At 35.7% G+C, this 57,126-nt stretch carries 61 protein-coding genes, 11 tRNA genes and 1 riboswitch (1 of these 73 only partly in view); of the genes, 54 read left to right on the top strand and 18 right to left on the bottom strand.

Annotation, left to right across the window (positions count from 1 at the left end; genetic code table 11):
• The 4 genes from AC0L0O_RS28175 to proC all read right to left on the bottom strand — a co-directional run.
• Positions 1-99, bottom strand: the 5' end (the start) of a protein-coding gene (locus tag AC0L0O_RS28175; protein WP_000731071.1) for a peptide ABC transporter substrate-binding protein. 1,542 nt of this gene lie to the left of the window's left edge; only the first 99 of its 1,641 coding nucleotides appear in the window; the start codon lies at positions 97-99; the stop codon falls past the left edge of the window.
• A 387-nt stretch (positions 100-486) separates the two neighbouring features.
• Positions 487-2,127, bottom strand: a complete 1,641-nt coding sequence (locus AC0L0O_RS28170; RefSeq protein WP_000726473.1) for a peptide ABC transporter substrate-binding protein — start codon at positions 2,125-2,127, stop codon at positions 487-489.
• 132 nt (positions 2,128-2,259) lie between these two features.
• Positions 2,260-2,366, bottom strand: a riboswitch (SAM riboswitch).
• Between the two features lie 153 nt (positions 2,367-2,519).
• Complete coding sequence (locus AC0L0O_RS28165) at positions 2,520-3,353, bottom strand: aldo/keto reductase (protein ID WP_000060184.1); 834 nt, start codon at positions 3,351-3,353, stop codon at positions 2,520-2,522.
• A gap of 1 nt (position 3,354) precedes the next feature.
• Positions 3,355-4,158, bottom strand: coding sequence for a pyrroline-5-carboxylate reductase (gene proC, locus AC0L0O_RS28160; protein WP_000956260.1), 804 nt, complete (start codon positions 4,156-4,158; stop codon positions 3,355-3,357).
• Between the two features lie 187 nt (positions 4,159-4,345).
• On the opposite strand from proC, the gene pnuC reads away from it, so the two are divergent.
• A complete protein-coding gene (gene pnuC / locus AC0L0O_RS28155) occupies positions 4,346-4,996 on the top strand; it encodes a nicotinamide riboside transporter PnuC (RefSeq protein WP_000621361.1) in 651 nt (216 codons plus the stop codon).
• A 67-nt stretch (positions 4,997-5,063) separates the two neighbouring features.
• Here the strand turns inward: pnuC and AC0L0O_RS28150 are convergent, their stop codons facing one another.
• From AC0L0O_RS28150 to modA, 3 genes are all read right to left on the bottom strand, one after another.
• On the bottom strand, positions 5,064-5,915 hold the full coding sequence (locus AC0L0O_RS28150; protein ID WP_000353544.1) for a GRP family sugar transporter: 852 nt from the start codon (positions 5,913-5,915) through the stop codon (positions 5,064-5,066).
• Between the two features lie 300 nt (positions 5,916-6,215).
• The gene (gene modB, locus AC0L0O_RS28145; RefSeq protein ID WP_000006842.1) at positions 6,216-6,890 is read right to left on the bottom strand and encodes a molybdate ABC transporter permease subunit; all 675 of its coding nucleotides are present in this window, start codon (positions 6,888-6,890) and stop codon (positions 6,216-6,218) included.
• Positions 6,891-6,895: 5 nt separating this feature from the next.
• On the bottom strand, positions 6,896-7,702 hold the full coding sequence (modA, locus tag AC0L0O_RS28140; protein ID WP_001032247.1) for a molybdate ABC transporter substrate-binding protein: 807 nt from the start codon (positions 7,700-7,702) through the stop codon (positions 6,896-6,898).
• A gap of 134 nt (positions 7,703-7,836) precedes the next feature.
• Between modA and AC0L0O_RS28135 the strand changes: the two genes are divergently transcribed.
• Positions 7,837-8,784 (top strand): substrate-binding domain-containing protein, encoded by a 948-nt coding sequence (locus AC0L0O_RS28135; RefSeq protein WP_000712217.1) that lies wholly within the window; start codon positions 7,837-7,839, stop codon positions 8,782-8,784.
• Between the two features lie 215 nt (positions 8,785-8,999).
• Here AC0L0O_RS28135 and AC0L0O_RS28130 read toward each other — a convergent pair whose 3' ends face one another.
• The gene (locus AC0L0O_RS28130; protein WP_001060015.1) at positions 9,000-9,101 is read right to left on the bottom strand and encodes a DUF3948 family protein; all 102 of its coding nucleotides are present in this window, start codon (positions 9,099-9,101) and stop codon (positions 9,000-9,002) included.
• Between the two features lie 255 nt (positions 9,102-9,356).
• The gene (locus tag AC0L0O_RS28125; RefSeq protein WP_000423054.1) at positions 9,357-10,223 is read right to left on the bottom strand and encodes a LysR family transcriptional regulator; all 867 of its coding nucleotides are present in this window, start codon (positions 10,221-10,223) and stop codon (positions 9,357-9,359) included.
• Between the two features lie 127 nt (positions 10,224-10,350).
• Between AC0L0O_RS28125 and AC0L0O_RS28120 the strand changes: the two genes are divergently transcribed.
• Complete coding sequence (locus AC0L0O_RS28120) at positions 10,351-11,319, top strand: DMT family transporter (protein ID WP_033687792.1); 969 nt, start codon at positions 10,351-10,353, stop codon at positions 11,317-11,319.
• A gap of 21 nt (positions 11,320-11,340) precedes the next feature.
• Positions 11,341-11,481 carry a YrzO family protein gene (locus AC0L0O_RS28115; protein ID WP_000894066.1) on the top strand — a complete coding sequence of 47 codons (141 nt, stop codon included), beginning with the start codon at positions 11,341-11,343 and terminating at the stop codon, positions 11,479-11,481.
• Positions 11,482-11,541: 60 nt separating this feature from the next.
• On the opposite strand, the gene AC0L0O_RS28110 is transcribed toward AC0L0O_RS28115, so the two are convergent.
• Positions 11,542-11,637 carry a DUF3948 family protein gene (locus tag AC0L0O_RS28110; protein WP_001179704.1) on the bottom strand — a complete coding sequence of 32 codons (96 nt, stop codon included), beginning with the start codon at positions 11,635-11,637 and terminating at the stop codon, positions 11,542-11,544.
• A gap of 211 nt (positions 11,638-11,848) precedes the next feature.
• Here AC0L0O_RS28110 and AC0L0O_RS28105 point away from each other — a divergent pair, with 211 nt between their 5' ends.
• Positions 11,849-12,454, top strand: a complete 606-nt coding sequence (locus AC0L0O_RS28105; RefSeq protein ID WP_000277772.1) for a lysophospholipid acyltransferase family protein — start codon at positions 11,849-11,851, stop codon at positions 12,452-12,454.
• 73 nt (positions 12,455-12,527) lie between these two features.
• On the opposite strand, the gene AC0L0O_RS28100 is transcribed toward AC0L0O_RS28105, so the two are convergent.
• Positions 12,528-12,623 carry a DUF3948 family protein gene (locus AC0L0O_RS28100; protein ID WP_001060000.1) on the bottom strand — a complete coding sequence of 32 codons (96 nt, stop codon included), beginning with the start codon at positions 12,621-12,623 and terminating at the stop codon, positions 12,528-12,530.
• A gap of 305 nt (positions 12,624-12,928) precedes the next feature.
• Between AC0L0O_RS28100 and AC0L0O_RS28095 the strand changes: the two genes are divergently transcribed.
• The 5 genes from AC0L0O_RS28095 (at position 12,929) to AC0L0O_RS28075 (ending at position 17,341) form a co-directional block, all read left to right on the top strand.
• Positions 12,929-13,906: a LacI family DNA-binding transcriptional regulator gene (locus AC0L0O_RS28095; protein WP_001273911.1), complete on the top strand. Its 978-nt coding sequence runs from the start codon at positions 12,929-12,931 to the stop codon at positions 13,904-13,906.
• Positions 13,907-14,054: 148 nt separating this feature from the next.
• Positions 14,055-14,384: a PH domain-containing protein gene (locus AC0L0O_RS28090; RefSeq protein ID WP_001004227.1), complete on the top strand. Its 330-nt coding sequence runs from the start codon at positions 14,055-14,057 to the stop codon at positions 14,382-14,384.
• 118 nt (positions 14,385-14,502) lie between these two features.
• Positions 14,503-15,339 carry a YitT family protein gene (locus AC0L0O_RS28085; protein ID WP_000248042.1) on the top strand — a complete coding sequence of 279 codons (837 nt, stop codon included), beginning with the start codon at positions 14,503-14,505 and terminating at the stop codon, positions 15,337-15,339.
• 137 nt (positions 15,340-15,476) lie between these two features.
• Positions 15,477-15,833 (top strand): YxeA family protein, encoded by a 357-nt coding sequence (locus AC0L0O_RS28080; protein WP_000728433.1) that lies wholly within the window; start codon positions 15,477-15,479, stop codon positions 15,831-15,833.
• A 743-nt stretch (positions 15,834-16,576) separates the two neighbouring features.
• A complete protein-coding gene (locus tag AC0L0O_RS28075) occupies positions 16,577-17,341 on the top strand; it encodes a TatD family hydrolase (RefSeq protein WP_000871088.1) in 765 nt (254 codons plus the stop codon).
• A gap of 140 nt (positions 17,342-17,481) precedes the next feature.
• Here the strand turns inward: AC0L0O_RS28075 and AC0L0O_RS28070 are convergent, their stop codons facing one another.
• The gene (locus AC0L0O_RS28070; protein ID WP_000759023.1) at positions 17,482-19,131 is read right to left on the bottom strand and encodes a DUF2334 domain-containing protein; all 1,650 of its coding nucleotides are present in this window, start codon (positions 19,129-19,131) and stop codon (positions 17,482-17,484) included.
• A 250-nt stretch (positions 19,132-19,381) separates the two neighbouring features.
• Here AC0L0O_RS28070 and AC0L0O_RS28065 point away from each other — a divergent pair, with 250 nt between their 5' ends.
• A complete protein-coding gene (locus AC0L0O_RS28065; RefSeq protein ID WP_000713260.1) occupies positions 19,382-19,915 on the top strand; it encodes a transglycosylase SLT domain-containing protein in 534 nt (177 codons plus the stop codon).
• 15 nt (positions 19,916-19,930) lie between these two features.
• Here the strand turns inward: AC0L0O_RS28065 and AC0L0O_RS28060 are convergent, their stop codons facing one another.
• Positions 19,931-20,713: a DUF4931 domain-containing protein gene (locus tag AC0L0O_RS28060; RefSeq protein ID WP_000381039.1), complete on the bottom strand. Its 783-nt coding sequence runs from the start codon at positions 20,711-20,713 to the stop codon at positions 19,931-19,933.
• Between the two features lie 134 nt (positions 20,714-20,847).
• The gene (locus tag AC0L0O_RS28055; RefSeq protein ID WP_000709145.1) at positions 20,848-20,970 is read right to left on the bottom strand and encodes a hypothetical protein; all 123 of its coding nucleotides are present in this window, start codon (positions 20,968-20,970) and stop codon (positions 20,848-20,850) included.
• A gap of 426 nt (positions 20,971-21,396) precedes the next feature.
• Here AC0L0O_RS28055 and AC0L0O_RS28050 point away from each other — a divergent pair, with 426 nt between their 5' ends.
• From AC0L0O_RS28050 to AC0L0O_RS28020, 7 genes are all read left to right on the top strand, one after another.
• Positions 21,397-21,531: an RAxF-45 family protein gene (locus tag AC0L0O_RS28050; RefSeq protein WP_000830642.1), complete on the top strand. Its 135-nt coding sequence runs from the start codon at positions 21,397-21,399 to the stop codon at positions 21,529-21,531.
• Between the two features lie 124 nt (positions 21,532-21,655).
• Positions 21,656-23,536: a ribosomal protection-like ABC-F family protein gene (gene abc-f / locus AC0L0O_RS28045; RefSeq protein WP_000150902.1), complete on the top strand. Its 1,881-nt coding sequence runs from the start codon at positions 21,656-21,658 to the stop codon at positions 23,534-23,536.
• A 149-nt stretch (positions 23,537-23,685) separates the two neighbouring features.
• Positions 23,686-24,879 carry a sensor histidine kinase gene (locus tag AC0L0O_RS28040; protein WP_000902017.1) on the top strand — a complete coding sequence of 398 codons (1,194 nt, stop codon included), beginning with the start codon at positions 23,686-23,688 and terminating at the stop codon, positions 24,877-24,879.
• Positions 24,876-25,532 carry a response regulator gene (locus AC0L0O_RS28035; protein WP_000619344.1) on the top strand — a complete coding sequence of 219 codons (657 nt, stop codon included), beginning with the start codon at positions 24,876-24,878 and terminating at the stop codon, positions 25,530-25,532. Before AC0L0O_RS28040 ends, AC0L0O_RS28035 begins: the two co-directional genes overlap by 4 nt.
• A gap of 138 nt (positions 25,533-25,670) precedes the next feature.
• Entirely contained in the window at positions 25,671-26,603 is a 933-nt protein-coding gene (locus AC0L0O_RS28030) for an ABC transporter ATP-binding protein (RefSeq protein WP_000960161.1), read from the top strand.
• Positions 26,604-26,618: 15 nt separating this feature from the next.
• Positions 26,619-27,815: an ABC transporter permease gene (locus AC0L0O_RS28025; RefSeq protein WP_000834533.1), complete on the top strand. Its 1,197-nt coding sequence runs from the start codon at positions 26,619-26,621 to the stop codon at positions 27,813-27,815.
• 12 nt (positions 27,816-27,827) lie between these two features.
• Positions 27,828-28,973, top strand: coding sequence for an ABC transporter permease (locus tag AC0L0O_RS28020; protein ID WP_473786214.1), 1,146 nt, complete (start codon positions 27,828-27,830; stop codon positions 28,971-28,973).
• Between the two features lie 11 nt (positions 28,974-28,984).
• Here the strand turns inward: AC0L0O_RS28020 and AC0L0O_RS28015 are convergent, their stop codons facing one another.
• Positions 28,985-29,182 (bottom strand): hypothetical protein, encoded by a 198-nt coding sequence (locus AC0L0O_RS28015; RefSeq protein ID WP_000369249.1) that lies wholly within the window; start codon positions 29,180-29,182, stop codon positions 28,985-28,987.
• A gap of 449 nt (positions 29,183-29,631) precedes the next feature.
• Between AC0L0O_RS28015 and AC0L0O_RS28010 the strand changes: the two genes are divergently transcribed.
• The 5 genes from AC0L0O_RS28010 (at position 29,632) to AC0L0O_RS27990 (ending at position 35,309) form a co-directional block, all read left to right on the top strand.
• Positions 29,632-31,359, top strand: a complete 1,728-nt coding sequence (locus AC0L0O_RS28010; RefSeq protein ID WP_000730679.1) for an ABC transporter substrate-binding protein — start codon at positions 29,632-29,634, stop codon at positions 31,357-31,359.
• Between the two features lie 103 nt (positions 31,360-31,462).
• On the top strand, positions 31,463-32,419 hold the full coding sequence (locus AC0L0O_RS28005; protein ID WP_000860742.1) for an ABC transporter permease: 957 nt from the start codon (positions 31,463-31,465) through the stop codon (positions 32,417-32,419).
• Between the two features lie 13 nt (positions 32,420-32,432).
• Positions 32,433-33,356 carry an oligopeptide ABC transporter permease gene (gene opp4C / locus AC0L0O_RS28000; RefSeq protein ID WP_000447987.1) on the top strand — a complete coding sequence of 308 codons (924 nt, stop codon included), beginning with the start codon at positions 32,433-32,435 and terminating at the stop codon, positions 33,354-33,356.
• A 10-nt stretch (positions 33,357-33,366) separates the two neighbouring features.
• Positions 33,367-34,347 (top strand): ABC transporter ATP-binding protein, encoded by a 981-nt coding sequence (locus AC0L0O_RS27995; protein ID WP_000030787.1) that lies wholly within the window; start codon positions 33,367-33,369, stop codon positions 34,345-34,347.
• On the top strand, positions 34,344-35,309 hold the full coding sequence (locus tag AC0L0O_RS27990; RefSeq protein ID WP_001294508.1) for an ABC transporter ATP-binding protein: 966 nt from the start codon (positions 34,344-34,346) through the stop codon (positions 35,307-35,309). Before AC0L0O_RS27995 ends, AC0L0O_RS27990 begins: the two co-directional genes overlap by 4 nt.
• 39 nt (positions 35,310-35,348) lie before the next feature.
• Here the strand turns inward: AC0L0O_RS27990 and AC0L0O_RS27985 are convergent, their stop codons facing one another.
• Positions 35,349-36,221, bottom strand: coding sequence for a Cof-type HAD-IIB family hydrolase (locus AC0L0O_RS27985; RefSeq protein ID WP_000766411.1), 873 nt, complete (start codon positions 36,219-36,221; stop codon positions 35,349-35,351).
• 450 nt (positions 36,222-36,671) lie between these two features.
• Here AC0L0O_RS27985 and AC0L0O_RS27980 point away from each other — a divergent pair, with 450 nt between their 5' ends.
• The 13 genes from AC0L0O_RS27980 (at position 36,672) to uvsE (ending at position 48,334) form a co-directional block, all read left to right on the top strand.
• Positions 36,672-36,779 (top strand): DUF3948 family protein, encoded by a 108-nt coding sequence (locus AC0L0O_RS27980; protein ID WP_000664237.1) that lies wholly within the window; start codon positions 36,672-36,674, stop codon positions 36,777-36,779.
• Between the two features lie 40 nt (positions 36,780-36,819).
• Positions 36,820-36,927, top strand: a complete 108-nt coding sequence (locus tag AC0L0O_RS27975; RefSeq protein WP_000664237.1) for a DUF3948 family protein — start codon at positions 36,820-36,822, stop codon at positions 36,925-36,927.
• Positions 36,928-36,971: 44 nt separating this feature from the next.
• Positions 36,972-37,079, top strand: a complete 108-nt coding sequence (locus AC0L0O_RS27970) for a DUF3948 family protein (protein WP_000664237.1) — start codon at positions 36,972-36,974, stop codon at positions 37,077-37,079.
• Positions 37,080-37,114: 35 nt separating this feature from the next.
• A complete protein-coding gene (locus tag AC0L0O_RS27965; RefSeq protein WP_001984868.1) occupies positions 37,115-37,231 on the top strand; it encodes a DUF3948 family protein in 117 nt (38 codons plus the stop codon).
• 33 nt (positions 37,232-37,264) lie between these two features.
• Positions 37,265-37,384, top strand: a complete 120-nt coding sequence (locus AC0L0O_RS27960; RefSeq protein WP_001984893.1) for a DUF3948 family protein — start codon at positions 37,265-37,267, stop codon at positions 37,382-37,384.
• A gap of 310 nt (positions 37,385-37,694) precedes the next feature.
• A complete protein-coding gene (hppD, locus tag AC0L0O_RS27955) occupies positions 37,695-38,813 on the top strand; it encodes a 4-hydroxyphenylpyruvate dioxygenase (RefSeq protein WP_000810913.1) in 1,119 nt (372 codons plus the stop codon).
• A gap of 66 nt (positions 38,814-38,879) precedes the next feature.
• Positions 38,880-39,836: a fumarylacetoacetate hydrolase family protein gene (locus tag AC0L0O_RS27950; protein WP_000674019.1), complete on the top strand. Its 957-nt coding sequence runs from the start codon at positions 38,880-38,882 to the stop codon at positions 39,834-39,836.
• On the top strand, positions 39,802-40,974 hold the full coding sequence (locus tag AC0L0O_RS27945; RefSeq protein WP_000499919.1) for a homogentisate 1,2-dioxygenase: 1,173 nt from the start codon (positions 39,802-39,804) through the stop codon (positions 40,972-40,974). The genes AC0L0O_RS27950 and AC0L0O_RS27945 overlap by 35 nt, the downstream gene beginning before the upstream one ends.
• A 232-nt stretch (positions 40,975-41,206) precedes the next feature.
• Positions 41,207-42,478 (top strand): MDR family MFS transporter, encoded by a 1,272-nt coding sequence (locus AC0L0O_RS27940; protein WP_087963764.1) that lies wholly within the window; start codon positions 41,207-41,209, stop codon positions 42,476-42,478.
• A 382-nt stretch (positions 42,479-42,860) separates the two neighbouring features.
• Positions 42,861-43,946, top strand: a complete 1,086-nt coding sequence (locus AC0L0O_RS27935) for a D-alanine--D-alanine ligase (protein ID WP_000161413.1) — start codon at positions 42,861-42,863, stop codon at positions 43,944-43,946.
• Positions 43,947-44,006: 60 nt separating this feature from the next.
• On the top strand, positions 44,007-45,383 hold the full coding sequence (murF, locus tag AC0L0O_RS27930) for a UDP-N-acetylmuramoyl-tripeptide--D-alanyl-D-alanine ligase (RefSeq protein WP_000610675.1): 1,377 nt from the start codon (positions 44,007-44,009) through the stop codon (positions 45,381-45,383).
• A 305-nt stretch (positions 45,384-45,688) separates the two neighbouring features.
• Positions 45,689-47,275 (top strand): degradosome RNA helicase CshA, encoded by a 1,587-nt coding sequence (cshA, locus tag AC0L0O_RS27925; protein WP_000206587.1) that lies wholly within the window; start codon positions 45,689-45,691, stop codon positions 47,273-47,275.
• Between the two features lie 96 nt (positions 47,276-47,371).
• Positions 47,372-48,334, top strand: a complete 963-nt coding sequence (uvsE, locus tag AC0L0O_RS27920; protein WP_000961155.1) for a UV DNA damage repair endonuclease UvsE — start codon at positions 47,372-47,374, stop codon at positions 48,332-48,334.
• On the opposite strand, the gene AC0L0O_RS27915 is transcribed toward uvsE, so the two are convergent.
• Positions 48,327-48,899: a rhomboid family intramembrane serine protease gene (locus tag AC0L0O_RS27915; protein WP_000906926.1), complete on the bottom strand. Its 573-nt coding sequence runs from the start codon at positions 48,897-48,899 to the stop codon at positions 48,327-48,329. The genes uvsE and AC0L0O_RS27915 overlap by 8 nt on opposite strands.
• Positions 48,900-48,991: 92 nt before the next feature.
• On the opposite strand from AC0L0O_RS27915, the gene acpS reads away from it, so the two are divergent.
• From acpS to AC0L0O_RS27885, 6 genes are all read left to right on the top strand, one after another.
• On the top strand, positions 48,992-49,351 hold the full coding sequence (gene acpS, locus AC0L0O_RS27910) for a holo-ACP synthase (protein WP_000635040.1): 360 nt from the start codon (positions 48,992-48,994) through the stop codon (positions 49,349-49,351).
• Positions 49,352-49,507: 156 nt separating this feature from the next.
• A complete protein-coding gene (locus tag AC0L0O_RS27905) occupies positions 49,508-50,458 on the top strand; it encodes a LolA family protein (RefSeq protein WP_025388382.1) in 951 nt (316 codons plus the stop codon).
• Positions 50,459-50,576: 118 nt separating this feature from the next.
• Positions 50,577-51,746 (top strand): alanine racemase, encoded by a 1,170-nt coding sequence (gene alr, locus AC0L0O_RS27900; protein WP_000390600.1) that lies wholly within the window; start codon positions 50,577-50,579, stop codon positions 51,744-51,746.
• A gap of 309 nt (positions 51,747-52,055) precedes the next feature.
• On the top strand, positions 52,056-52,343 hold the full coding sequence (locus tag AC0L0O_RS27895; protein WP_000004570.1) for an antitoxin EndoAI: 288 nt from the start codon (positions 52,056-52,058) through the stop codon (positions 52,341-52,343).
• 4 nt (positions 52,344-52,347) lie between these two features.
• On the top strand, positions 52,348-52,698 hold the full coding sequence (gene ndoA / locus AC0L0O_RS27890) for a type II toxin-antitoxin system endoribonuclease NdoA (RefSeq protein ID WP_000635963.1): 351 nt from the start codon (positions 52,348-52,350) through the stop codon (positions 52,696-52,698).
• Positions 52,699-52,765: 67 nt separating this feature from the next.
• A complete protein-coding gene (locus AC0L0O_RS27885) occupies positions 52,766-54,934 on the top strand; it encodes a Tex family protein (RefSeq protein ID WP_000426225.1) in 2,169 nt (722 codons plus the stop codon).
• Between the two features lie 57 nt (positions 54,935-54,991).
• On the opposite strand, the gene cmpA is transcribed toward AC0L0O_RS27885, so the two are convergent.
• The gene (gene cmpA, locus AC0L0O_RS27880; RefSeq protein ID WP_001143642.1) at positions 54,992-55,108 is read right to left on the bottom strand and encodes a cortex morphogenetic protein CmpA; all 117 of its coding nucleotides are present in this window, start codon (positions 55,106-55,108) and stop codon (positions 54,992-54,994) included.
• Positions 55,109-55,303: 195 nt separating this feature from the next.
• Between cmpA and AC0L0O_RS27875 the strand changes: the two genes are divergently transcribed.
• The 12 genes from AC0L0O_RS27875 (at position 55,304) to AC0L0O_RS27820 (ending at position 56,997) form a co-directional block, all read left to right on the top strand.
• Entirely contained in the window at positions 55,304-55,762 is a 459-nt protein-coding gene (locus AC0L0O_RS27875; protein WP_000344248.1) for a SprT family protein, read from the top strand.
• Positions 55,763-55,876: 114 nt separating this feature from the next.
• A tRNA-Asn gene (locus AC0L0O_RS27870) sits at positions 55,877-55,951 on the top strand.
• Positions 55,952-55,954: 3 nt separating this feature from the next.
• Positions 55,955-56,045 (top strand) — tRNA-Ser (locus AC0L0O_RS27865).
• Between the two features lie 8 nt (positions 56,046-56,053).
• Positions 56,054-56,128, top strand: a tRNA-Glu gene (locus AC0L0O_RS27860).
• Positions 56,129-56,132: 4 nt separating this feature from the next.
• Positions 56,133-56,208, top strand: a tRNA-Val gene (locus AC0L0O_RS27855).
• Positions 56,209-56,254: 46 nt separating this feature from the next.
• Positions 56,255-56,330, top strand: a tRNA-Asp gene (locus AC0L0O_RS27850).
• An 87-nt stretch (positions 56,331-56,417) separates the two neighbouring features.
• Positions 56,418-56,492, top strand: a tRNA-Gln gene (locus AC0L0O_RS27845).
• 5 nt (positions 56,493-56,497) lie between these two features.
• Positions 56,498-56,570, top strand: a tRNA-Lys gene (locus AC0L0O_RS27840).
• A 16-nt stretch (positions 56,571-56,586) separates the two neighbouring features.
• A tRNA-Leu gene (locus tag AC0L0O_RS27835) sits at positions 56,587-56,669 on the top strand.
• A gap of 98 nt (positions 56,670-56,767) precedes the next feature.
• A tRNA-Arg gene (locus tag AC0L0O_RS27830) sits at positions 56,768-56,844 on the top strand.
• A 4-nt stretch (positions 56,845-56,848) separates the two neighbouring features.
• A tRNA-Pro gene (locus tag AC0L0O_RS27825) sits at positions 56,849-56,925 on the top strand.
• A gap of 1 nt (position 56,926) precedes the next feature.
• A tRNA-Gly gene (locus tag AC0L0O_RS27820) sits at positions 56,927-56,997 on the top strand.
• Positions 56,998-57,126: the final 129 nt, after the last annotated feature.

Raw genomic sequence — 57,126 nt, 5'->3', positions numbered from 1 at the left:
TTTCGCTCCGCTTGCATTATCTTTATTTCCCCCGCAAGCAGTTAGTAATAGACTTGCCCCTAAAACAGATGCAACAACAGGTACAACTTTTTTCTTCATTGTTCGTTCCTCCCTAAATGTGTTGTTCGTAACGTCATAATGTCCATGTCTTAAAGTGTATTTATAGAAGAAGAGAAAACCTATTATAAATGTGTACATGTAGGTAATCAGGTGTTCTATATGTATATACATGTTGAACTATAATCTATCGTTATATGTTTCAACGTAGTAGACGTTATATTATGATGGTGAAATATTTTGTTTCTTTGATTATTTAGAATATTAACACTGGAAAGAACTATATGTCAATAATAAAAAGTGAAGCATTAATTTTTTAAAATAATATATTAAAAAAGCGGATTTTCTCTTATTGAGAAACCCGCTTTTAATACATTTTTTCAATAAAACAATTGGTGTAGATAGAAAAACTTCAATTCAGGTTGTCTTTTATTTTTCAATTTGTGCCCATTTGAAGTTTAATTGACCTGCAAAGTCTACTTGCACAATTCCTTTCACATAAGAACGTTCTAAATAAGATTCGCCTTTCTGGTAAAGAGGAGCGATAACAGAGTCTTTAAATAATATTTTCTCGGATGCTAGTAATGCTTCCCATCGAGCTTTTTCATCACCAGCTAAAGTCGTTTTAACCTTTTCAATTGTTTTATCGAATTCCTTATTAGAGTAATGATCTAAGTTGTATGGATTATTCGTTGTAAACAATTCAAGGAATGTAATTGGATCAGCAAAGTCAGGGCTCCAGCCATCAATACCGATTTCATAGTCACCTTTTAATAAAAGTGAAACTTGTTGTTTACGTGGTTGTGGTTTCACATTTACTGTTAATCCATCTAAATTCTTTTCTAGTTGTCCTTTTAAGAACTCACCCGTTTTCTTATCAAGGTCAGCATCACTTGTTAATAATTCTAATGTAATCTTTTCAGAACCAAGCTCTTGTTTTGCCTTTTTCCATAACTCTTGTGCAGATTTTGTATCAACTTTGGTTAAATCTCCGTTTATAGTACGGAAGTCCTTTCCATCAGGCCCTTTTGCAAAGTTTTTTGGAACGAGACCAAAGGTTGGTGTAGAGCCATCATTTAATAACGTATTTACAAAGGATTTTCGATCAATTGTTTGATCGATTGCTTGGCGTGCAGAAACGTTTTGCAGTACTTTGTTTTGTTGATTCATACGTAAAAATTGTACGCCTACGTTCGGGCGTTCTTTAAAGTTTGCATCTTTTTTATATTTATCAACGAAATCAGATGTTAATTTTATACGGTCTAATTGTTTTGATTCGAATAAGTTTACTTCTGTTGATTTTTCTTTTACAACGTTAAAATTGATTTCTTCTAGTTTGACAGTATCTTTATCCCAATAGGTAGGGTTTTTCTTGAATTTAAAGCTTTGTTCATGCTTCCAATCGCTTAGTGTAAAAGCTCCATTGTACAAGATTGTATTATCTTCTAAAGCGTACTTATCACCTTGTGCTTTAAAGAATTCCTCGTTAATTGGTAGAAATGTTGGGAACGCTGTTAAACTAATAAAATACGGAACAGGACGCTCTAATTCTACCTCAAACGTATGGTCATCAACTGCTTTTACACCAAGTTGGTCGGCTGGAAGTTCTTTGTTGTTAATTTTTGTTGCGTTTTTAATATCAAAGAATAGAAATGCATATTCAGAGGCTGTTGCTGGATCGACAGCTCTTTGCCAAGCGAAGACAAAATCTTTTGCTGTAACAGGAGTACCGTTTGACCATTTTGAATCTCGCAGGTGGAATGTGTATTTCGTTTTATCACCACTTACTTCATGAGATTTTGCAACACCAGGAACAGGTTTGTTACCTTCACCAAGATTATACAAACCTTCAAATACGTTTCTCATTACTTGACCAGAATCAGTATCTGTAGCACGAGCTGTATCCATTGTTCGTATTTCAGTAGGTGAAGATAAGTTTAAAACCTGTTTACTAGGTGCCTCGTCTTTTGCATTTGCTCCGCTTGCTTCGTTTTTATAACTACCGCAACCAGTTAATAAAATACTTACTCCTACAACTGATGCAATACCGGGTACAAACTTCTTTTTCATTTGATTTTCCTCCTAAATAATTAAGTTTGGATGATGATGAGGGAAATGAAAAATAAAAAATCCCTCTTTTCGTATTGAGAAAGAGGGATTTTTACGTACAAGTTATGCACCCGTATATAAACGAAGTCCCTCATTCTATCTTTCAAGCTATAAAGCTTGCAGGAAGTGGCACAGTATTCAAAAATGAACCTGCTGCCGAGGTTTCAAAGGGCCAGTCCCTCCACCTCTCTTGATACAATGAGTAAACGAATAAATTTTATTAATTTTTTTGTTTCTTTGATAATTCAAAATCTTACACCTTGCACAATAAACTGTCAATTAAATTGAATATAGTTTAAATTTTCAGTTTTTAATCGAGAAAAACCACTGCATTATGTACAGTGGTTTTTCGCTTAGAAATTAAAGTTATCTGGATCTGGACCAACGCGGCGATCTTCATTTAAAGCTTGAATTGCTTTCATATCATCAGAACTTAATTCAAAGTCGAAGATGTTTGCATTTTCAATAATGCGATGTTCTTTAATTGATTTAGGAATTGTTACAACTTCGTTTTGTAAATCCCAGCGTAAAATAATTTGCGCAGTTGATTTATTATATTTTTTCGCAATGTCTTGTAATGTTGGGTTATCCAGTAGTTGTCCTTGCATTAATGGTGACCAAGCTTCAAGCTGGATGTTATGTTCTTTACAGAAAGCGTGTAACTCTTCTTGTGCTAAACGTGGGTGGTATTCCACTTGGTTGACCATTGGTTTAATTTCAGCAATTTCAAATACGTCTTGTAAGTGGTGAATGTGGAAATTGCTCACACCGATAGCACGAACACGGCCATCTTTATAAAGCTTTTCTAACGCTTTCCACGATTCAGTATATTTCCCTTTTACAGGCCAATGTACTAAATATAAATCTAAATATTCTAGACCTAATTTTTCTAACGTAGTTTCAAATGCTTGAAGTGTTGTTTCATATCCTTGATCGCTATTCCATACTTTTGATGTGATAAATAATTCTTCACGTGAAACACCTGATTCACGGATCGCTTGTCCAACGCCTTCTTCGTTTTGATAGATTGCTGCAGTATCGATACTGCGGTAGCCATTTTTAATTGCTGCTTTTACAGAATCAATTACTTGTGAACCATCTTCTACTTTAAAAACACCTAAACCGAACCAAGGCATTTTTACACCGTTATGTAATGTTGTATAGTCTTTTAAACTTGTTAAACTCATATTACTTCCCCCTAGCTTTTTTGTTTGTTGCTTCTACTGCTTTTTGAATTGCCTCTGAAAAATTATATTCATATAAAGCTTTGAGACCTTCAGCTGTGGAACCACCTGGCGTTGTTACTTGTTCACGGAGGTTAGCTGGATCTTGTGTTTGTTCAAGCATAGAAGCAGAGCCAGAAATCATTTGAATGACAAGGTGTTTTGCGGTTGCTTCATCGACTCCATAACTTTTTGTTGCTTCAATTAAACTTTCAGCAAAGTAATAAAGGAAGGCTGGTGCACTTCCAGTAACTGCAGTAAGTTGATGAACTTCTTCCTCGGTACAAAGTTGCGAAGTACCAATGCCCCTTAAAAGCAATTGCAGGGTTTCTTGATGAGTCTCGTTTACGAATTGTCCCATCGTGTATAAGGAGATAGACTTTCCAATTTCAGCAGCTGTATTTGGCATAATCCAAGCAACAGGCGTCCCCCCGGGAAGTCTTTCTTCTAAATAAGATGGGCCGATGCCAGCAGCTACCGTTACGACAAGTTGATTCGATAGTAACGGAGATAACTCTGCTAATAATTCTTCATGTGCAGAAGGCGGCATTGCTAAAACAATCGTATCAACAGATGTAACATGTTGCTTCCAATCTGTTGTAGTAGACACATTATATCGCGCTCGTAATTGATCTAGCTTTTCTACGTTACTTCGGTTAGAAACGATAATCTCTTCGATGTATTCTTTGCTTGTTTTAAGTAATCCGGAAAATATAGCTTCTGCCATACGACCAGCACCAATAAATAGAATTCGATGTTTAGTTAGCATATCCTCTATTCCTTTCTAGTGGAGATATGTTATAAAAAACGATACCATTTTTAAGAGAATTTTGTAAAAAGAAAAGGCTTATTGTAGATGGAATAGATAATGAAAAGTAGGAAATTAATGGTGAAAGGGAGAGTGATTCCTTATACTGGTGATAGGGAATTTATTACACATCTGGGGAGAGATGATTATGATTAGAAGTCCGCTCTTTTTACTCATTACTAGTATTATTTGTGTATTGGTTGGATTGTATATTCAATCGAGCTATATTGAAATCTTTGCATCGGTCATGGGAATTATTAATGTTTGGCTATTAGCAAGAGAAAAAGTATCCAACTTTTTATTCGGTATGATTACCGTTGCGGTATTTCTATATATTTTTATTACACAAGGTTTATATGCAATGGCAGTATTGGCAGCCTTTCAATTTATATTTAATGTATATGGTTGGTATCATTGGATTGCACGTAGTGGGGAGGAAGAGGTAAAAGCAACAGTTCGTTTAGATTTGAAAGGTTGGATTTTTTATATAATCTTTATTTTAGTTGCATGGATTGGTTGGGGGTATTATCAAGTCCATTACTTAGAATCAACAAGTCCATATTTAGACGCTTTAAATGCTGTACTAGGATTAGTAGCTCAATTTATGTTAAGTCGAAAAATCTTAGAAAACTGGCATTTATGGATTTTATATAATGTAGTTAGTATTTCAATTTATATTTCCACTGGGTTATACGTTATGCTAATATTAGCTGTTATTAATCTCTTTATATGTGTAGCGGGTTTGCTAGAGTGGAAGAATAATTATAAGGGACAAAAACATACAAATAATTATATCTAGAAAATAATTAGAATTAAAAAACCCCTGAAGCATATGTGCCTCAGGGGTTTACTAATAGATTATAAGTTTATGCTTTTGTCATACCAAGTAATACAGCGCCGCCGATAATTAAAACACTACCTAGTGCAATAAAGATCAATTGACGTTTCGTTTTCTTTTCGCCTAAGAAGACAATCGCACCGAATGTTGAGATAACGATTCCAGTTTGAGATAATGGGAAGCTTGTTGCTACTCCAACACGTGGTAATGAAAGAAGTAAGAATAAGTTTCCAGTTCCCCATAGTAAACCAGATAAAGCGTTACGGATTGCATATTTATTAAATGGTTTATGTTTAGATGTCAGTACAACCGCACCAACAAACATACCAACTGCTTGTGGTAAAATAGCAGACCAACCATCGATATTATACCAACGAATAATAATTACATATACAAGGTAGCCGAAAGTAGAAACAATTAAAGTAAGAAGTCCTTTTTTCAATTGTCCTGGTGGCTGAGCATTTTCTTTATCATCTAATGATGTGAATACAACACCAACTACGATTAATAGGATTGCAATCGTTCCCAGAATGATCGTTGTTGTAGTAGTCCACTCACGGAAAGCGATAACTCCAAAGATAGAAGTTGCAACAAGTTGCATACCAGTAGAAATCGTTACAGTAGTAGAAACACCTAACTTTTCAACTGTTTTTAATTGGTTTACTTGTCCTAAAGCCCAGAATAAACCTGAAATAAAGCCAACAATCAAGATTGTCATTGTTAAAGCTGGTTGAGTAAATACATACATAATTGTTGCGAAGAATAGAGCACCGATTGTCATACCTACCGTTTGGCTATATGCACCACCGCCCATTTTTACGCTTACTAATAAGATGTTTCCCCATGCAATTGCAGGAAGAAGCGCTAATAAAATGTCCATTACAAGACTCCCTTCGGTTTGCTATACCAATATAATTACATATCGTTCTAACGATCGGTAATGCCCCACTAATAGAGTAGAAGATTACCGATCGCTAAAACAGAATGAAGAATTCACGATATAAATGCGTTTTCATTTCTTCAATTTTTGAAACACCTCCATATAATAACAGGAAATTGCCTATTTTAGAAAGTAAATTCAAATAGAATGTATATTTAAATAAAAGGTAAAATTCAGTTATTTCCCAACGATATATTTTTATTTCCTAAGAAATAAAAAAGCAGCTTCAAAAAAGCTGCCTTAAGAGTTAGTAATTCTTTTATTAATAAGCTGAATACATAGCAAAAATAGGAGTGACATACTAATAGTGATAACTACAAGTGTCCAGGCGAGTTGCATATTACTTGCATCAATCGCCATGTAAATGGCAGTTGGGATAGTCTGTGTTTTACCAGGAATGTTCCCAGCAAACATGAGTGTAGCACCAAACTCACCGAGCGCACGAACAAAGCTCAAAATCATTCCGCTTAGTAATGCAGGAAATGCAAGCGGAAGTGTGACGTGTAGAAAAACTTGATATTCACTTGCACCAAGGTCACGAGCGCTTTCTTCAATTTGTACATTCGCGATAGAAAATCCTGTTTTTGCTGATTGGTACATAAGCGGAAATGCAACAACTGTAGAAGCAATGATAGCAGCAGTAGATGTGAACATAATAGACTGCTGAAATATTGATTCTATCCACATTCCAATGGGACTGTTATTTCCAAAAATGATAATGAGAAAAAAGCCGATTACAGTTGGCGGAAGTACCATTGGTAATAAGAAAATCGTTTCTAATATCACTTTATATCTCCATGAGGAGCGTGCTAACGCTCGGCCGATAATCGTCCCTAAAATTGTAACGATAATGGTGGCACATGCAGCTACTCGTAAAGATAGAAAGATTGGTGACAAAATAATATCAAAGCTCATGGTAATTATGGTAGGACTGTAAATCCATATTTCTTAAAGATAGATTGTGCATCTTTTGACTGCAAATACTCATAAAATGAAGTCGCCTCTTTCTTATGCTTCGATTCTTTTATAACGCCTAAAGGATAGTGGATTGGCTCATGAGAAGTAGTTGCTGCTGTCTCGCCGATTTTTACTTTGTCTGAAATAAGAGCATCTGTTTTGTATACAATACCAGCATCAACATTACCTGTTTCTACATATGTTAACACTTGGCGCACATCTTTTGTAAATATGACTTTATTTTGAACGTCATTCCAAAGATTTTCATGTGTGAGAGAAGCTTTTGCGTATTTTCCCGCAGGTACAGATTCAGGTGTGCCAAGTGCGATTTTTTTTATTTTTTCATCTTTTAAATCTTGAATTTTTGTAAGAGAACTATCTTTTGGGACGACTAGAACGAGCTCATTTCCAAGAAGATTTTTCCCTTCCTTTTCATTAATGAATCCTTTTTTAACAAGAGTTTGGAATTTATCTTCGGCTGCTGAGAAGAATAAATCAGCAGGTGCACCTTGTTCGATTTGTTGTTGAAGTGCACCAGAAGCGCCGAAGTTAAAAGAAAGTTTAATATTAGGTTCTTTTTCTTTATATTTTGTTTCAATTTCTTTTAGCGCATCTTGTAAGCTTGCAGCTGCTGATATAGTAAGTTCAACTGTTTTTCCTTCTGTAGCAGTTGATTTCTCTTTCTTATCTCCGCTTGTACATGCAACACTAAATATAAGAAGAAAAGAAAGGATAAGTGCCCCGATGGATCGTAATGTAAACTTATTCATAAAAAAATCCCCTTTCGTTTTGACATAATTAATTATAACTAAATATAACTAAATATAACTAGTTATAATTGAATATAATTTGAACGATGTAGTTGTTTTTAAAATATAGGAGAAATATTCTTTTCTTTGTTACAATGAAGAAAGAAAGTGAGGAATCGTCTATGGATCATCATTCCTACACAACGGAAGAAGTAGCAAAGCGATTAAAAGTATCAAAACTAACTGTATACGACTTGATTAAAAAAGGGGAACTTCCTTCTTATAGAGTTGGTAGACAGATGCGCATTGATGCAGCAGATTTAGAACAATATATTAAGCAAATGAAAACAGGGAAGGTACAAGTTACTCCTGTAAAGAATGACAGTAATAGTATCTCGAATACATGTATTATTAGCGGACAAGAACTAACGTTAGATATGTTGGCGAAGCGTATAGAAAATCGTCTACCAAGTTCAAATATATTACGGGCATATCAAGGTAGTTTAACGAGTTTAGTAAAAATGTATCAAGGAGAAGGAAGTATCGTTAGTTTGCATTTGTTTGATGGCGAAACGGGTACATATAATGTTCCTTACGTAAAACGTATTTTAGTTGGACAACCATGTACTATGATTAATTTGCTATCGAGGAATGTTGGATTTTATGTGCAAAAGGGAAATCCAAAAAATATAAAAACATGGGCTGATTTATCTCAATCATCTATACGATTTGTAAATCGAGAAAAAGGTTCTGGTATTAGGGTGTTAGTTGATGAACAATTGCGCATTCAAAATTTAAATAAAGAACGTATTAGTGGATATGAATGGGAAGAATCGAACCATCTTGGTGTTGCCACGCAAGTCGCGAATGAAAAAGCTGATGTGGGAGTAGGATCAGAAAAGTTTTCGCAAATTGTAAACGTAGACTTTATTCCAATCATGAAAGAACAGTATGATTTAGTGATTTTGAAGAATAAAGAAAATGAAGAGTTGATCGAAGTTGTAAAAGACATTCTGCAATCGGAAGAATTTCATAATGAACTAAAAGCGATCGGCGGATACGATATGACGAAAACAGGTCAAATTATATATGAAATAAAGTGAAACTTTAATCAGTGGGGGGTCTTCAGCCCCGACTGATTATTAGTTGAACCAATCGGACTTTTATGGGCAGTTGATCCCCCACCTAACTTCTTTGCTTTCGCTGAATTTTGAGGTGGGGGTCTTACTGCCCATTAAAGCGGGACAAACTAAAAAGCTGCTTGTCTATAAGACGAGCAGCTTTTTCTATATATAAAGGGGTTTGGGGAAACAAAGTGTTAAACAAGACCTTGAGCAAGTGAGTAAATGAAAGCTGTAAGAAGAGTCGCTCCACTTGCAAGTCCGATAAAGTCTGATTTGTTGAAAGTAATGTTGTTCATTATAATCTCTCCTTATTTGTTTAATGTAGTTGCAACTGCTTTTGCATCGACAAGTGCGGATAGCACCATGCCCATTGTATTTAAAAATTTGTTTGATTTCATTTTGTTCATCATGCGTATCCGCTCCTTTTCGAATTGTTGTTGCCCTGCTTTATGTCTTAATTATAGGAAATATGATCGCCTGCAACTATCGAATTAGCTTACGGAAGACTTACACTTTTGTAAGAAAAAAAGACATTCGTGTAAGAATGTCTTTTAAAGCATATTAATGTGGTGGTGCTCTTCGATTGTTTTTAAAAAGCTACGCATTGAATTCGTCATATAGCTATCTTTGCGGCGTATGAAAACCGTTGAAATACTACCATATTTCTCAGGAATTGCATGGCAATGAACTTTACCTGCTTTAGAAAGATGATGGACAGCAGACTGTGGTACGAGTGTAATTCCAAGGCCGAGTGCAACACTGTTTAATATGGTCTCTAATATATTGAATTCCATAATTCTTTTTGGAAGCAAACCTTCATCTTTCAGCCATCGTTCTAGTTTAGAACGGTATCCACATCCTTGATTAAAAACGAGTAGAGGCGTTGTTGTAAATTCTTCAATATGAAAAGCTTTATTTTGTGTTACAAGCATTAATTTTTCTGTACTAACATCGTATTGTTCAATAAGTGGATGTTTTATTGGTCCTGATATAAAAGCGCCATCTAATTGATGATCGAGTACTTCTCTAATTAATTCTTCTGTTAAACCTGCTTGTAATGACAAATCGACGTTCGGATAGCTTTTATAGTAAGAAGATAAAATGGTAGGTAATGTACTTACTGTTTCGACAGTACCGATTTTTAATATGCCAGAGGGTGTTTCGCTATCTAAAAATACTTGTTTTAGCTCGTCAACATCTTGCAAAATTTTATTAACATAAACGAGCATTTTTCTTCCTTCAGCTGTTAAAGTCATGCCTCGCTTATGACGATAAAAGAGCGGTGTTTTTAGCTCGTTTTCTAGTTGTTTAATACGTGCAGTTACATTTGATTGTACGTAATTTAATTCCTTTGCTGCGCTACTTACACTACCTTGGTCGGCAACGCTCTGGAAGATTTGCAAGTCTCTTAATTCCATAATACTGTCCTCCTTGATGTTAACTATCATTATAAATGATAGTTAATATCATTTTGAATCATTTTACGTGATATATTTTTTCTTTTACAATTCTCTTTGTGCAAATAGAAAGAAGCGGGGGATTGTGGTGAGAAGAGGTCAAATGATAATAGGAGCTTTAGCATGTTTGATTGCAAGTATGTCATGGGGAGCGATGTTTCCAGTTGCTGATCATGCGTTAGAATACATAGATCCGTTTTATTTTTCGCTTATTCGCTATGGAGCGGTGGCGATAATGCTGATTATATTGTTGTTAATGAAAGAAGGGAAACAGGCATTTCGTTTAGAAGGAAGAGGAAAGTTACTCGTCTTTTTCGGAACGATGGCGTTTACTGTATATAATGTACTTATATTTTTAGGTCAAATGTTAATGGGAAAATCAGGCGTGATGGTAGCCTCCATTATGGAAGCACTTATGCCGATGATTTCTATTTGTATCCTATGGGGATATAAGCATGTAAAACCGAAAAAGTATATGATAACGAGCATGCTTATCGCTTTTATAGGGGCTGTATTTGTTATTACAAAAGGTGATATGAGTTTCTTTTTAACATTGAAAGATAACATGTTTTCGCTAGCGTGTATATTTGTTGGAGTTGTGGGCTGGGTTATTTATACGATGGGTGGTCAAACGTGTAGCGATTGGTCAACATTACGTTATTCTACGTTGACGTGTGTATTCGGTACGACTGTTACAGGAATTATAACGATAATTATAACGGCGTTTGGATATGTTTCAGTTCCGAGTATGGGAACGATTTCTATTGTGAAATACGATTTATTATTTATGATGACATTACCAGGAATAGTAGCGTTACTAGCTTGGAACTATGGTGTGAAAATTTTATCGTCCATTAATGGGATTTTATTTATTAATTTGGTACCCATTACAACTTTAGTTATTATGATGATGCAAGGATATCAAATAACAATGTTTGATATTGTAGGGACTTTACTTGTTATTGCAGCACTTATTCGTAATAATGTTTGTCAGAGGAAAGAAGAAAATATCAACAAGAGAATTTTAGAAAAAGAGCAATTACGTCAAGCTGTTTAATAGGCAATTGGAGGATTTTACATGTTAGAAAGTTTATTGTTTTTCTTTGCCGTCGGAGTTGCTTGTGAGCTTGCAGCAATTAATCGAAATGGTCGTAAGAAGATAAAACAACAAGCTGAAATGATAGAGCTTTTAAAAGAGTTAAAAGAAAGAAACATTTAAAAAGACGACCGGGCATAGACGGTCGTCTTTTTCTATATAAAGGGGAAAGGGGACACAAAGTTATACAAGCGTAGCAGTGTAAATAAAAGCAGTAAGAAGAATTGAGCCGCTAGCTAATCCTAAAAGATCTAATTTGTTAAAAGTGATGTTTTGCATAATGAATTCTCCTTACTTGTTTCTTCCTGACTTAATTGTATGAAATATAGCAAGAAGTAACTATCGAATTAGCTTACAAAAAAATTACACTTTTGTAAGAATTGAAATGTAACAATTAATACTTAAATTTATTACCAACTCCTAAAACTTAGTGTTATAATTATTGTAAGAATATGATTATACTTCGGATGTTCAGAAAGGAACGAAACAAATGTATAAACCAATTACATTTTTGTTGAAATATATATTTAAAACAGCTGGGAAAGTAGAAGTGCAAGGAAGAGAAAAGTTACCAGAAGGTGGCCCATATGTTGTTGCGTGTACACATACAAGTTTTATGGATGTATTAATGTTAGCTACAGGGATGTACCCGACGGAAATTCATTACATGGCCAAAAAAGAATTATTTGAAGGGAAATTCAAAAATTGGTTCTTTAAAAATGTAAATGCATTCCCTGTAGATCGTGCAAATCCAGGACCGAGTACACTTAAAATTCCATCACGCTTATTAAAAGAAGGAAAAGTGGTAGGGATTTTCCCGAGTGGAACGAGATCGACAGAAGACGTTTCGTTAAAAGCTGGTGCTGTGACAATTGCGATGCGTTCTAACGTTCCATTAATACCGGCAGCTTATATTGGTCCCTCAAGTGTAAAAGAATTAATAAAGGGAAAAAGAGCACAATTAATTTTTGGAGACCCAATTCAAATTGATGCTGAAGAACAAATAGATCGAAAAACAGCTATGAAAATGATGACGGATCAATTAAATGAGAAGTTTGAGGAGCTTAAGGAAGCTTTACAATCAAATCAAAAGTAAGAAAAGACGACCGGGCATAGACGGTCGTCTTTTCTATTACTATTTATAATAAAGGGGAAAGGGGACACAAAAGTTATATAAGCGTAGTGGCGTAAATAAAAGCAGTAAGAAGAATCGAGCCACTAGCTAGTCCTAAAAAATCTAATTTGTTAAAAGTAATGTTATTCATCGCATATTCTCCTTACTTGTTTAATGTAGAAGCAACAGCTTTTGCATCGATAAGAGTGGAAAATATCATGCCCATTGTATTTAAAAAATTATTTGATTTCATTTTGTCCATCATATAAATCCGCTCCTTTTCGAATAATTGTTGCCTTGTTTCTAACTTAATTGTATGAAAAATAGTGGAGAGTAACTATCGAATTAGCTTACAGGAAAATTACACTTTTGTAAGAAAAACGAATGAAGATGTAATGATGAGAAGGTTTGACATATGTTCATGGAATTTATTAATTTAAAAGTAGAGGTGAGTGTATGGCTAATATTAAAGATATTGCAAAAATGGCGGGAGTTTCAGTTACGACTGTTTCGAGAGTGTTGAATGATCATCCGTATGTAAGTGAAGAAAAAAGGAAAGCGGTTATAGAGATAGTTGAGAAGTTGAATTACTCACAAAACGCAAATGCTGTTCATTTATCAAAAGGAAAGACGAATATTGTTGGTGTGATTCTCCCTTACATCAATCACCCGAGCTTCGATGCAATGGTAGGGGGAATGATGGAGGGAGCTTTAACTCATAACTACAGGGTGCTACTTTGCCAAACGAATTATAATAAAAAAGAAGAAATGAAAAGTTTACATATGTTAAAAACGAAACAATTGGATGGTCTTATTATTTGTTCACGTGCAAATGATTGGGAAATGATAGAACCGTATGCTTCTTACGGCACAATCATTGCTTGTGAAGATAATGATATTTCAAACATCTCAAGTGTATATACAAATCATTCGGCAGCTTTCCAGTTAGGAATGAATCACCTGATTGAAAAAGGTTATAAAAAAATTGGTTATTGTACGGGAAGAAAGCTAGGACCGAGTAGTCAAAAGCGTTTTGATGTGTATAAACAGCAATTGCAATCTATAGATGAAGAAGTGAATGAAGAATGGATTTTCACAGAATGTTTTACATTAGAAGATGGTGTGAGAGTCGCTCATAAGTTAAAAGGTATGCAGAATCTCCCTGAAGCGTTAATAGTAGCAGGAGATGAAGTTGCGATTGGGGTTATGACGGAAGTTGGGAAGTTGGGTATTCAAGTTCCTGAGGACTTAGCGATTATTGGTTTAGATAACCAACCTATTTCGCAAGTGTTGCAACTTACAACCATTGATCAAAATTTGAAGGAGATAGGGAAAACAGCTTTTGAAATGTTTTACCGGCATATAAGTGACAAGAGCTCTAAACAAGAAAAGGTGGAAATTCCATATGAACTTGTGGAGCGATCTACAGTGTAATTTTAATCCGTTATGTGTATAAGTACATAACGGATTATTTTTTTGAAATATCTTTGACAGGAAACGCGTTTCATACTTTATAAAGGACTTAAACCGGTTTGTAACAATCCATGGATTCTTTTCGAGAATAGTATTTGGAGGGATATGCATGAATGAGCTTTTATTAAGTGTGAAAAAGTATTTAGAGAATGACGAAAATATTGTAGCCTTTGTGATAGGGATCTTTGAGAAGGATAATTTCACGTTATGTTATCAACATGGAATTTTTGTTGCCACTACTAGACGTCTCCTGTTTTACGGGAAATTTCCTTACTATCCTTCAACATTTAAAGAGTACTCATATTTGCATATAGATAGCATAGATTTCTGTCCGTATTTTGAATTTACTTGTAACCATGAAACGGTTAGAGCTAAGTGTATTCAGAAAGGGAATGTGGAGCAATTTGTCCGTACAGTGAGAACAAATATGAATAATTAATCACCCCTTTGTTTAAACATAATATCTTGATTTTTAAGAGGTAAAATGCGGAATAAAAACAACTTCTAAACCTCTAGGAGATAGTGATACAATGTCAAATGGGGGGAGGGTATGAACTATGGTTAATCAACGTATAAAGGAAATAACACTAATTACAATTGGTTCATTATTATTCGCAATTGGTATTAATTACTTTGCAATTCCAAACCGTTTATCGGAAGGTGGAATTATTGGTTTAACGGTTGTTACGTACTACTTATTTGATTGGTCACCAGGGATTGTGAACTTTGCTATAAATGCAATTTTACTAGCTATTGGTTATAAGTTTTTTGATAAAAAAACGATGGTTTATACAATTTTAGGGATTGTAGAAACATCCTTGTTTTTATATGTTACAGAGCATATTGAGTATCATGTAAATAGTGATACGCTATTAGCAGCTTTATTTGCAGGCTTGTTTGTAGGGATCGGATTAGGCTGTATGTTCAAAGCCGGAGGTACATCAGGGGGATCGGCAATTTTAGCGCAGTTAGCAAATCAATATTTAGGTTGGAGCGTTGGTAAAGGCGTACTTATTATTGATATCGTTGTAATTGCTGGTTCTGTATTTATAATAGGGCAAGAAAAAGCGATGTACACACTTGTTGCAGTATTCATCGGAGCGAAGGTGATTGATTTCATTGTAGAAGGGATGGATACAAAAACGGCTGTTACAATTATTTCAAATCAACCAGACTTAATACGCGAAGCTATTACGAAAAACATGACACGCGGTGTTACTGTATTAGAAGGACGCGGCGGATATACTGGTAAAAATAAAGAAGTTTTATATGTGGTTATTAATAAACAAGAGCTTGTTAAGTTAAAGCAAGTTATTAGCCGAGTGGATGAAGATGCTTTCGTCGTTATCCATGATGTACGTGATGTACTTGGCGGTGGCTTTAAAGCAAGCTAAAAGGTGAACGAATAAATTCGTTCACCTTTTTTATTCTTACAAAAATGTAAGTGTAATGTAATGAGATTCAATAGTAGATTTTATTCCTTCTTTTTAAAATGGATGTATATATATCCTGCAGAGGAGGAATGTTTATTATGAAGAAAAAAATGATCACTACTATAATAGCAATGCTAGTGATAGTAGTGATGTTACTGCCTACAAAACTTGGCCCAGTTATCGATAAATATAATCCGTTTTATAAGACGAAAGAATACTATACGGTTGTGAATACAATTGGTCAGCATGTTGGTGATGAGTGGTATGAATATGAATTTATTGCGTTTGATGAACGTGGGAAAGAACAAAAAATAAAGAAGACTGTTAAGCATATGTTAAAGAGAGATGAAATGTTAAAGGTGTACGCGAAGGGACGCTACGGCGAGTCGATTGAAGAAATTGAAGCTGCAAATATTCCTATTAATGCGAAGAGTAAACTTTTATCGATGAGATAGTGAAATATACCCCTACCTATTTTTTGTCGAAAATGAAAATACTAGGTAGGGGTATTTTTAGGGGGCGTAAAAAAGCCTTAGTCCAGAGGGACTAAGGCTTTTTTTATTATATAAAGGGGAAGGGGGTACATTGTAGTAGCATGAGTGAGAGATATAAGAAGAGTAGCTACTAGCAATGTAATTTGGTTATGTGAATGTTCTTCTTATTTGGCTTACTTGCTAACTTTATTGTACGAGATGTAAGTGAGGGAAACTATCGAATTACATTACACATAACTTACAAAAATGTAAGTCTTCTGTAATGTAATTCGATGGTTAAAAGATAGTGAATTTCATATAGTGTAATTAGAAAGTCTTACTGTATTACTTTCTGTTTATAGTGTTAATGAAGAATGAAAAACCAACTACTTTTTAATAGCCCTCATCTGTATGATGGGGCTCTTTTTATAAACCTTACAACATTGTAAGGTTTACGTAAGTTAATTCGATAGTAAATTTGTCATATTTTTTGCATAATAAGTACAAATAGATAAAAATAATTAGGGATATAGTAAGAAGGGAGAAGAATGGGATGCGTAAAGAAGAAGTAGTGAAGTTTCCAATTAAAGATTTCTGTAGCTACTTTACTGTTGCCGTAGTATGTATTGGATTATTTGATATCATAACAAACTTAATTGTTAAATAATATAGATGACAAAACAAGAAGGGAGATCCTTTCTTGTTTTTTTTATGGGGGAATAAAGATGAAATGGATTGATAGTCATATACATGTCGACCAATACAAGGATGAAGAGAAAAGTAGATTACTGAAAGATGTGGAAAATAGTAAAGAGATACAGGGGCTTATTGCGGTATCTATGAATTATCAATCAAGTAAAGAAATCTTATCTTTAGCAAAACGATATTCCTTTGTACATCCAGCAGTAGGTTTTCATCCGGAGCAACCGATTCATAAAGAAGAATGTGAGAAAATTTATAAATTAATTGAGGATCATGTAGAGGATATAGTAGCGATTGGTGAAGTAGGCTTACCGTATTACTTAAGAAAAGAAGATGAGCATATTGCTATCAATTCGTATATATCAGTGCTACAACGGTTTGTTGAACTAGCTAGTAAATATGATTTACCAATTGTATTGCATGCAGTGTATGAAGATGCTGATGTTGTATGTGATTTACTGGAGAAACATAAAGTTTCGCGTGCGCACTTTCATTGGTTTAAAGGAAGTGAAACAACAATGGAACGGATGATGAGGAACGGTTATTATATTTCTATTACACCAGATGTTTTGCATAAGGAGAAGATTAGAAAAATTGTTTCGTATTATCCTCTTGAATATATGATGGTAGAAACAGATGGACCGTGGGAATTTCAAGAGGGTGTTATGACACATCCGGGAATGATTCGAGAGGTATTAAAGGAAATTAGTGTTATAAAAAACGTAGCTGTTGATAAGGTTGCAGAAACGATATATGAAAATACAATTCAATTTTATTTGAAAGGATAGAAGTGTTATTTTAGCCCTTCTTATTATAGAGAAATAGAAGTTGAATTTATTTATGAACATAATCAATGGGTTATTAATAATATGCCACGTTTTGGTTTAAGTTAAAAAAACCACCAAGCATTTTGCTTGGTGGTTTTGTATTAGGATTCTAATTTTTTTGCACGTCTTAATAATAAGAGAAAGACAATAACGAGGAAACCGAGTATAAGGAAGAATCCATATTGTTTTATATAATCCATTACGTCACTTGCGCTTGTTGGTTTTTCAACGTGAATACCGTCTTTATTAGTAGTGATATGAATATTTTTCATTTTCACTTCATTTGTTTCCTTTTGTAAATCAATCCATTCTATATTTGGAATACTTTCTAAATCCTTTAGTACTTCTTTTAATGGTTTTACACCTAAGTAAGGATGATAGAATGCACCAATAACTCCATCGGATAATTTGGCAATAGATACAGCATTTGCTTTCATTTTAGCAATAGCGTGTGGTTTATCTTCTTCGATAAATCCAACTGTTTCAGGCATTAATTTCATGCCATTTAAAAATGATGGTGTACTTCTGTATGCCGGAGAGTGCATGGATTTCCAAGTTGTATCACTTAACTGTAGTTGTCCCACATAAGTTGAAAAGTATCTTGATAATATTTCATATCCTTTTTGAGACATCGTGTAATGAGGTGCTTCAAATGCGACAGGATATAATTTGGCATCTACAAGTTCTTGAATGCCTTTTTCAATATGATCAGTCGTATATTTTTCTTCAAATTCTTCCCCTTTTTTTACGTATGTATTATATGCCTCTATGTTAGGGAAATCATCTTTTGTTTTTGGTTTTTCATGCTTCGGTTGACGAATTGGTTGGTCTGTTTTTACGTCCCAAAATTCAAAACCTTCACCAGTTTCACTATCATAAAATTGGTGAGTATAACCATGCATAATAATTGCTGCACCATCATCTTGCATAGAGCGTAAAAGATCGACTAGTTCGGGTTTATCTTTTAAATGTAGTGTTTTACCTGTTTCTGGATCCGTATATACAGGAATAACAGTGATCATGTATGGCATCTTTTTCTCTTTTAGTAATTCAGCAATTTCTTTTAATTGATTTATATCTGCGGCTGGATGAACGTCTTCAAGACGTAAATAAGCTTCTACCTTATTGTTCGTGGGCTTTTGTCCGAAGTAAGAAAATAACACTTCACCGATGTAATGAGACATCCAGTCAAAGAGATTTGGCGTTGCAACATAATAAGAATTATTTTGTTGCACAATTAATGGATAAGTATTCTTTCCTTTTAAAGCATTGGCAAGAATTGTTCCATTTGTATCAAGGATTTTAATCGATCGTTCGTCCTCTAATGTATTCTTTAGTTTACGTGTTGGATATTCAATTGTATCAGAGTTTATATCTTCATTTTTAAGTGTGATAAATGAAAAACGTTTGGATAATTTTTCTATATTTTGACCTAAAACGAGTAGTGGTCCTGAGAAATTTTCTAGAAATTCTTTTGTTTCAGTGGGAAGTTCTTCTTGTTTTTCACCTATGTAAATAACATGTGTATATGAAGATTTATCAGTTATTTCAGCTAACTGTTTTATACTTTTTATTGTTATGTTATTAGTAAAATGTCCTACTTGTGTATTAAGTATTTGGGTGTCACTTGTAATTTGATCATCGCTCGAACTGTATAAAATAAGGACTTTTGGATTTTCGTTTTTTTGTGCGGAAATAGGGACAGGAATTAATAGTAGTAAACTAAATAAGAGTAGCAACCATTTTTTCATATTATTATTCTCCTAGTTTATATTTAGAATTCAGTTTACAATTATATACAAAAAATGCGTTTCAGTCTATGAAAGTTACATTTTTGCACGTATTTACCAGCTGTTTTTTCACAAAATCGGTCTAAAGCATGATGATAATATGTATAGTTATTTGCTATGATAAAAGGGTAAGAGAATGATAGAGTGTGGGTAATTGTAAGGGAAGAAGGCTGAAAGGGGACAAATTTCAGCGGAGAAAGAGGTAGAGGTAGTGAAGAAATTCTTTGTAGGATTTTTAGTTGTTCTTGGGGTGTACTTATATTTCCAAGGAAAGTCTGAAGGAATGGGCAAATTAGTAAATGAGACAAGCTATGTTGACTCAGAAGAAGCAAAACAGATGAAACAAATTATTATAGAGGAAGCAAAGAAAGTCAATCTTCCAGAATGGATACCTCTTACAATTGCCGAACATGAAAGCCGTTTAAATCCAAGAAGTGTTGGAGATAACGGAACTTCATTCGGATTGTTTCAATTGCATCGCGGTGGTGGACTTGCGCCGGATCATTTAACGGATGATGAGCTAAAAGATCCACGTACAAACGCGCAAATTGCAATGCCGCATTTAATGAAAGGATATAAGCGCGGGGTGCAAAAAGGTTTGACGGATTTTGCATTACTAAAATATATAGCAAATACATCTGGGTGGCCAGGGAATTTAGGGCCAGAGTGGACGGATAATAATATGAAGTATAACGTCGGGTTAGAAGATGTGTACTATCGAAATAAAGGTATAATTAAAGAGTAGGTTTTGATACCTACTCTATTTTTGTGGATCATCATGTCGTTTTGTGAAATACTCCGCTAGCTGTATTTTTACGTCTTCTAGTTTTGTGGAAACTTGCGGTATTTTATATCCTACATATAACGGTGAAACGACAAATCTAGGAACAACTTTACAAATGATCTTTCCGCTTACGTGATAGAAAAATAAGTTATAACTACTACATCCTTTATGAAAATCTGTCAGTATGTAACGTACAGTTTGCTGAATATAATTTGCCATTTCATCTATGCATTCAATATCTTTAACGATGATATTAAATTCAGTAAAACCGATAATAGGACGATCTGAAATATTGAGTTCAATATTTTTGTTTTTTTGTACAATGACTCCTTGGAAGTTGTCCTGTTCTACGTTATCGAGGTAGTTTACATATTTCATTCCAATAATCTGCATGTGTGCATGATGCAAACTTCCACCTGAGAAGGGACCATGATTTTTGTATAAAATCACAGATTTGAATTCTTCATTCTTCTGTAAGTCTAACCAATGTTTAACGGAGAAACGGATTAGCGATCTCATATGTTCTTCTGTATATGTCGCAATATGGTCCTCACAATTATCTGTTTCGATTAGCACCGTTTGAAATGTATCTTTTAATGTAGGAAATTTGTTTTTCAGCCAAATAATTGGGCCTTCAGTTGCTAAAATATCCGTTAAATTTTCTCTGTCACAAAAAGGACAGGCAGCGCTTCTATTCCGAATGCTTTCTGGCTTTTGTTTGCCAATATCGTTTAAAAAGTATAGTTGTTGTGTATCCATTGGTATGTATGCCCCTTTAAAATATGTGTAAAAATCCCGCTTAATACATTCGGGAAAAGGAGAAGAAAATCCTTTAAAGGGAATAGGAAAAATAAAAGACAAGATATCCTCATTACAACAGGGTACCTTGTCTTTTATTTTTTCTTTAATAATGTGTATGGATAATATAAATCGTTTTTATTATGCTTCTTTTTTCTATTTTTTATTGTGTATAAGGCAATCGCTGTACTTGCGATGACAATAATGGCTTTCTTCATATTCGTTTACCCCTTTTTTATTGTTGGTTTAATTCTTGGCTAACTGCTTTTGCATCAACTAGAGCGTGTAAAATCATTTTTACCATGTTCATCATATTCTTTCACTCCTTTTTATAGTTCATTTAGTTCTTTTACAACTGCTTGTCCGTTCACTAATACCTCAAAGATTGCTTTTACGATTTCTTTCATCATGATTGTTTCCTCCTTTTGTTGTCTCTCTTGTTTACATCTTTATTGTATAGGGAGGCATCTTTTCGTACTATCGCTTTCCATTACGTGAACATAACAGTTTTGTAAGATTTGATGTCACTTATTGAAATGTTTAGTCTATCTTCATTATTTTCAGAAAAATGACTATTCAAACATGAAATGGGAAAGTATAATAAAGAAGTAAGTATTAAATTCCGTACGAAAGAGGTGAATGAGATGAAACGTTCTTTAGCTGCACGTGCCAAATTTTTAGATTTTATCTATTTTTGTCGTGCGATTTTTCATGATGTAGTTGTTAACGGGATACGTCTGTCCTTTTTTAACAATTGCATAGTAGCTATAGAACGATAGAAATCTCTTCACCCATTTTTAATACACGTGTGAAAAGGGAGCTATTTAGCTTCCTTTTTCTATGTCGAAAACCATGGGGAATGTTTCTTTCCCATGGTTTTTTATATTGAAAGGAGTACGGAAAATGACAATTTGTAGTGTAAATAATGTAACGAAATCTTTTGGTGGAAACATCATATTTGAAAATATATCGCTTGAAATAAAGAATGGTGAACGTGTTGGATTAGTTGGTCGTAACGGTAGCGGGAAGACAACAATCTTTCAGCTTTTAACTGGAATGGAAAGTTTGGATGCAGGGGCCATTCATATGAAGAAAGGTACACGTATTGGTCATGTGGCACAAATTCCGAAATTTGATGAGAGTATGACTGTATATGAAGTATTGAGTTCCGCTTTTAAAATAGAAAAGGAATTAGAAAGAGAAATGCGTACTTTAGAAAAAGATATGGCGGAAGAACAGGGATCTTCTGTTTTACAAAAATTAATGGAAAGATACGGAATCATCCAAGAAAAGTTTGCGTTTCTTGGTGGTTATGAAATCGAAGCGAACATTATGAAGGTAGCAAATGGTTTACAGGTGACAGAACTATTCCCTCGGTCATTTTTAGAGTTAAGTGGTGGGGAACAAACAAAAGTAAGCCTTGCATACATGTTGCTGCAGAAACCACATTTACTTTTATTAGATGAACCAACTAATCATTTAGATTTATTTGCCGTAGAATGGTTAGAGCAATTTTTAAAAGAATATAACGGAACGGTTATGGTTATTTCACATGACCGCTATTTCCTTGATGAAGTTGTAACGAAGATTTTTGATTTAGAAGATGGAGAGATTCACGTGTATCATACAAACTATTCTCAGTTTGTTGAAGAGAAGGAAGAAAGGTTGCTTCAGGAGTTTCAAGCTTATCAAGAACAGCAAAAGAAAATAAAGAAAATGAAAGAAGCAATTAAGCGACTACGTGAATGGGCAAATCAGGCGAATCCTCCGAATGAAGGATTGCATAAGAGAGCAAGAAGTATGGAGCGTGCACTGGAACGTATGCAAAAACTAAAGAAACCTATTTTAGAACGAAAACAAATGGGACTTCAGTTTGAAGGACAAGATAGAAGTGGAAAAGATGTTGTTGTAATAAAAGAAGTGAGTAAAGGGTTTGCTGACCACCCCTTATTTAACGAAGTGAATTTACATGTTCGTTTTCAAGAGCGTGCGGCCATCGTTGGTCGTAATGGTACAGGAAAGACAACGCTACTAAAATTATTATTAGAACAAATAGAACCAGACGCGGGAGAAATTCGAATTGGTAGTAGTGTGAAAATCGGTTATTTATCCCAGCATGCGTACGGAAATAGGAAGAGTAATGTATTAGAGGCTTTTAGAGAATATGTAGCTGTAACAGAGGGAGAAGCGAGACATATATTAGCTAAGTTTTTATTTTATGGTCCAGCGGTGTTTAAGAAGGTGACGCAACTGAGCGGTGGAGAAAAAATGAGGTTAAGACTTGCGCAACTTATGTATCAAGATATCAATTTTTTAATTTTAGATGAGCCGACAAACCATCTCGACATTGAATCAAGGGAAGTTTTAGAGGAAGCTCTTGAACAATATAATGGGACGATTTTAGCTGTTTCACATGATCGTTATTTTTTAAATAAGTTATTTGAAAAGACGTATTGGATTGATGAGCGTAAATTATTTGAGTTTGCAGGAAACTATGCATGGGCGCGTCAAAAGTGGGAGGAAAAGCTTGAGACACAAGTGATAAAGCAGCAACGCCAAGGAAGAAAAAGTATGGAAACAGTCCCTGTAAAAAAGAAAGAAGTTAGGAATATTGAGGAGATTGAAACTGAATTAATGCATGTTGAAGAAGATATATATACGCTTGAGTGTAAGATGGAACATGTAGTTGATGTTGAAATGCTTGAACAATTGTATGAAGAAAAAATGAAGAAAGAGTTGTTACGAGCGGAGTTATATAATGAGTTAGAGAATATCGTGGAGTAAAGAAATTAGAATGAAAGAGCAAGTTGTTTTCTCATATTTTGAGGGGGGCTTGCTCTTTTTGTGTAAGAAAAGAGAAGTAATTGGTATAATTTTCTTATTATCACAATAAAGAGATGCACTTTAGGTTATTAAAATGTGAGGAGAATTTTATGTTAGGATACGCGCGAATTGTTACAATCGTCATGATCTGTTTTGTTTATGCAAACCATGTTTCACGTGAAACAGCAAATTTGCAATTTTTTGTAGGTACAGCACTTTTTATTTATATTGTGAATCATATTTTGCTAGTAAAAGTGAATGGGGGTAAAAAACTTGTTTTTTATACACTATTAGCAAATGGGATAGTCACAGCTTTATTAGGATTTTTATTTCCCGAGACATGTTTATATTTAATTATATTTGGAATTGATGCAGTGGGATTATTTATTCATGAATTTCGTAGAAGTATGACGTACTTTTTTATTACTTTTTTCTTTCTTTGTTGGTTTATAAATATACTACATGCGTATCAACATACAGGTAGTTTAGACTTAGAGAGTAATGCCATTAATTTTATGTTCATCGTTTTTAGTGCTTTAGCTGGAAGTTTAATAAAAAAACTTACAGCTGCTCGGAAAATAGTAGATGAGCAATATGAGGAATTAGCATTATCTCATACAGCTCTAAAAGAAGCGCATGAACAATTACGTCTATATGCCAAAGAGGTAGAAGGATTGACAGCCGTTCGAGAGCGAAATGATATTGCCCGAGAAATTCATGATACTGTTGGTCATAATATGACAGCCTTACTTGTCCAATTACAACTGGCAGAGGCTTTGTGGAAACAAAAGTCGGACGCTACGGAAGAGGTTTTACATACATGTCATGGGCTAGCCAGGAAATCACTTCAAGAGGTGAGAGCGTCTGTACATGCCTTAAAAGAAGAAGGTAAACTAGGGAACATAATAGAGAATATGCGTGAAATGTTACATGGATATTCTAAAGCGACGAAAGTACAAGTATCGTTTCAATTACAAGGAGATCCGGTTGTGATTCCACTGTCACTACAACCTACACTGCTCCGGGTTATGCAAGAGTCTTTAACAAATGCAAAGCGGCATGGCAAGGCGAGTTTATGTGAGGTGAGTTTAACTTGTTCGGCGAAACAAGTTAAACTATGTATTTTGGATAATGGCGTGGGAGTTAACGAGGTAAGCCCAGGTTTTGGTTTACTTAATATGAGAGAACGAGTAGAGGAACATGGTGGAACTATTCAATTTGAGAGTGAGATAGAAAAAGGCTTTCGGTTACAGATTGAATTTCCACTTCAGGAGAAAACGTGGTTAATAGGGGGAACTGTATGATTCGGATTATGATTGTTGATGATCAATCACTCATTCGTGATGGTTTAGCGATGTTATTAAATTTACGTCAGGAACTTGAAGTGGTGGGAACTGCTACAGATGGAGATGAAGTGATACAAAAGGTGAAAGAGCTGCAACCTGAAATTATTTTGATGGATATTCGGATGCCTCGTATGAATGGTGTTGAAGGGACACGTTTAGTTAGAGAACAGTTCCCTCATATAAAGGTTCTCATGTTGACGACTTTTAGTGATAGTGAGCTTATTTTTGAAGCATTGGAGCAAGGAGCAAGTGGGTATTTATTGAAGGACATGGAGACAGATGCAATCGCTCAAGCAATTTTAACGGTGCATAGTGGAGGGGCTGTGCTTCCTCAGGATATAACAGCGCAAATTATAAAAGAATTAAAAAAGACAAAAGTAGCAGTAGAGTGCACCACACCAGAACAATTAGCGCAATTAACTGAGCGAGAAGTAGATGTTTTAAGGGAAATTGGACTTGGGTTAAATAATAAAGAGATTGCGGAAAAGTTATTTATTACAGAGGGAACTGTTAAGAATCATGTTTCTAATTTAATTAGTAAGTTAGAACTGAGAGATCGAACGCAAGCAGCCATATACGCAGTAAGGTATGGCATCACGATGTACACATGACTTTTGGCATATATAATTGTGAAAAAGCAGCAGAATTTGCTGCTTTTTTATTTTGTATTTCTATCTCAAGGATGATGGAGAGAAGAAGAAATTTTTCTACAATGAAAGTGTAGATGAATGCAAAGGGGCTGAATCAGTATGTTAGTCATAGATCATATTACGAAATCATTTGGTAAGAAGGAAATCATAAAGAATGTTTCTTTTGAGGTGAAGAAAGGGGAAACATTTGGATTGCTTGGTCCAAATGGAGCGGGAAAATCAACGACGATATCAATGATTTGCGGGTTAATTTCATACGACAGTGGTGATATAAAAGTTGGTGGGAAATCTGTAAAAGAATATCCATTAGAGGCGAAAAAGAAAATTGGTATTGTTCCACAAGACATTGCGCTCTATCCAACACTTTCAGCGAAGGAAAATTTGGTTTTTTGGGGAAAAATGTACGGTTTAAATGGAAAAGTTGCAAAAGAGCGAGCGGAGGAAGTATTAGCTTACGTCGGTTTACAGGACCGTGAAAAAGATAAAATTGAAACATTTTCAGGTGGAATGAAAAGGCGTATTAATATTGGTGCAGCACTTATGCATGAGCCAGAGTTGTTAATTATGGATGAACCGACAGTTGGGATTGATCCGCAATCGAGAAACCATATTTTAGAGACTGTTAAAAAGTTAAATGAAAAAGGGATGACAGTTATTTATACGAGTCATTACATGGAAGAAGTAGAGTATTTATGTGAAAGAATTGCAATTGTTGATCATGGAAAGGTAATTGCATTAGGAACGAAAAGGGAACTATGTAATCGCCTAGCGGATGGGTTTATAGTGAGATTGCAATTAAATCGTTATAGTACGGAACTGCTACAAAAGTTGAAAGCACTATCTGTTGTTGAACGAATTATTTTTGATGAAGATAATAGTACGATTGATATTGGGCTAAATGGTGGCGAGTCCATTGGTACAGTTGTGTCAGTAGTTGTGGAGAACAACGCTCAAATTTTAAAGCTTGAAGTGCAAGAACCGAATTTAGAGGCACTCTTTTTACAATTAACAGGACGTTCACTTCGTGATTAAGGAGGTTAGTGCGAGATGAAAAGTTTTATTATTGCATGGAAAGATTTAAAAATACGTTTAATTGATCGGCGCGGATTTATGATGATGTTAATTATGCCGCTTTTATTAACAGCGATTTTAGGTTCAGCGTTAAGTAATATATTTGATAATGGTGGACTACCCAAAACAGTGATTGGCTATTATCAAGTAGGAAATGATGAGTTTGCAGATGTCTTTCAAAAAGACGTATTGCAATCTAAAGAATTAAAAGATGATGTGAAAGTAAAGATAGTTAATTCTCAGGAAGAGCTTGAAGATATGTTAAAGGAAAAGAAAATCGATGTGGGAATCGTCATCCCGAATAAATGGAGCGAACAAGTACAAGATGGAAAATTAAAAGAACCAAAGGTGTTTATAGACCCATCAAAAGATATACAAGCGAAAATCGCTGAATCAATGGTCCGCTCTTTTTCAGAGCGTGTTCAAACAATTGCGGTATCTACTAAAAGTGTTGTGACGGAATTAGCAAATTCTCAGCATAGTAATGTGGAACAAGTTGCAAAAGAAGTAAGTGGGGATTTACAAACAGTAGCAACTTCGGGTGCAGATAACATTGAAAAAGGAACGATAGGTAAAAAAACAGTTGCAGCGATGCAATATTATGCCGCAGCGATGTTAGTCATGTTTTTACTATATAACATAACAGTAGGTGCAAAGTCAGTTGTAACAGAGCAACGAACTGAGACATTGGCGCGTTTGTTCAGTACACCGACGAGCTCATTTTCAATTTTATTCGGGAAGTTTTTAGGTACATTATTATTTGCTTGTATACAATTTGGGATATTTATAGTTGCTACACACTTTATGTTTCATGTGGAATGGGGCGGAGACTTATCTCAAATAGTAGCGGTGGGAATGTCTTATGCAATTTGTGTTTCGGGTTTATCTATGTTAATTGCCGCTTTTATTCGTGAGGAAAAAACGGCAGATGTAATGGGAGGAATCGGTATTCAAATACTCGCTATATTAGGAGGATCGATGTTACCAATTTACGTATTCCCTGATACACTTCAAACCATTGCGAATGTTGCTCCGAATAAATGGGCACTTACAAGCTTTTTAAATATTATGTCGGGAACATCTTGGGATGTGTTACTCCCTGTTATTTTTAGTTTATGTGGTGCAGGAATTGTCTCCGTTATGATAGGAACATTACGTTTACATACGAGATAGGAGGGAGAAATGATGAAGAAAGTTTGGACACTTTGTTGGCTAGAGTTAAAACAAATTTTAATAAAACCACAAAGTTATATACTTATGTTTGGAATGCCTATTATTTTTACACTCATTTTCGGCGGACTTTTAGGTGGAAGTGGGAATAAGAAAGTAAATGTTAGCTTAGTAGATGAAGATGGTTCTGTATTATCTAGCAAGTATTACGAGGACATAAAGAAAAGTGATTTAATTTCTATAGAGAAGGTAACGTATAAGGAAGGCAAACAGAAGATTGAAAACAAAAAATCATCCGGTATAGTTCTTATTCCGAAAGACTTTCAAAAGAATATGTTAGATGGAAGGGTAGAAAATATTCAGTTTCAAGCTAGTGCTGATTTTACTGGTGGAACTTCTGTAGAGCAAGTATTGGCAAGTGCATTAAAAAAAATGGAGATAGAAGTTAGTGCAGCGAGAGATTTTGAGAAGAAAAGTAACGCTTCGTGGGAACCTATGTATAAAGAAATCTATACAAAAGTAGAACCTGCTTCAATTCAAAAAGAATCAATTTCACATGATGATCAAAAGTTAAATAACGTTACAGAGCGAGCAGCGGGATTTTCAATTCTATTCGTTATGATTGTTATGTTAAGTGCGACGGGGACTATTTTGAAAGCTAGACAACTTGGTGTTTGGTCTCGTTTATTAGAAGCACCAGTTTCAAAAGTTCAAATACTAACGGGATATATCCTTTCATTCTTCTTAATAGGATGGATTCAATTTGGTATTCTAATGATATTAACTCATTCCTTATTTAATGTGCAGTGGGGAAATTTGTTAGGGGTTATTATACTCGTTTCCGTGTTATTATTAGCTGTCATTGGTCTAGCCTTATTATTAGCAAGTATCGTGAAAACAACAGAACAACAGTCTGCATTAGGTAATATCGTTGTGATTTCAACATGCATGATTGGTGGCCTGTATTGGCCAATTGAAATTGAACCAGCATGGATGCAGACGGCAGCAAATTTTGTTCCGCAAACTTGGGCGATGCGTGGCTTTACGGAGTTAATTGTAAGGGGAGGTACATTGGCAGATATAGGAGGATATATTGGTATACTCATTTTATTTGCAGGAGTCTTTTTCATAATTAGTTTAACAAGAATACGTTACGACTGAAAAAAACAGAGTTACAGCTTTACACGCTGAACTCTGTTTTCTTTTTGTGTAGTATCTTCCTTTGTTGAAATGATAATAGCGATCCCGAGCATAATAAAAAAAGCTAAAAAGAGGACGAACTTTGGGAAGAATGGGAATAGTAATAGCGCCCCGACTATCATAATTGTTAATAATACGTAGTGTAGGACGTATTGGAATAGGTTGTCCATGTTTTCGCCCCCTTTTTGGTAATTGGTTATTAGTATTCTATGTTTCATAAGGAACGAATAGAAGTGAATTTTAAATTTTTTTATACGAAATAAAAAGGAACGATTGACATGTTTAATAGTAAAGTTGTGTCTGCACATCATGCACGCATGCAAGGATTGCAAGAAGATAACTATAACGGTATCTTGTTAAGTTTAAAAGATAGAATAATAATTTTTAAAAAATTGTCAAAATATTTATTTAGAAAGAATTGACAAAATATAACGGAAGATATAAGCTAATAACCATAAAGTCTACCGGAAAGATCGGAATAGGATTGTTACCCCTCAAAAACATCTATTTTTTTACGATTAAAACCGACTTTTCCGATTGGCTATAAATGTGCTGTGGGAGGCATACATAAGGTAATAAGTTCACAGGGTATAACTATTAAAAAGTTAGGGTGGGGACAATGAAGAAAAAGACAAAAAAATGGGCTGGTGTATTTTCGGTATTACTGAGTAGTTCGCTTGTGTTATCTGCTTGTGGGGGACAGGAAGATACTGCTTCTACAGAACCAGTTAAACAGCAGGATTTAAAAAATATAAAAATTGAAAAGATCGCTGCTACAGATAAGACGAAAGAACCTGATAAGGCGAAGAATAGAAAAGATACCTTTATTTCTGGTATCTCAAAACCTGGAGGAGTTTTCTTGCCTTACTTTCAAGAGAATGGTTGGGATGGCAATGTGACATCAGTTATCTTTGCTTCTCTTGTTACAACAGATAAACAAGGAAAACCGATACCAGATCTTGCTGAGAAATGGGATGTTTCTTCAGACCAATTAACGTATACATTTCACTTACGTAAAGACTTAAAGTTTAGTGATGGGTCGCCATTAACTGCAGACGATGTAGCATTTACATTATCACTTCTACATGATAAAGCGTATGAAGGCGGCGATGATATTTCACAATATGCAATTAAAGGTGGAAAGGAATATAAAGAAGGAAAAGTGACATCTATTGAAGGAATTCAAGTTGTTGATCCACAAACAATTAAAATTACGACCGAAAAAGTTAACTCACAAGCACTAATTGCTTTAGGTGGTCCAGTATTATCGAAAGCTTATTATGGAAAAGAGTATAAACAAAATACTAGTTTAGACTATTTAAAAGAGTTATATGGGAAACCGATAGCTGCGGGACCATATAAGTTTGAAAAATATATTCCAGGACAGGAAGTTCGTTTTACAGCAAATGAAAATTATTATGCAGGTAAACCGAAAATCAAAAACTTTATTTATAAAATTACATCACCAGATACAAAATTCCAATTATTCCAAACGGGTGAGATAGATTATACAGGAGTTGGGTATGGGGATGAAATTTTAGAACAGGTGAAGAGTTTGCAATTTGCAAATGTTGAAATAGAGACAGCAGCATCATTTAGTTATATAAGAATGAATAGTAAGAAACCGTATTTAAAAGATAAGAAAGTTCGTCAAGCTCTTATTTATGGATTAGATCGCAAAAAATATGTAGATACAGCTCTTAAAGGATACGGTACAGTAGCTAACGTTCCAATTCATCCAACATCTTGGGCGTATACAGAAGAGGGCATCAATAAGTATGAATATAATTTAGATAAGGCGAAGAAGTTACTAGATGAGGCAGGATGGAAAGCTGGTTCAGATGGAATTCGTGAAAAAGATGGTCAAAAACTTAAACTAACATATTATGGTGCAAGCTCAGCAAAAGATGGCGATTTATTTATTCCGATAGCAAAAGAAAATTATAAAGAATTAGGTGTTGATTTTAATCCAGAGTTTATGGATTTTAATACAATGCTTTCGAAGGTAAATAAAGGAGATTATGATTTGGCCTCAGTATCTACACCGATTACTACTGATCCAAGTGAACCGGTTAGTAGCTATCTTTCTGAAGGTGATGGTAATAGTTTAGGATATAAGAATGAAAAAGTAGATGAATTAATTAAAAAAGGTATTGGTACAGTCGATATTGAGAAACGTAAACCAATTTATAAAGAACTATATAAAGAACTAAGTGATGATCCACCAGTAATTTTATTAAATTATCGCAGAATCATCACAGCTTACAATGGAAACATTAAAGGGATTGATCCTGAGAAGTACGACAGTATTAGTTCTAATTCACCAGTATTATCTATTGAAAAATAATAAGAAGAATGTATAAGTAGGAGGCATTTTTTCATTCGGCTAGTAATGTGCTGATTCGAAAAAATGTTCTTCTATTTTAAGCATAAGATTGGAGAGAAAAAGGGTGAAAACGTACATCGTTCGTAGGTTATTACAAATGATTCCTACACTATTTGGAACGTCAATTATTATCTTTTTCCTGTTCGCACTTCTTCCGGGGGATTATATTGATTCGAATCCTAAGATTACACCGCAAAGGGCGGAAGAACTTCGGGAATTGTACGGATTAAATAAGCCAATTGTTGAACGCTATTTTCACTGGCTAGGTAATGCGTTACAAGGAGACTTTGGTTTTTCGCTTCAATATCAAGAACCTGTAACATCATTATTAAATAAATTTATTTGGAACTCTTTTATTGTAGCAATTGTTGCATTGTTTTTTATTTGGCTAATTGCACTTATTATCGGTGTATTTTCAGCGACAAAACAACACTCTTTATTCGATAAGCTTGTAACAATTGGTATTTTTGCAGCAATGTCATTCCCTTCATTCTTTATTGGTCTATTTCTAATTAAGGTGTTTGCAGTTGACCTTAAGTTATTGCCGATTGGTGGAATGATTGATGTTGGTAGTAATTCAACAGGGTTTGCTTATGTAATAGAGGTAGCAAAACATATGGTTTTACCGGTATTTATTTTGACACTTCTTGGAGTGGGTTCATTAACTCGTTATTTTAGAACAAGTATGTTAGAGGTTGTAAGACAAGATTACATACGGACGGCACGAGCAAAAGGTTTAAAAGAGAAGACCGTTATTTATAAGCATGCATTAAAAAATGCGATTTTACCGGCGATTACTTTATTAGCATTTGAATTACCAGGTTTATTTTCAGGTGCGATTATTATTGAACAAATCTTTAATTGGCCAGGAATTGGTAGTATTCAATTAGAAGCACTTAATTTTAGGGATTACACAGTATTGATGGCATTTACGATGTTTCTTTCTTGTTTAACAATCGTGTCAAACTTTTTCGCGGACATTGTATATGCAGTTGTTGATCCACGTATTCGGTTGAAGTAAGGAGGGGAATTGGATGGAAACTATTACAGTGATTACAGAAAAAAAGGAGAAAAAGAGAAGAAAAAACGAATCATCACCGTGGCGACAAGCTCTTAAAAAAATAAAGAAAAATAAGATGGCACTAGTAGGATTGTATGCATTAATTTTTATGTTTTTATTTTGTTTTATAGGACCATTTTTCTCACCATATGCATCAGGAAAAATACAAGTTACATTAATTAATAAACCACCTAGTTTTTCGCATTGGCTCGGTACAGATCAGTTGGGAAGAGATATTTTAACGAGGCTTATGCAAGCAGGACGAATCTCATTAACGATTGGCCTAGCTTCTATGGTTTTATCAGTGATATTAGGAGCTGTATTAGGGGCTATTGCAGGATTTTATCGCGGCATCGTTGATAATATTATTATGCGTCTTGCCGATATTTTAATGTCGATGCCAGGATTACCGTTACTTATTATAATGGGAGCGATTTTATCAGAGTGGAAAGTACCATCTGATTATCGTCTATATGTCATTATGATTATTTTAAGTTTAGTAGGTTGGCCGGGGCTTGCGCGTCTTGTAAGAGGTCAAATTTTATCACTTAGAGAGCAAGCGTTTATGCAAGCTGCTGATGTGTTAGGGATAAAAGATTACCGAAAAATTATATATCACTTAATTCCTAATGTTTTACCAATATTAATTGTTGTATCCACATTAGGCGTTGCAGGTTCTATTTTAGGAGAGTCCGCACTAAGCTACTTAGGTCTCGGCGTTGTCCCACCTACACCATCATGGGGGAATATGATTAGTGCAGCGAACTCATTACTTGATTTCCAAAAGCGCCCGTGGTTATGGATTCCGCCTGGTTTTGCAATCTTTATAACAGTTGTATCCATTAATTTACTTGGTGATGCACTTCGTGATGCGTTAGATCCAAAGATGAGACGGTAGGTGAGGGAATATGAGTAAAGCGGTAGTAGAGCTGAAAGATTTACAAACACACTTTCAGACAGAAGAAGGAACAGTAAAAGCTGTGAATCATGTTAGTTTTTCTGTTCGAGAAGGTGAAACTGTTTGTGTTGTAGGTGAATCTGGTTGCGGGAAAAGTGTAACAGCTTTATCCATTATGGGACTTATTGCTGAATCAGGTAGTGTAGTAGGCGGAGACATTTTATATGAAGGAAAAAGTCTTTTAGGGATGAAAGAGAAAGAGCTTCGTAGTTTACGAGGGAATGATATTGCGATGATTTTCCAAGAACCGATGACATCGCTAAATCCAGTTTTTACTGTAGGGGAACAAATTGTAGAGACGTTAAGGGAGCATGAACTGCTTAGTAAAAATGAAGCATATAAGAAGGCAATTGAGTTAATTCGTAAAGTCGGTATAGCCCGCGCGGATGAAATCGTCCATTCTTATCCACACGAACTGAGCGGTGGTATGTTACAACGTATTATGATTGCTGTTGCACTTAGTTGTAATCCTAAGTTATTAATTGCTGATGAACCGACAACGGCTCTTGATGTTACGATTCAAGCTCAAATATTAGATTTATTAAGACAAGTAAAAGAGGAATTTAAAACATCCATTTTATTAATTACACATGATTTAGGCGTTGTAGCAGAAATGGCTGATTATGTTGTCGTTATGTATGGCGGGAAAGTTATTGAAGAAGCACCGGTACTAGAGATATTTCAAAATCCGAAACACCCATATACGAAAGGATTGTTGAAATCAAAACCAGTGATGGGAAAACGAATAGATAAACTATATTCTATTCCAGGGCAAGTTCCTAATTTAGTTGGTTTGGATGAGTTTTGCTACTTTAGCGGTCGTTGTGAGCATTGTATGGAAATATGTAAAGAAGAAGCACCAAATTTGAATGTACATGATGAGAATCATAAAGTAGCTTGCTGGTTATATGAGGAGCGTGCGGAACAATGAGTGAACCATTATTAGAAGTAAAAAACTTAAAAACATATTTTCCGATTAAAGGCGGCATATTTAGTAGAACGGTTGGACATGTAAAAGCAGTTGATGGAGTAAGTTTTACTATTAATAAAGGCGAAGTATTCGGTCTCGTTGGTGAATCAGGAAGCGGAAAAACGACGATAGGAAAAACAATTTTACGTCTCGTCCAAAAAACGGAGGGAGAAGTGAAATTTAAAGGACACGATGTTCATTCTCTATCAAAAGAGGAATTAAGAAAACATCGTCCTAATATGCAGCTTGTGTTTCAAGATCCATTTAGCTCATTAAATCCGAGAATGAGAATTGGAGAGGCACTTGGTGAGCCGATGTTGGCTCACGGATTAGCGACGAAAGAAAATGTTCGTGAAAAAGTAACGGAAGTATTAGAGTTATGTGGCTTAGCCCCATATCATATTGATCGGTACCCTCATGAATTTTCGGGTGGACAACGTCAACGTATCGTTATCGCAAGAGCTATGGTATTAAACCCAGAATTTATTGTAGCTGACGAACCTGTGGCAGCATTAGATGTATCTATTCAAGCACAGATCATTAATTTATTTAGTGAGCTACAGGAGAAAAAGGGACTATCTTATTTGTTCATTTCACATGATTTAAGCGTAGTAGAGCATTTATGTACGAAGATTGGAATTATGTATTTAGGAACAATTGTGGAGACAGCACCGCGTGATGAGTTATTTACGAATCCACTTCATCCGTATACAAAAGCATTGTTATCGGCTGTGCCAATACCAGATCCAACAGTGAAGCGAGAGCGAATTATACTAGAAGGGGATATTCCAAGTCCAGCAAATCCACCTTCGGGCTGTCGTTTTCATACACGTTGCCCATTCGCAACAGATGTTTGTAAACAAACAGTACCAGAATTCCGTAATGTTGGTGCAGAGCATTTTGTTGCTTGTCATCACATATAAAAGAGAAGGACTCTTTCAAAAATTGAAAGAGTCCTTTTTTTATTTACTAGATGAAGTTTGTTTCAATACAAATTGCTCGATTGCATGAGCAACACCGTGTTCATTGTTTGTTAATGTTACAACATCACATAGTTTTTTTACATCTTCTTCAGCGTTTCCCATTGCAACTGATAAACCAGCTGCTTCTAACATGGGTACATCGTTAAAATTGTCACCGATAGCAACTGTATCTTCAATTGGTATATTAAAATGGGCTGCCATTTGTTTCAGTCCATTTCCTTTATGTCCATTCTTGTCCATAATTTCTAAATTAGTAGGAGCAGATGCTGTAACCATAATATCAGTATCTTCTTGTAACATACTTAATAGCTGTGCGCGATGCCCTGCGTTAAATGTCAAAATAAAGAATTTAGATATTTCTAATTCTGGATTATTTACAACATCTTCAATCTTTTGGAAATCAGTAATTAAGTTTGACTTCTTTTGTTTTTCTGTAATTCTTTCAAGTTCCTCAAGTGTAACATCTAGTGCATGCTTGTTTTCTTCGAACGCTTGCATGACTTGATCTTGCCATGTATACGGAGAATAAACTCCTTTATTCGTATATAGTTTATAAGGGAAACCCTCAGATTCTAGTAATTTTGCAAGCTTGTATACTTTATCGTTTTGTAAACAACGCGAGTTAATTACTTTTCCATCCACATAAACAATTGCCCCATTGCTCGCTCCAACTGGAAGAGATAGTTTATACTCTTCCAATAATTTCAAAGCATCCTCTTTTGCACGGCCAGAACAAATCATGACAATATGACCAGCCTCTTTTGCAGTTTGGATAGCTTGTAAGTTCTCTTTGGAGATTTCAAGATTAGATGATAGTAGTGTACCATCCATATCTAATGCGATTAATTTCAAAATGACCACCTCTTTGTTCTTATTATACATAGTTATATAGAGGAAACATATAAACTTATCTTGGAAAGATTGTATTTTATCTCTCATAAACTATCAGTAAGAATTTGATAGATTCTACTTTATTAATGAAAGATTTATCTTACTTTGTAACAAAAGTAGAGGGAGGTATGGGGATGTTTCGTTATATGACTGTAATATTACATGAATGTTACAAACGTGGATTTAGTAGAAAATGCATTAAATCAAGGTTTTTGAAGGTGTTTATAAAAAAACGTAAAAAAAGTGTAATAAAATTTACGTAATTATATTGCAAGGTAACGATAGTTATGTTACATTAATGTTACAAACGTTACGTTATCAAATTTAATGTAACGTTAACATAAAAACTATGAAATAAACATTTCTTAGAAATTACATATAGATAACTTATTAAAAAGGAGGATACATAATATGAAAGAGCAAGTATTACAAGTAACAAAAGGTGACTTCGTAGGATCAGCAAGTGGAGCAGTAGTATTAACAGCATTAATCGTATTCCTATCAAGCGTATTAGTATAATAGAAGTTTTGTAAAAAAGAAAAAGAGAGGAGAATGCAAAATGAAAGAGCAAGTATTACAAGTAACAAAAGGTGATTTCGTAGGATCAGCAAGTGGAGCAGTAGTATTAACAGCGTTAATCGTATTCCTATCAAGCGTATTAGTATAATAGAAGTTTTGTAACAAAAAACAAATGAAGGGAGAATGCAAAATATGAAAGAGCAAGTATTACAAGTAACAAAAGGTGACTTCGTAGGATCGGCAAGTGGAGCAGTAGTATTAACAGCATTAATCGTATTTCTATCAAGCGTATTAGTATAATAGAAATTTTGTAACAAAAAACAAATGAAGGGAGAATGAAAAACATGAAGGAGCAAGTATTACAAGTAACAAAAGGTGACTTCGTAGGATCAGCAAGTGGAGCAGTAGTATTAACAGCATTAATCGTATTTTTATCAAGTGTATTAGTGTAATAGAAGTTTTAAATCTTATAAAACGAAAGGAGAATGAGGAATATGAACAGTGAACAAGTGTTACAAGTAACAAAAACAGATTTATTAGGATCATTAGGTGGAGCGGTAGTATTAACATCATTTATTCTATTCCTTGCAAAAGTATTAGTATGAGACATATAAATACAATTATTCAAAAAAAATAAAGACTCTAGCATATTAGTAAGTAATTAATATGTTGGGGTCTTTTTTATTTTTCTTCTATATATCCCTTCAAGTATTAATAGCCCCTCTATATTTTAAAGAGAAAAAAGTCGAATTTTATATGTAAGAAAAAAAGAGGAATTTGACAGAAAAAATAGAAAATTTTAAAGGTCAGAATTTGTTAGCTTGCTAACTAATTTCTATTAATTGATGTTGGAAGCGTTTTCGGTTGGTTTTAAGTATGAACCATTTAATCTATTTACAGGGGGATGAGGATTTTATGAAACAAAAATCTATGGATACGCTAGCTGCACAAATGGAGGACTTTTTTCCAGTACGTGATGTAGATCATTTGGAATTTTACGTAGGAAATGCAAAGCAATCAAGTTATTATCTTGCGAGAGCATTCGGATTCAAAATTGTGGCTTACTCTGGATTAGAAACTGGTAATCGTGAAAAAGTATCTTATGTTCTTGTGCAAAAAAACATGCGTTTCGTTGTGTCTGGGGCTTTAAGTAGTGACAATCGTATTGCAGAGTTTGTAAAGACTCATGGTGATGGCGTGAAAGATGTAGCATTACTTGTTGACGATGTTGATAAAGCATACTCAGAAGCAGTGAAACGTGGTGCCGTCGCAATTGCTCCGCCTGTAGAGTTAACAGATGAGAACGGTACATTGAAAAAAGCAGTTATTGGTACGTATGGTGATACAATTCATACGCTTGTAGAGCGTAAAAATTATAAAGGGACATTTATGCCAGGATTCCAAAAGGCTGAATTTGATATTCCATTTGAAGAGTCAGGTTTAATTGCTGTAGACCATGTAGTTGGTAATGTTGAAAAGATGGAAGAGTGGGTTAGTTATTACGAGAACGTTATGGGCTTTAAACAAATGATCCATTTTGATGATGATGATATTAGTACAGAGTATTCAGCATTAATGTCGAAGGTTATGACAAATGGAAGTCGTATTAAGTTCCCTATTAACGAGCCAGCAGATGGAAAGAGAAAATCACAAATTCAAGAATATCTAGAGTTCTATAATGGAGCAGGTGTACAGCATCTTGCTTTACTAACAAATGACATTGTTAAAACAGTAGAAGCGCTACGTGCAAATGGTGTGGAGTTTTTAGATACACCAGATACTTATTATGATGAGTTAACTGCACGAGTTGGAAAAATTGATGAGGAAATTGATAAGTTGAAAGAATTAAAGATTTTAGTAGATCGCGATGATGAAGGATACTTACTACAAATCTTTACGAAACCAATTGTAGATCGTCCAACTTTATTTATTGAAATCATTCAGCGTAAAGGTTCTCGTGGATTTGGAGAAGGAAACTTTAAAGCATTATTCGAATCAATTGAAAGAGAACAAGAGCGTCGCGGGAATTTATAAAATTTATATCCACCAGCAATAATTCTTTTGCTGGTGGAAATTTCATTTTCATAAGGAGGAATCATGATGAAATTTGTTACATTTCGTCTTCCTTCAAAAGAAATGCGAGCTGGATGGCTTGAAGGTGACAAAGTAATCGATATGAATCTTGCTAGTGATGGGAAATTACCTTCTTCTATGTTCGCCTTTTTAGAGAAAGCGGATGAGTATGTAGAAGTATTGCGTAATATTAAGAACCCGGAAAAGGGCATATATTCTTTAGAGGAAGTGCAATTAGCAGCAGCGATTCCTAATCCGAGTAGTATTCGGGATTTTTACGCGTTTGAGCAGCATGTAAAAACGGCACGTGGCCGAAGAGGGCTAGATGTTGTACCAGAATGGTATGATATCCCGGTTTTTTATTTTACGAACCATCGTGCTGTAATTGGTCCGAATGATGTTGTAATTTGTCCGAAAAAATCTGAAAAACTTGATTATGAGTTAGAGATTGCTTGCGTAATCGGGAAAGAAGGAAGAAATATTTCTCGTGAGCAAGCAGAGGAATACATTTTTGGTTATTGTATTATGAATGATTGGAGTGCAAGGGACTTACAAGCAACAGAAATGAAGGTAGGACTTGGTCCAGCGAAAGGAAAAGATTTTGCAACTTCATTAGGAGCGCACCTTGTTACGAAAGAGGAATTAGATATTTATCGCAACGGTGACCGTTATGAGTTAGAGATGACTGCTCATGTGAATGGAAAGCTATTATCAAAAGGGAACTTCCAAGATATTTACTATACATTTGCTGAAATGATTGAACGTGCTTCGGAAGATGTTACGTTATACCCAGGTGATGTGATTGGTTCTGGGACAGTAGGAACAGGTTGTATTTTAGAACTAGGTACAGAAGAGTGGCTGCAAGATGGTGATGTGGTAGAGCTTACGATTACTGGTTTAGGTACATTACGTAATACGGTCAAAAAAGAAAAGGAAGCAGGTGATGAGCATGTTTTATCGTCACATGGGGGAGCTACCTCATAAACGACATGTACAATTCCGTAAAAAAGATGGATCGCTTTATCGTGAACAGGTAATGGGAACAAAAGGTTTTTCTGGTACGCAATCTATTTTGTATCATCATTATATGCCAACGGAAGTAGGGCATGCAGCATTATCACATTCTTGTCAGTTGCAGTATGAAGAAGATGTTGCTCTTTCTCATCGTCACTTTCGCACGAAAGAAAATAAAAAAAGTGGTGATGCAGTAAGTGGCAGAAACTTTATACTTGGAAATGAAGATTTATTAATCGGAGTAGTGACTCCGACAGAAAAAATGGATTATTTCTACCGTAATGGTGATGGCGATGAAATGTTGTTTGTCCATTACGGAACAGGAAAAATTGAAACAATGTTCGGAACGATTCACTATCGAAAAGGTGATTATGTAACAATCCCAATTGGAACGATTTATCGTGTTATTCCAGATGAAGGAGAGACTAAGTTTCTTGTTGTAGAGGCAAATAGTCAAATTACAACACCGCGTCGCTATCGTAATGAATATGGACAATTGTTAGAGCATAGCCCGTTTTGTGAGAGAGATATTCGTGGCCCGGAAAAATTAGAGACGTATGATGAAAAAGGTGAGTTTGTCGTAATGACAAAGTCACGAGGATATATGCACAAACATGTTTTAGGACACCATCCGTTAGATGTAGTTGGATGGGATGGTTATTTATATCCCTGGGTCTTTAATGTAGAGGATTTTGAGCCAATCACAGGTCGTATTCATCAGCCACCTCCAGTACATCAAACGTTCGAGGGTCACAATTTCGTTATTTGTTCTTTCGTACCACGTTTATATGACTATCATCCAGAATCTATTCCGGCACCGTATTATCATAGTAACGTGAATAGCGATGAAGTACTGTACTATGTAGAAGGTAACTTTATGAGCCGAAAAGGTGTGGAGGAAGGGTCTATTACACTTCATCCGAGCGGCATTCCTCACGGTCCACATCCTGGGAAAACAGAGGCGAGTATAGGGAAAAAAGAAACGCTTGAATTAGCTGTTATGATAGATACATTCCGTCCGCTTCGTATTGTAAAACAAGCACATGAAACAGAAGATGAAAAATATATGTATAGCTGGATTGAAGAGGGGTCATATACTGTGAAATAAATAAAAAGAGGCATGCTCAATAACGGAGCATGCCTCTTTTATGGAATCGACATGTATAATAATACCAAAAAAAGTTATAGAAAGATATATAGAAAGGATGATCAAGATAATGCGTATTCATAAGAATTTCTACTTATTTCGACAAAGATTAATGTGGTAATTTTAGTTTGAAAATTTGTATTTTTCTGATTCTATATATAATATAATTGTTGGGGAACTAAGGGGGGAATTTATGAAGAATACGTGGCGTGAATTAAGGGAGATGGACCGTAACGTATGGATTCGGTTTATTGGTGAGACGTTAAATGGAATTGCGATGATGATGTTGATGCCTTTCTTTGCGTTATATTTAAAAGATAAGGTGGATTCATTATTACAGGTTGGAGTTATTATGGCGCTTTCTCCAATTGCTGCGAGCTTTGGATCCATTATAGGTGGAAGAATTGCTGATATATATGGACGAAAGCCGATTATGATATTTTCGATGACGAGTAATGCATTATTAATGCTCGGTTTTTTATTTATAGAAGGATTTATTCCCTATGCAATTTTATCGGTTTTTTTAGGGTTAAGTAATTCTTTATTTCATCCAGCTGCATCAGCGATGGTTGCGGATGTAACGGCGCCAGAAAAAAGAACAGAAGCATATGGTTTGTTGCGGATGGGGCATAATATAGGTGCTGCAATTGGCCCGATAATGGGGGCTTCAGTAGTTATGTTGTCGAAGAACCTTGTGTTTATTATTGCCTCGTCTACGATGTTATTCTATGCATTACTTGTATTCGTTCTTATTCAAGAGACAATGCCAAAGAGTACGAATAAGGAAGAGGATAACGAAAAGGAATCAGGAGTGGTGTGGAAAATTGTATTGCGAGATAAGGCACTTATGATTTATTTATTAGCAGGTATCATTATTTCGATGGGATTTTCTCAAACAGAAGGCATGTTGCCATTGCATTTTGATAATGAAATGAAAGATATTTTTGGAACTAACAATCCATACCCATATTTAATGGCGTTAAACGGACTATTAGTTGTGTTGTTCCAATTTCAAATTTCAAAATGGGCCACAGATAAACCTGTCGGAAAGACGATGTTATATGGTGCATGTTTGTTCGGGATAGGTTTGTTTTTTATAGGCTGGTTACCGAAGTGGTTTGGAGGATTAGATACAAATGCTACAATTATTTTAATAATGTTACTGTTTGTGTATGCCATATATACATTAGGCGAGATGATTATGTCGCCTGTACAGATGACGTTTGTAGCGAATTTGGCCCCTGAGCATTTAAGAGGGACTTATATGGGGGCTGCAAGTTTGCAGTGGATTACAGGAAATGCATTTGGTCCACTTCTTGGGGGGGTTTTATTAGATCGATTACTTGGTCACTTCCTATTTACAATTTTAGCTATAGGATGTGTAGTTGCAGGCGGTGTATATATTTCTTTAGATCGTCTCGTTGAACAAAGGCAAAAAGGCACACTAACCAAACAATCTTCTTAATGATTAGATGACATACACAAAAAAGGGATTTCTACATATTTTAGGTACATAACTAGATTGGGTTGCAATTTTATCCCACTTTAATGGGCAGTAAGACCCCCACCTCAAAATTCAGCGAAAGTAAGGAATTTAGGTGGGGGATCAACTGCCCATTAAAGTCCGATTGGTTCAACTAATAATCAGTAGGGGATGAAGCCCCCCACTGATTAAAGTTTCACTTTATATATTTATGAAGAAAGTTAAGTGGAAAAAGTATAGAGAACCAATAAGTGGTGTCATTTAATTATTTGTGGAAGTTGCATTTTATTTCAAATAGGAACTACCTATTTTTATAAAAAGTGCTAAAATAGAAAAATGAAAACAATTGGTTAGGGTGATTTCAGTGACAAAAATTAAATTAGGTTTATTATATGGTGGAAAATCAGCTGAGCATCAAGTTTCGTTACAAACGGCTCTTGCTGCTATTAAAGCATTAAATCAAGATAAATTCGAGATTCATCCAATTTATATTACAGAACAAGGTCAATGGATACGCGGTGAACGTATTGAAGGTGAAGTAGCAAATGTTGAAGTTCTAAAAATGAGCGGTGCAGAAAATGCGATTTCTCCGTTATCTTTAAGCACAGAAATCATTCCATCTGCAAATGCTGAGGAAAATGCTATCGACGTTATTTTTCCATTACTACATGGACCAAATGGTGAAGATGGAACGGTTCAAGGTTTATTAGAATTAATGAACATTCCTTATGTAGGAAATGGTGTTCTAGCATCTGCTGCTGGTATGGATAAAGTTGTTATGAAAAACATTTTCGCAGAAGCTGGATTAAAACAAGCGAAATATGCATCATTCATTCGTAGCGGATGGGAAAAAGATCGTGAAACAGCATATGAAAAAGTAGAAGAAGTATTAGGATACCCTTGCTTCGTAAAACCAGCAAACCTTGGTTCAAGTGTTGGGATTAATAAGTGTAAAAATCGTGAAGAGCTTGAGAATGCATTTGAAGAGGCATTCCAATTTGACCGTAAAATTATTGTAGAAGAGAATATCATTGGACGTGAAGTAGAAGTTGGTGTACTAGGTAATGATGAACCGAAATGTTCAGTTGTAGGTGAAATTGTACCTAAAAAAGACTTCTATGATTATAAGTCGAAATACATCGATGGTGATACAGCATTAATTATCCCAGCTGAAATGACAGAAGAAGAGTCTAATGTTATTAAGCGAGATGCGATTGTTGCCTTCCAATCGTTAGATGGTGCTGGCTTAACGCGAGCTGATTTCTTCTTAACGAAAGATGGAGAAGTATATATTAACGAAGTGAATACGATGCCAGGATTTACGCCGTTTAGTATGTTCCCTCTACTGTGGCAACATACTGGATTACCGTATCCGGAATTAATTGAAGAGCTAATTCGTTTAGCAATGGAGCGTCACGAAGAAAAACAAAAAATTAAATATACAATCTAACAAAAAAGGAGGAGGCACTATTCGCAGGAATAGTGCTTCCTCTATGTAAGGAGTGTTTTCATGATAAATCGAACGTTAAAACAAGTAGAACAAATGATAAATGGTACGGGATTAGCAGAGCAGTATGAGGGAATTACTATACAAGGGGTGTCTATTGATACGAGAAAAATCGAAAAAGGAAACCTATATGTTCCGATTCAAGGTGAACGTTTCGATGGACATGCTTTTGTAGATAAAGCTGTTGAAAATGGAGCTGTGGCGACATTATGGGTGAAAGATGTAGCAAATCCACCTGAGAATCTTCCGGTTATTTTTGTAGAAGACACGCTATCAGCATTACAAATGTTAGCGAAACACTATCGCGATCAATTGGATGTTAAAGTGATTGGTGTGACAGGTAGTAACGGTAAAACATCTACAAAAGATATTGTAACAAGTCTTCTTGCAACTAAATTCAAAGTTCAAAAAACAGAAGGAAACTTCAATAATCATATCGGGCTACCTCTTACTATTTTAAACTTAGAAGAAAATACAGAAGTAGCTGTATTAGAAATGGGAATGTCAAGCCGCGGAGAAATTGAATTCTTATCTAAGTTAGCTCGTCCAAATGCAGCTATCATTACGAACATTGGTGAAGCACATTTAATGGACTTAGGCTCTCGTGAGGCAATTGCCGAAGCGAAATTAGAAATCGTGACAGGATTACAAGAAGGTGGAGTGTTCGTATATAACGGAGACGAGCCATTATTAACGAATCGTGTTCCTGAAATGAATTTAATAGCTGAAACAGTTACGTTTGGTGATGCTAGAGCAAATGATTATTATCCAACGACTGTAACGTTACAAGCAACTGGGACGCATTTTAAAATGAATAGAGAAGAAAACATTTCATTCTATCTACCCGTATTAGGGAAACACAATGTGTATAATACGCTTGCTTCTATGGCAATTGCGAAATACTTTGGTGTAACGTGGGAAGAGATGAAAGAAGGTTTAGTAACACTTCAAATGACGGGCATGCGTATGGAAATTGTAAAAACAGACAGTGGATTAACAATCATCAATGATGCCTATAATGCAAGTCCAACAGCTATGGAAGCGGCATTCCACCTAATGAATGGTTTAGATGGATTCTCTAAAAAAATTGTTGTTCTCGGTGATATGTTAGAGCTTGGAGATCAAGAAGTGCAGTTTCATTATGAAGTAGGTAAATTAATTGATCCAGCAAAAATCTCCTATGTGTTCACATATGGTAAATTAGGGGCTCAAATTGCTGAGGGAGCGAAAATTAATTTCCCTAACGAACGTGTAAAGGCTTATGATAATAAAGAAGAGTTAGTAAAAGAGTTGCAAGCAGTAGTCGATACAAAAGATGTTGTATTAGTAAAAGCATCTCGCGGTATGAAATTGGAAGAAGTAATTACGATGTTGAAATAATTGGTGTATATAAATAGGGATGATAGCTACGAAAATAGAAGAAACTTATAATAAGCGCTTACAGTAAATATAAAAAAATAAAAGTGAAGAAAAAAACTCTTAATATGAAAATAAGGTAACAGTTGGGTTTGCTTTTTGCACATACAAAACTTATAATTGATAAAGTGTAATAACGTTTAGAAGTATTTTCGTGAAGAATATACGCCCGTTTATATACGTGAGCATTCAGGAAAAGGGCTTTTCCGCAAATTCGGAAAACGCCTTTTTTTAAATGATAAGTATAGGATAGAAAAGGAGAAGTAACATTGACAACATTTCGAGAATTAGGATTAAGTGATTCTTTACTGCAATCTGTTGAAAGTATGGGCTTTGAAGAGGCTACGCCAATTCAAGCTGAAACAATTCCACATGCATTGCAAGGTAAGGATATTATTGGGCAAGCACAAACAGGTACAGGGAAAACAGCAGCATTCGGATTACCACTATTAGATAAAGTGGATACACATAAAGAATCGGTTCAAGGTATTGTTATTGCGCCAACGCGTGAATTAGCAATTCAAGTTGGAGAAGAGCTATACAAAATTGGTAAACATAAACGTGTTCGTATCTTACCAATTTACGGTGGTCAAGATATTAACCGCCAAATTCGTGCTCTAAAAAAACACCCACACATTATTGTTGGTACGCCGGGTCGTATTTTAGATCATATTAACCGTAAAACACTTCGCTTACAAAACGTAGAGACAGTTGTTCTTGACGAAGCGGATGAAATGTTAAACATGGGCTTCATTGAAGATATTGAAGCAATTTTAACAGATGTGCCAGAAACACATCAAACATTACTATTCTCAGCGACAATGCCGGACCCAATTCGTCGTATTGCTGAGCGTTTCATGACTGAGCCTCAACACATTAAAGTAAAAGCAAAAGAAGTAACAATGCCAAACATTCAGCAGTTCTATTTAGAAGTGCAAGAAAAGAAAAAGTTTGACGTGTTAACACGCTTACTAGATATTCAATCTCCAGAGCTTGCGATTGTGTTCGGTCGTACAAAGCGTCGTGTTGATGAATTATCAGAGGCATTAAACTTACGTGGTTATGCTGCAGAAGGTATCCATGGTGATTTAACTCAGGCGAAACGTATGTCTGTATTACGTAAATTCAAAGAAGGTTCTATTGAAGTTCTTGTTGCAACAGACGTTGCTGCACGTGGTCTTGATATTTCAGGCGTAACACACGTATATAACTTCGATATTCCACAAGATCCAGAATCATATGTTCACCGTATTGGCCGTACTGGTCGTGCAGGTAAAAAAGGTATTGCAATGCTATTTGTAACACCACGTGAATCTGGACAATTAAAAAATATCGAGCGTACAACAAAACGTAAAATGGACCGCATGGATGCACCGACACTTGACGAGGCACTAGAAGGTCAACAACGTTTAATCGCTGAAAAACTTCAAAGCACAATTGAAAATGAAAACTTAGCATACTACAAGCGTATTGCAGAAGAAATGTTAGAAGAGAACGACTCTGTAACAGTAGTAGCTGCTGCTTTAAAAATGATGACAAAAGAGCCAGATACAACTCCAATCGCTTTAACATCAGAACCACCAGTTGTTTCAAGAGGTGGCGGTTCTAAAAAACGCGGCGGTAACGGAGGCGGATACCGTGATGGTAATCGTAATCGTAGTCGTGATGGACGCGGTGGCGATGGTCGTAACCGTGACCGCAATCGTGATGGTCGTAATCGTGACGGTAACCGTGATCGCAATCGTGAAGGTAGCCGTGATGGTAACCGTGGTCGTCGTGGCGAAGGTCAAGGACGCCCAGGATCTTCAAACGGACGCGGCGAAAGAAAACATCATAGCCGTAAGCCACAAGCTTAATAATAAAAAAAGAGAATGCCCTTTGCCGGCATTCTCTTTTTTTATTTCTGTAATTGTACATACTACATAATAACTTGTGTAGAAATGAGGTGCCACATGCTTGTAAGGCTTGGGTATGTCGCGATGAGTGTACATTTGAAAAATGCATCTCCATCTCAAACGATGACGTACGCACAGTTTCAAAAAATAGATGATCGGGAAGCGGCAATTCGTAAACTTGAAAGAATTGCTAATTCGAATTTGGAAAATTGCTTACGGTTATTAAAACATAATAAAGGCCATGATATATCCTTTTTTCGACTTAGTTCTAAGTTGATTCCTTTAGCGAATCATGAGGAGTTGTTAGAGTGGAATTATATTCGCCCATTAAAAGAAAATTTAAAAGTGCTAGGTGATTACGCTATTCGAATGAATATGCGTATTGATTTTCATCCAGATCATTTTGTTGTACTCAATTCACCTGAGGAGAATATTTTTAAACAATCTGTAAAGACGTTACAGATGCATAGAAAATTATTAAAAGGTATGGGGATTGAACATAAGCAACGATGTGTAATGCATGTTGGGGGCGGATATAAAGATAAAGAGCTTGCATTAGAGCGTTTTATAGAGAATTGGTCTAATGTCCCAAGAGGTATTCAGGAAATGATTATGTTAGAAAATGATGATACAACTTTTACGCTCGAGGATACATTATATTTAGGAGAAAAACTGGACATTCCCGTTGTATTTGATTTACATCACCATATGATGAATCATGATCGAGAAGATTGGCATGAAGATTGGGCGCGTGTTGTACATACGTGGGAATCGTCTTTGTTACCAGTGAAAATGCACATTTCTAGTCCTAGAGAGGGAAAAGACCCGAGAGCACATGCGGACTTTATTGATGTAGATACTTTTTTATCTTTTTTAAAAAAGATAAAGGGAAGTGTTCCGCAAATTGATTGTATGATTGAAGCGAAGATGAAGGATGAGTCTTTATTTCAACTTATGAGGGATTTAAGTGAACAAACAGATGTGGAAATTATCGATGGTGCGAGCTTTTATATTAAATGAGCTCTGCACCATCGAGTTTTTTTATTAATAAAGGGGTGCAAATACCACCAATGATCAATCCTGTTAAATGGCTGATAGGGTTGGCAGAGGGATTGAAGAAAGTGAATAGTAGTAATATACATATCATGATTGAAAAAATAGCAATGTCTTTTGGATTGGAAGAACGATATCGGCTATACAATAGAAATAACTGTGCACCTAGCAATCCGAAAATACCACCAGATGCTCCGGCATGAATATATTCATGGGGCATAATAAGATAAGAGAAAATATTTCCGAGAATGCCAGAAAGGAAAAAAATAATGATGAAAGAAAAGCGGCCTAGTTGTTTTTCAATAGAAGAGCCAAGGACGAATAAACAAATACTATTAGAAAGAAAATGTTGTAAGTCTACATGTACGAACAGGGAAGTTATGAGACGCCACCATTCTCCATTAGCGATATATTCATGATAAGCTGCCATAGGAAAGAGGAAAAAATCGCCTAACATAATCATAATGAATTGTATGAGAAGTAAAGAGATGACGATTGGTTGTAAGGAAATGCGGGCGGATGGTATGAGCATGTTATGAGTATCACTCCTTTTGCATCAGAAAGATTCTCTGTTATTCTTACAATATGAAAAAAGAAAGCTAAATAGAAGAAGGGGATTTTGAAATGATTGTAGGGATTGGAATCGATATTATTGAATTGAATCGAATTGAAAAAATGCTAGATGGAAAGCTTAAATTTATGGAGCGTATTTTAACTGAAAATGAACGTAATGTTGCTAAGGGACTGAAGGGAAGCCGCCTTACAGAGTTTGTAGCTGGAAGATTTGCAGCGAAAGAGGCGTATTCAAAAGCGGTAGGAACTGGTATTGGGAAAGAAGTGAGTTTTTTAGATATTGAAGTAAGAAATGATGATAGAGGGAAGCCGATTCTTATTACGAGTACAGAACATATTGTTCATTTATCGATTAGTCATAGTAAGGAATTTGCTGTTGCTCAAGTTGTTTTAGAAAGCTCGTCAAGCTAGTCTGCATATTTTATATCTTTGTCTCATATATTTGTGGTAGCGATAAGGAAGGTACATCTTCCATTCATTTATAGGGGCAAAGGGGCTGAAGTGATGAAAAGGCGTCTGTTTTTAGTTCTTGTCGGTTTATTAACCGTTTTTGTGTTGGCCGGTTGTATGGAAAAGAAACAAGATGATGTTGTGAGAGATTTAGAGGCGAAAGTAAAAGGGTTGAAAAGCTATCAAGCTGAAGCGAAATTATCTATTAAAACAGGGAATGAGCCTCAGGAGTATAAGGTAGAAATATGGCATAAGGAACCTTCGTTTTATCGTGTGAATTTGCAGAATGCGAAAAAAGATCAAAGTCAAATTATTTTAAGAAATGAAGAAGGAGTATTTGTATTAACGCCAGCTCTTAATAAGAGTTTTCGTTTCCAAAGTGATTGGCCGCAAAATAGTAGCCAGGCTTATTTATACGAATCGCTTGTGAGAGATATTTTACAGGATAAGAAAAACCTTACTTTTGAAAAAACAGATAAGCATTATATTTTTAAAACAAAAACAAACTATCAGCATCAAAACATGTTGCCGAGACAAGAGATTACGTTGAAGAAAAGTGATTTAACGCCAGTTTCGGTGAAGTTAATGGATAATGATCAAAATGTTCTTGTGAAAGTAGATTTCTCTAAAGTGAAATTCGACGCGAAATTTGATAAAGGTGCATTTGATACGAAACAAAATATGTCTAGAGCGCAAGTAGATGTTCAAACAACAGCGAAAGAAGACAAACCGTTTGCTATTTTATATCCACGTGATACGCCACAAGGTATGACTTTGAAAGATGAAAAAGAGTTGAAGACAGACAGTGGCAAGCGTGCAATACTCACATACACTGGAAGTAAGAAATCCTTTACTTTAATACAAGAAAAGGCAAAAGTTGCAGAGGCTTCGTCAGCAATAAGTGTGAGCGGAGAATTGGTTGATCTTGGCTTTACAATTGGAGCATTGACGAAAGACTCTTTAACGTGGTCGCATAACGGAGTAGAATATATGCTCGTGTCTAAAGGTTTAGAGCCGAAGGAGCTATTAATGGTTGCTCGTTCAGTTACAGAGAAGCAAGTGAAGTAAACTTCTTAGACGTGGTGATATATGTGCACCACGTCTTTTCTTAGTTTGAAGGGTGGATTTCATAAAAGAAGCATATAAAAGAATAAGCTTCGCATATCGTGTATAAGGAAGTGTATTTATGGAAGAAGCACCATTTTATCGTGACACTTGGGTGGAAGTGGATTTAGATGCCATTTATAACAACGTTACACATATTAAAGAATTTATCCCGAGTGATGTAGAAATTTTTGCCGTTGTTAAAGGGAATGCATATGGGCACGATTATGTACCGGTGGCTAAAACAGCATTAGAAGCGGGGGCGACAAGGTTAGCAGTTGCGTTCTTAGATGAAGCTTTAGTGCTTCGAAGAGCTGGTATTACTGCGCCAATTTTGGTGTTAGGTCCTTCTCCTCCTCGTGATATAAATGTAGCTGCTGAAAATGATGTAGCATTAACTGTTTTTCAAAAGGAATGGGTAGATGAAGCAATCAAACTTTGGGATGGTTCGTCTACGATGAAATACCATATTAATTTCGATAGTGGTATGGGGAGAATTGGAATACGTGAACGTAAAGAATTAAAAGGATTTTTAAAAAGCTTAGAAGGTGCACCATTCTTAGAGTTGGAAGGAGTTTATACGCATTTTGCAACAGCAGATGAGGTGGAGACTTCTTACTTTGATAAGCAATATAACACATTTTTGGAGCAGTTAAGTTGGTTGAAAGAATTCGGAGTGGATCCTAAGTTTGTTCATACAGCTAATAGTGCTGCAACGCTACGTTTTCAAGGGATTACATTTAATGCAGTACGAATTGGCATTGCGATGTATGGGTTATCTCCATCTGTAGAAATACGCCCTTTTTTACCGTTTAAATTAGAACCAGCGCTATCATTGCATACGAAAGTTGCTCATATTAAACAGGTGATTAAAGGGGATGGAATTAGTTATAACGTCACTTATCGAACGAAAACTGAAGAATGGATTGCGACCGTTGCAATTGGTTATGCAGATGGCTGGCTTAGAAGATTACAAGGATTTGAAGTACTTGTAAATGGTAAAAGGGTACCGATTGTAGGGCGAGTAACGATGGATCAATTCATGATTCACCTTCCTTGTGAAGTGCCTCTTGGTACGAAAGTTACACTCATTGGAAGGCAAGGAGATGAATATATTAGCGCTACAGAGGTTGCGGAATATTCAGGGACTATTAATTATGAAATTATTACGACGATCAGTTTTCGTGTGCCGAGAATATTTATACGGAATGGAAAAGTTGTGGAAGTAATTAATTATTTGAACGATATATAGAAGGTAGTATGATTTGCTTCTTGTCATGTGAGAGAACTGTTCATTGGTTAAGAATAAGTTCGTTTTTGACGAGAAGCTTTTTACTTATAGTTACTTTTAACATAATATAACGTGAATTTTGCGGAGGAACTTTCATGTTTCTTGCTTGTAATGAGATAAAAATAAAAGAATATGAATGTTTTGTTTGTGAATTGGAAAACATAAGCAAGGAATAAGGAAGTCTTTGCAACAGGCTCCATACAATGGTATTATTACAATAGGTGTCATATATATATTTGGGTGTGTAGTTGACGGTGGAGGTGTATTTTTGTGTCCGAATCAAGTGTAACTACTGAAATCGTGGTTCGGTTGCCAAAGCAAATGGTAACGGAATTGGACGGAATTGGAAAACAAGAGAATAAGAATCGCCATGAACTAATTTGCCAGGCAACACAACTGTTATTGCGTCAACATAAGACGAAGAAACGCTACCAACATGAATCAATGCGACGTGGGTACATTGAAATGGGAAAAATTAATCTTGGTATTGCATCTGAAGCTTTCTTAGCAGAGTATGAAGCAGCTCATACAGTAGAACGCTTAGTTAGCGGGGGGTAATATTTTGATTGTAAAACGCGGCGACGTGTATTTTGCAGACCTTTCCCCAGTTGTTGGTTCTGAGCAAGGAGGCGTTCGTCCGGTTCTTGTCATTCAAAATGACATCGGAAATCGTTTTAGTCCAACGGTGATTGTAGCGGCTATTACTGCACAGATTCAAAAAGCGAAATTACCCACTCATGTGGAAATTGATGCGAAAAAGTACGGTTTTGAGAGAGATTCTGTTATTTTACTTGAGCAGATTCGAACAATCGATAAGCAGCGCTTAACGGACAAAATCACTCACTTAGATGAAGTGATGATGATTCGTGTAGATGAAGCGCTACAAATTAGTTTAGGACTAATAGATTTTTAAATCGGCAGTTTAAGTTGCTCTCTTTGAAGGGCAACTTTTTTTATTATAGAGGAGGTTACGGTTGTATATGGAAATGGTAGATAATCGACAAGCGTTAATGAAAATGTTAGTGAAGGAATTAGGCTTTACCGAAAAGCAAGTTCGTCATGTTATTCAATTAACAGAAGAAGGTAACACAGTTCCATTTATTGCTCGTTACCGAAAAGAATGGACAGGCTCTTTAGATGAAGTGCAAATTCGTACAATTTTAGAGAGATGGCAATATATAATGCAGCTTGAAGATAGGAAAGAAGAGGTTCTTCGTCTTATTGATGAGAAGGGGAAACTGACAGGAGAATTACGTCAGCAAATTTTGAAAGCTACAAAGTTGCAAGAAGTAGAAGATTTATATCGTCCATATAAAGAAAAGAGAAGAACGAAAGCAACGATTGCAAAAGAAAAAGGATTAGAGCCATTGGCTGAATGGTTATTGTTATATACGAAAGAAGATCCGAATCAGAAGGCAATGGAGTTTATAAATGCCGAGAAAGAAGTGCAATCTGCAGAAGAAGCATTACAAGGTGCTCAAGACATCATTGCAGAAATCGTTTCAGATGAAGCGGCATATCGTAGTTGGATTCGGAATGTTACTTTTAGAAAAGGTGTTATGTCTTCGGTTGTAAAAGATGAAGAGAAAGATGAAAAGAATATATATGAAATGTATTACGATTATGAAGAACCGTTGCAGAAAGTAGTACCGCATCGCGTGTTAGCGATGAATCGCGGTGAGAAAGAAGATATATTGAGAGTTTCTGTTGTTCCGCCAGTAGATGAGATAGTAACTTTCTTATATAAGAAAGTAATTCGCGATAACGATTCAAAAAGTGCACAGTATGTAAAGTTAGCAATTGAGGATGGTTATAAAAGATTAATTCAATCCTCTATTGAAAGAGAGATTCGAAAAGAATTAACAGAAACAGCTGAGGAACAAGCGATACATATTTTCTCTGAGAACTTACGTAATTTGTTATTACAACCTCCAATGAAAGGAAAGGTTGTGTTAGCTGTAGACCCTGCATATAGAACGGGGTGTAAATTAGCTATTGTAGACGATACGGGGAAAGTTTTATATATTGATGTTATTTATCCGCATCCACCAGTGCGTAAATATGAAGATGCCAAAGCGAAAGTTCTTTCTATTATAGATAAATACCAAGTTGAGATGATTGCGATTGGGAATGGTACAGCTTCTAGAGAATCGGAAGAATTTATAGTTGATGTATTACAAAATGTGAAACGAGAAGTCTTCTATATTATTGTGAACGAAGCTGGTGCGAGTGTGTATTCGGCTTCTGATTTAGCCCGTGAGGAATTCCCGGATTTACAGGTTGAAGAAAGAAGTGCGGTTTCTATCGGTAGACGTCTGCAAGATCCACTTGCTGAACTTGTAAAGATTGATCCTAAATCAGTTGGGGTTGGACAATATCAGCATGATGTATCTCAAAAAAGATTAAATGAATCATTAACGTTTGTAGTAGAGACAGCAGTTAACCAAGTCGGTGTGAATGTAAATACAGCTTCAGTTGCATTGTTGCAATATGTTTCAGGCTTATCAAAAACTGTTGCGAAAAATATTGTAGCAAAGCGTGAAGAAGAAGGGAAATTTACAAAAAGAACAGACTTAAAGAAAATACCACGTCTAGGTGCGAAGACATATGAACAATGTATAGGTTTCTTGCGTATATTAGAAGGGGCAAATCCGTTAGACCGTACAGGTATTCATCCGGAACAATATAAAAATGTTGAATTGTTATTAAAGAGTCTAGGGTTATCAAAAGATGACGTAGGGCAACCACAATTACAAAAGAGTTTAGAAGAAGTGGAGATTTCTAAGTTGTCGGAAGAAACGGGAATTGGAGAGCCGACATTAGTCGATATTATAGATGCACTCATTAGTCCAGAGCGAGACATGAGGGATGAGTTGCCTAAACCGCTTCTGAAAAAAGGGATTTTGAAATTAGAAGATTTAAAACGTGGTATGGAACTGGAAGGAACAGTACGTAACGTTGTTGATTTTGGTGCTTTTGTTGATGTAGGTGTGAAACAAGATGGGTTAGTACATATTTCTAAACTAAGCAAACAATATGTGAAGCATCCGTTAGATGTTGTATCTGTTGGACAAATCGTCAAAGTATGGGTAGATGATATTGATACGAAAAAAGGTCGTGTTGCATTATCTATGTTGCCAATTGAATAGTAAGAGAAGAGAGCAGATGAAACTGCTCTTTTTTTATAGGGCAAAACGTGTAATGGATTAGGAACTTTGATGTATTTTGCTATAATAAAACCAGCATTCATTTAATAATTTAATTTGATACCGGTTTTTTTCAAAATATGCGCGTTGCATTTGTTTTTTAAGCCATGTAGGCATAGGAATCCCTCCTTGTTTAATCCTACTCTCATAAATGTAAGGTACTATTGATGAGAGGTTGGTGAGTGGATTTCTATTTTTGCTATGTTTTTAGAAACCACGCTTCTTGAATGAGGATGGGTATATGTACTATTTAATATATGTATAAGAGAGGAGAAAAGTGTAAAAATATTTTTTTGTTTAGGAGGAATGAAAATGGATGAGCAAGAAATACAGCGGCTAGTGGAAGAAGTATCGCTACAATATTTCGGAATGCCATTTTTACATAAGGCGATGTTTAATAGTAGATTGCGCACAACTGGTGGGCGTTATCTATTGAATACACACAATATTGAACTGAATTATCGATATTACGAAATGTATGGGAAAGAAGAATTAGTTGGAATTGTTAAACATGAACTTTGTCATTATCACTTACATATTACAGGAAGAGGGTATAAGCATCGGGATAAGGATTTTCGAGAACTATTAAAGGCAGTTGATGCACCGCGCTTTTGTAAACGTATGGTGAATGCAGAGAAAGAAAAAAGGGTTTATGTGTATGAATGTATGGAGTGTTTGCTTCAATATGTAAGAAGACGTCAAATTAATACGAAAAGATATGTCTGCGGAAAGTGTAAAGGTAAACTAAATCTGATAAAGAAAACATCTTGACAGTGAAAACGCAATCCAGTATATTATAAACATGTCACGTTTGTACAAGATGTTGTGAAAAAACCTCTTGACTTACGATGAGAATTTTTATAAGATACAAATTGTCTTTATTATTCCGCAGTAGCTCAGTGGTAGAGCTATCGGCTGTTAACCGATCGGTCGTAGGTTCGAGTCCTACCTGCGGAGCCATACAGAGAAGTACCCAAGTGGCTCAAGGGGCTCCCCTGCTAAGGGAGTAGATCGCGAACGCGGTGCGAGGGTTCGAATCCCTTCTTCTCTGCCATTCATATTGGCCCGTTGGTCAAGTGGTTAAGACACCGCCCTTTCACGGCGGTAACACGGGTTCGAATCCCGTACGGGTCACCACTTCGGAGGATTAGCTCAGCTGGGAGAGCACCTGCCTTACAAGCAGGGGGTCGGCGGTTCGATCCCGTCATCCTCCACCATAATATTATAATGAAAAGTAAAATGATATTAATGTAAAGATTAAATGGTCCCGTGGTGTAGTGGTTAACATGCCTGCCTGTCACGCAGGAGATCGCCGGTTCGACCCCGGTCGGGACCGCCATTTTAACTTCTGCTAATTAGCAGTTGTTTTTTATTGGTCATTATGGTACAATAACATTTGTCTTTGAAAAGAAGATAAGTATTTCGATGGGCTATAGCCAAGCGGTAAGGCAACGGACTTTGACTCCGTCATGCGCTGGTTCGAATCCAGCTAGCCCAGCCATTTACGAGCCATTAGCTCAGTTGGTAGAGCATCTGACTTTTAATCAGAGGGTCGAAGGTTCGAGTCCTTCATGGCTCACTTTTGTTTTTTCCGCGCGGTCGTGGCGGAACGGCAGACGCGCTAGGTTGAGGGCCTAGTGGGGGAAACCCCGTGGAGGTTCAAGTCCTCTCGGCCGCATCAAAAATCTTTTTAAAAAAAGTACTTGCATTTGAAAATGTAGTATGATAAGATAATTGAGTCGCCAAAATACAACGACGAAAAAACATCATGAATAAGCGCCCGTAGCTCAATTGGATAGAGCGTTTGACTACGGATCAAGAGGTTAGGGGTTCGACTCCTCTCGGGCGCGCCAATTACGGGAAGTGGCTCAGCTTGGTAGAGCACCTGGTTTGGGACCAGGGGGTCGCAGGTTCAAATCCTGTCTTCCCGACCACGCGGGTGTAGTTTAGTGGTAAAACAAGAGCCTTCCAAGCTCTGGTCGAGAGTTCGATTCTCTTCACCCGCTTTTAGTTCTTTGAAAACTGAACGAAACAAACAACGTGAAACGTCAATTTTTATTTTAGATGCTAGACAAACTAACTTTATTGGAGAGTTTGATCCTGGCTCAGGATGAACGCTGGCGGCGTGCCTAATA

It is taken from the genome of Bacillus sp. GS3m_15504 (genome assembly GCF_055825275.1).
This window is presented reverse-complemented; position numbering and strand designations above follow the sequence as displayed.

Bases quoted from the DNA above. Each gene is read 5' to 3' on its own strand.
- AC0L0O_RS28055 (WP_000709145.1), bottom strand. From the start codon at position 20,970: ATGAAGAAAGCCATTATTGTCATCGCAAGTACAGCGATTGCCTTATAC.
- AC0L0O_RS28075 (WP_000871088.1), top strand. From the start codon at position 16,577: ATGAAATGGATTGATAGTCATATACATGTCGACCAATACAAGGATGAA.
- AC0L0O_RS28115 (WP_000894066.1), top strand. From the start codon at position 11,341: ATGTTAGAAAGTTTATTGTTTTTCTTTGCCGTCGGAGTTGCTTGTGAG.
- AC0L0O_RS27960 (WP_001984893.1), top strand. From the start codon at position 37,265: ATGAGGAATATGAACAGTGAACAAGTGTTACAAGTAACAAAAACAGAT.
- AC0L0O_RS28165 (WP_000060184.1), bottom strand. From the start codon at position 3,353: ATGAGTTTAACAAGTTTAAAAGACTATACAACATTACATAACGGTGTA.
- AC0L0O_RS27965 (WP_001984868.1), top strand. From the start codon at position 37,115: ATGAAAAACATGAAGGAGCAAGTATTACAAGTAACAAAAGGTGACTTC.
- AC0L0O_RS28170 (WP_000726473.1), bottom strand. From the start codon at position 2,127: ATGAAAAAGAAGTTTGTACCCGGTATTGCATCAGTTGTAGGAGTAAGT.
- proC (WP_000956260.1), bottom strand. From the start codon at position 4,158: ATGCTAACTAAACATCGAATTCTATTTATTGGTGCTGGTCGTATGGCA.
- hppD (WP_000810913.1), top strand. From the start codon at position 37,695: ATGAAACAAAAATCTATGGATACGCTAGCTGCACAAATGGAGGACTTT.
- AC0L0O_RS28105 (WP_000277772.1), top strand. From the start codon at position 11,849: ATGTATAAACCAATTACATTTTTGTTGAAATATATATTTAAAACAGCT.
- AC0L0O_RS28025 (WP_000834533.1), top strand. From the start codon at position 26,619: ATGAAAAGTTTTATTATTGCATGGAAAGATTTAAAAATACGTTTAATT.
- AC0L0O_RS28010 (WP_000730679.1), top strand. From the start codon at position 29,632: ATGAAGAAAAAGACAAAAAAATGGGCTGGTGTATTTTCGGTATTACTG.
- AC0L0O_RS27975 (WP_000664237.1), top strand. From the start codon at position 36,820: ATGAAAGAGCAAGTATTACAAGTAACAAAAGGTGATTTCGTAGGATCA.
- AC0L0O_RS28040 (WP_000902017.1), top strand. From the start codon at position 23,686: ATGTTAGGATACGCGCGAATTGTTACAATCGTCATGATCTGTTTTGTT.
- modA (WP_001032247.1), bottom strand. From the start codon at position 7,702: ATGAATAAGTTTACATTACGATCCATCGGGGCACTTATCCTTTCTTTT.
- AC0L0O_RS28060 (WP_000381039.1), bottom strand. From the start codon at position 20,713: ATGGATACACAACAACTATACTTTTTAAACGATATTGGCAAACAAAAG.
- AC0L0O_RS27885 (WP_000426225.1), top strand. From the start codon at position 52,766: ATGGAAATGGTAGATAATCGACAAGCGTTAATGAAAATGTTAGTGAAG.
- alr (WP_000390600.1), top strand. From the start codon at position 50,577: ATGGAAGAAGCACCATTTTATCGTGACACTTGGGTGGAAGTGGATTTA.
- pnuC (WP_000621361.1), top strand. From the start codon at position 4,346: ATGATTAGAAGTCCGCTCTTTTTACTCATTACTAGTATTATTTGTGTA.
- AC0L0O_RS28050 (WP_000830642.1), top strand. From the start codon at position 21,397: ATGAAACGTTCTTTAGCTGCACGTGCCAAATTTTTAGATTTTATCTAT.
- AC0L0O_RS28090 (WP_001004227.1), top strand. From the start codon at position 14,055: ATGAATGAGCTTTTATTAAGTGTGAAAAAGTATTTAGAGAATGACGAA.
- AC0L0O_RS28015 (WP_000369249.1), bottom strand. From the start codon at position 29,182: ATGGACAACCTATTCCAATACGTCCTACACTACGTATTATTAACAATT.
- AC0L0O_RS28130 (WP_001060015.1), bottom strand. From the start codon at position 9,101: ATGAACAACATTACTTTCAACAAATCAGACTTTATCGGACTTGCAAGT.
- AC0L0O_RS28030 (WP_000960161.1), top strand. From the start codon at position 25,671: ATGTTAGTCATAGATCATATTACGAAATCATTTGGTAAGAAGGAAATC.
- AC0L0O_RS28085 (WP_000248042.1), top strand. From the start codon at position 14,503: ATGGTTAATCAACGTATAAAGGAAATAACACTAATTACAATTGGTTCA.
- AC0L0O_RS28135 (WP_000712217.1), top strand. From the start codon at position 7,837: ATGAAGAAAGAAAGTGAGGAATCGTCTATGGATCATCATTCCTACACA.
- AC0L0O_RS27875 (WP_000344248.1), top strand. From the start codon at position 55,304: ATGGATGAGCAAGAAATACAGCGGCTAGTGGAAGAAGTATCGCTACAA.
- AC0L0O_RS27940 (WP_087963764.1), top strand. From the start codon at position 41,207: ATGAAGAATACGTGGCGTGAATTAAGGGAGATGGACCGTAACGTATGG.
- AC0L0O_RS28070 (WP_000759023.1), bottom strand. From the start codon at position 19,131: ATGAAAAAATGGTTGCTACTCTTATTTAGTTTACTACTATTAATTCCT.
- AC0L0O_RS27915 (WP_000906926.1), bottom strand. From the start codon at position 48,899: ATGCTCATACCATCCGCCCGCATTTCCTTACAACCAATCGTCATCTCT.
- AC0L0O_RS28095 (WP_001273911.1), top strand. From the start codon at position 12,929: ATGGCTAATATTAAAGATATTGCAAAAATGGCGGGAGTTTCAGTTACG.
- acpS (WP_000635040.1), top strand. From the start codon at position 48,992: ATGATTGTAGGGATTGGAATCGATATTATTGAATTGAATCGAATTGAA.
- AC0L0O_RS28150 (WP_000353544.1), bottom strand. From the start codon at position 5,915: ATGGACATTTTATTAGCGCTTCTTCCTGCAATTGCATGGGGAAACATC.
- AC0L0O_RS27970 (WP_000664237.1), top strand. From the start codon at position 36,972: ATGAAAGAGCAAGTATTACAAGTAACAAAAGGTGACTTCGTAGGATCG.
- AC0L0O_RS27945 (WP_000499919.1), top strand. From the start codon at position 39,802: ATGTTTTATCGTCACATGGGGGAGCTACCTCATAAACGACATGTACAA.
- AC0L0O_RS27950 (WP_000674019.1), top strand. From the start codon at position 38,880: ATGAAATTTGTTACATTTCGTCTTCCTTCAAAAGAAATGCGAGCTGGA.
- AC0L0O_RS27905 (WP_025388382.1), top strand. From the start codon at position 49,508: ATGGAAAAGAAACAAGATGATGTTGTGAGAGATTTAGAGGCGAAAGTA.
- AC0L0O_RS28080 (WP_000728433.1), top strand. From the start codon at position 15,477: ATGAAGAAAAAAATGATCACTACTATAATAGCAATGCTAGTGATAGTA.
- AC0L0O_RS28110 (WP_001179704.1), bottom strand. From the start codon at position 11,637: ATGCAAAACATCACTTTTAACAAATTAGATCTTTTAGGATTAGCTAGC.
- AC0L0O_RS27980 (WP_000664237.1), top strand. From the start codon at position 36,672: ATGAAAGAGCAAGTATTACAAGTAACAAAAGGTGACTTCGTAGGATCA.
- AC0L0O_RS27995 (WP_000030787.1), top strand. From the start codon at position 33,367: ATGAGTAAAGCGGTAGTAGAGCTGAAAGATTTACAAACACACTTTCAG.
- modB (WP_000006842.1), bottom strand. From the start codon at position 6,890: ATGAGCTTTGATATTATTTTGTCACCAATCTTTCTATCTTTACGAGTA.
- cmpA (WP_001143642.1), bottom strand. From the start codon at position 55,108: ATGCCTACATGGCTTAAAAAACAAATGCAACGCGCATATTTTGAAAAA.
- AC0L0O_RS28100 (WP_001060000.1), bottom strand. From the start codon at position 12,623: ATGAATAACATTACTTTTAACAAATTAGATTTTTTAGGACTAGCTAGT.
- opp4C (WP_000447987.1), top strand. From the start codon at position 32,433: ATGGAAACTATTACAGTGATTACAGAAAAAAAGGAGAAAAAGAGAAGA.
- AC0L0O_RS28125 (WP_000423054.1), bottom strand. From the start codon at position 10,223: ATGGAATTAAGAGACTTGCAAATCTTCCAGAGCGTTGCCGACCAAGGT.
- uvsE (WP_000961155.1), top strand. From the start codon at position 47,372: ATGCTTGTAAGGCTTGGGTATGTCGCGATGAGTGTACATTTGAAAAAT.
- AC0L0O_RS28035 (WP_000619344.1), top strand. From the start codon at position 24,876: ATGATTCGGATTATGATTGTTGATGATCAATCACTCATTCGTGATGGT.
- AC0L0O_RS28020 (WP_473786214.1), top strand. From the start codon at position 27,828: ATGAAGAAAGTTTGGACACTTTGTTGGCTAGAGTTAAAACAAATTTTA.
- abc-f (WP_000150902.1), top strand. From the start codon at position 21,656: ATGACAATTTGTAGTGTAAATAATGTAACGAAATCTTTTGGTGGAAAC.
- murF (WP_000610675.1), top strand. From the start codon at position 44,007: ATGATAAATCGAACGTTAAAACAAGTAGAACAAATGATAAATGGTACG.
- AC0L0O_RS27990 (WP_001294508.1), top strand. From the start codon at position 34,344: ATGAGTGAACCATTATTAGAAGTAAAAAACTTAAAAACATATTTTCCG.